The following is a 57,671-nucleotide window of genomic DNA, read 5'->3' as shown; positions in this document are numbered from 1 at the left end:
TCGGCGGCACCATCGATGTGGCGGGCAACGCCGCACCCGACGGCATCCTCGGCCCCTTCCGCGAGAAGGAGGCCAGCTTCTACACGATCAAGGACATCTGGCCCCCCGTACAACTCGCCGAACCAGAACGGTTCACCTCCGGCCTGCCGGACGACTTCCACGGGCGGATCGGGCCTCACCAACCACTACGCCTTCACCAACACCAGCACCTGCCGTTTCACTTGGCGGCTCCTGGACTTCCGTACCTGTCGCAACGGCGGGACGGCCACACGGTGCGCGCCCAGGGCACCGCCTCCGCTCCGGACATCGAGCCCGGAGTGCGAGGTGCGCTGCGCCTGCCCCTGCCGTCCGGCTGGCGACGCGCCGACGCCCTGGCGCTCACCGTCACCGTCACCGATGCCGACGGCCGCGAGATCCGCGGCTGGACATGGACCATCGCGTCCGCCGCCGACCAGGCCCTACGGCTGGTACGGACGGGCCCGGGACCAGCCGTACGCGGCTCGCTCGCGGACAGCACGCTCACCCTCGCATCCCGCCACACCACGGTCACGCTCGACGCCACGACGGGCATGCCGGCCGGCGTCACCCACCGAGGGAGGGACTTCGCGCTGTCTCGCGGCCCGCTGCCCACCACCGGAACACCCGACCCAGCCCGCCTGACGCACGGGCCCGACGGCAGCGGCTACACGGTGCAGACCGAGTACTCCGGCGTCCTGCGCCACGTCCGGTGGCATCTGCACCCCAGCGGCTGGCTGCAGTTGGACTATCGCTACCACCTCACCGGCGAGTACGACTTCTTCGGCGTCGGCTTCGACCATCCCGAATCACAGGTGACCGGCGTGACATGGCTCGGCCACGGACCCCACAGAGTGTGGAAGAACCGGCTGCGCGGCGTCGCGACGGACGTCTGGACGAAGCAGCACAACGACACCGCGACCGGTGCCGGCGGCTGGGTGTACCCGGAGTTCAAGGGCTACCACGCGGACGTCCGCTGGGCGTCCCTGCACACCACCGCCGGACGCATCACCATGGTCTCCGAGGACGAGAACCTCCACCTTCGCCTCTTCACCCCCCGGTTCGGACCCGACCCCCGCCACACCGCGCCGCCCTTCCCGAAGGGAGACCTGTCGTTCCTCGACGCCATCCCGGCCATCGGCACCAAGTTCGACGCACCGTCCGCGCTCGGCCCCGGCGGCGGCCCCACCACGGCGACAGGCGACTACGGTCGAACCCTGCACTTCTCGTTCTCCCAGTAGCGCTTCGCCCCCCTCGCCGACGCCACACCATGCGGCCGGGCCCCCTGCCGACCGGCGCTGCACACAGGTGCTCGACCTCACAGCTGGGCTCCCCGTACTGCACTCCGCGTCCGTTGGTGGAGATGTAGACCCGGCCGTACACGCGCGGGTCGCCGGTGATGGCGCTCGACGAGCATTCGCTCCTTGGTGTCGTAGGGCGCGGCCGAGAAGTTGGCGGCGGCCAGCGCGTTCTCGATCGTCTCCTTGGAGGCGCCCTTGCGGACCAGCAACCAGAGGCTGGCGGGGGCGGCGCGTGTGGACGGTGGCCGCGGGTTCGCGCGTACTGGTTTCCGATGTGTTTCATGAGGTTTGCGAGAGGTATTGACACCCGCACGGTCGGCTTCTACCTTTCCTTCACGCGAACCGGTTCGACATCGGATTCGAGCGTCACTCCCACCTCTGCACCTGACCGGCCGCCTTCTCCCCTTGAAAGTAGCGAACCGGTTCGATGAAGGAGTCCCGTGAACATCGGTGAGATTGCCAGGCGGGCCGGTGTCTCGCGGAGCACCGTGTCGTATGCGCTGAGCGGCAAGCGTCCGGTGTCGGACGAGACCCGCGAGAAGATCCAGCGGGTCATCGACGATTTGGGCTACCGGCCCAACGCGAGCGCACGTGCTCTGGCCAACGGCCGGACCAGCACCATCGCTCTGGTCTTCCCGCCGGCCGGCGCTCACTACACCGGCATGCAACTCGATTTCATCGGCAGCGTGGTCGAAGCGGCGGCCGCCTATGACTACGACGTACTGCTCTCCCCGAGCGGCGTGGACAGCGACCGCTCGTTCCAGCGGCTGCTGGGGGAACGGCGGGTCGACGGCGCGATCCTGATGGAGATCAGGCTCCAGGACGACCGGGTCGACCACCTCCTTGCCGAGGGCTTTCCCGCCGTCTGCATCGGCCGCACCTCGCGGCCGGAGAGCGGCTGGTGGGTGGGCCTGGACCACACGGCGCTGGCGGCGGCCTGTGTCCACCACCTCGCGGACCTGGGCCACGACAGGGTCGCCTTCGTCAACCGGCCCGAGCGGCTGCTGCGCGCCGGGTACGAGTCCGCGCACCGGGGGCTGGACGGCTTCACCAAGGCCGCCGCGGAGCGTGGGCTCACCGTCCGCACGTACACCTGTGAGGACGACGCACCGTCGGGTCAGGCCTGCCTGGAGCGGATCCTGTACGACGATCCCGACACCACGGCCCTCGTCACGTTGAACGAGGCCGCGCTCGGAGGTCTCTACCGGGGCCTTGCCCACGCGGGCCGCCACGTGCCGCGCGACTTCTCCGTCACCGGTGTCGTGGCCGCCCGATGGGCCGAGACGGTGACCCCGCAGCTGACGGCGGCCGACGTGCCGGCGGCGCAGATGGGGCACCTGGCCGTCGACCTGCTGGTCGAGCGGCTCGACCACCCTGACGCGCCACCTCGCCACCAACTGCTCGCCCCGCCGATTTCGCTCCGCGCCAGCACCGGGCCCGCAGGCCCCCGCCCTGCGGGGGACACGCGCGGGATCCCAGACGCCGACTCGACCGCCTGACAGGCCGCCCTCCGCATCCCCTGTGGATCAGGGGCCCTGCTCCTCCTCCTTCACCTCCCGTCCCGTCACCGTTCAACCGGCCGCTCCGCGACTCCGCGGCGCTGTTCAGCCTGCCCTGCTCTGCCATCCGTCCACCTCCCCTGGCATGCCCATGCCTGACACACGCGAGGAACGCCCGATGAACAGATCCACCAGACACCGTCTCACCGCCACCGCCATGACCGTCGTCGCCCTCACCACCGTCACCACCGCATGCTCCTCCGGCGATGGCACCACGTCCTCGAAGGCGACAGACGGCGGCAGCTACACCATCTGGGACCCCTACCCGCAGTTCGCCAAGGACTCGGCCTGGGTGAAGCTGCTGGACGGCTGCGGCAGCGAGGCCGGGGTCAAGGTCAAGCGGACGGCCTTCGACACGAGCGACCTGACGAACAAGGCGCTGCTGGCCGCTCAGCAGGACAACTCCCCGGACGTGCTCATCCTCGACAACCCGGTGGTGTCGACGCTCGCCGAGGCGGGTGTGCTCACCACGACCGACGAGAACAAGGTGGACACCTCGAAGGTGGACCCCAACCTGCTCGCGGCCGGTCAGTCGGGAGGGAAGACCTACGGCACGCCCATCGGCGCGAACACCCTCGCCCTGTACTACAACAAGGACGTCCTCAAGGCCGCGGGCGTGGACATCGCCTCGGTGACGGACTGGAAGTCCCTGACTGCGGCGCTGGCGAAGGTCAAGAAGGCGGGGAAGAAGGGCATCACCTTCTCCGCGATCGGCACGGAGGAGGGCAGCTTCCAGTTCCTGCCGTGGTTCTGGGGATCGGGCGCGAAGCTGACCGAACTCGACTCCGCCCAGGGTGTGGCGGCCGTGTCCTTGTGGAGCGACTGGCTGAAGAAGGGCTACGCGCCCAACTCGGTCATCAACAACACCCAGACCACCAGCTGGCAGGAGTTCGCGAGCGGCGACTACGCCTTCGCCGAGAACGGCACCTGGCAGCTCGCCAACGCCGAGAAGGCCGGCTTCGACTACGGAGTCCTGCCCATCCCCGGCGCGGACGGAGGAAACGCCGCTGCCCCGACGGGCGGTGAGTTCGTCACCGTCCCGGTCCAGAGCGACACCGGCCGCTACGCCACCTCGCAGAAGCTGGTCTCGTGCCTGACCAGCACCGAGAACCTGTACGCCACCGACACCACCCTGTCCTACGTGGCCCCCACCAGCGAGGTGCAGGAGAAGCAGGTGGCGGAGAACGCCGAGCTGAAGCCCTGGGTCGAGGCGGTCAAGGCGGCCAGGGGACGCACCAGCGACGACCTGGGCACCAAGTACCCCAAGATCTCGGAGCAGATGTGGAAGGCGGTCCAGTCCGCCCTCAGCGGGTCCAAGTCGCCGAAGGACGCGCTTGCCGCAGCACAGGACGCCGTCAAGTAACCGTCGAGCAACCGCATACGGGGCTCCCTGATGAATCGCACGACACCCCTGCCGGACCGCCGGCCGGTGCGTGACCGGAAGGGGGTGGTGGCCACCGACGCCCCGCCCCCGGCCCACGCCGCCCACTGGCGCCGTCGTCCCACTTCCCAGCAGTGGGCCGCTTGGGCGTTCCTCGCCCCGGTCACCGTCTACCTCGTCCTCTTCTACGCCTATCCGCTCTACCGCAACCTCGACCTGAGCCTGCGCAACTACACCGTCCGCTCCTTCGTCCAGGGCAACGCGCCGTTCACCGGACTGGACAACTATCAGAAGGTCTTCGACGACCCGACCTTCGGTCCGGCACTCATCCACACGGTGGTGTTCACCGTCGTGTGCCTGGTCTTCCAGTACGCCATCGGCCTGGCCCTCGCGGTCTTCTTCCACCAGCACTTCCGGTTGTCGGCGACCTTGCGGGCCCTGTTCCTGGTGCCCTGGCTGCTGCCGCTGATCGTGTCGGCCTCCACCTGGTCGTGGATGCTCAACAGCGACTCCGGTGTCGTCAACGCGGCTGTGCAGGCAGTCGGTATCGGTCCGGTGAACTGGCTGACCTCTCCTGAGTGGTCGCTGACGTCGGTGATCCTCGCGAACATCTGGATCGGCGTCCCCTTCAACCTGGTCGTGCTCTACAGCGGCCTCCAGACCATCCCCCACAGCCTCTACGAAGCGGCCGCCCTCGACGGCGCGAGCGCCTGGCGACGCTTCTGGAGCATCACCTTCCCGCTGCTGCGCCCCGTGTCCGCCATCACCCTGCTGCTGGGCCTGGTCTACACGCTCAAGGTCTTCGACATCATCTGGATCATGACCAAGGGCGGCCCGGCCGACTCGTCCACCACCTTCGCCACCTGGTCCTACCGGCTCGGCTTCGGCAACCTGCTGCCCGCCTTCGGCCCTGGCGCGGCCGTAGGCAACCTGCTCGTCGCCGCGGCCCTGGTCTTCGGTCTGGTGTACCTGAAGGTCCAGCGAAAGCAGTACGCCTCATGACCAGCCTCCAGACCACCCCGGCCACACGCCGCCCGAGACGCGGACGGACCACCTGGTGGAAGACGGCAACGGGCCTGATGTTCACCGCCGTCATGCTCTTCCCGGTCTACTGGATGCTCAACGTGTCCTTCACCCGCGACCAGGACATGCGCAAGTCACCGCCCGACCTCTTCCCCGTCCACGGCACCCTCGACGGCTACCGCGCCGTCCTCGACCAGCAACTGCCCTACCTCGGCACCAGCCTGGTCATCGGTCTGGGCACGGTCGTACTGACCGTGGCGCTTGCGGCGCCCGCCGGCTACGCGCTGGCGAAACTCCGCCCCCGCGGCGGGGGCCTGCTCGGCTTCCTCTTCCTGGTGGCCCAGATGATCCCCGGGATCATCATGGCGATGGGCTTCTACGCCATCTACCTCCAGCTCGGCCTGCTCCAGTCCGTGCCCGGCCTGATCGTCGCCGACTCCACCCTGGCCGTCCCCTTCGCGGTCCTGATCTTCACCGCGTTCATGTCCGGCATCCCCGGCGAACTCCTCCAGGCCGCGCAGATGGATGGAGCCGGGCCCCTGCGCACCTTCCGGTCCGTGGTGCTGCCGATGAGCCGCAACTCGATCGTCACCGTCTCGCTGTTCGCGTTCCTGTGGTCCTGGTCCGACTTCGTCTTCGCCAGCACCCTCGCGAACGGCGGCGCCCACGAGCCGATCACTCTCGGCATCTACCACTACATCGGCAACAACAACCAGGAGTGGAACGCCATCATGGCCACCGCCGTCGTGGCCTCGCTGCCGGCCACGGTGATCCTCGTCCTCGCCCAGCGCTACGTCGCCGCCGGCGTGACGGCCGGAGCCGTCAAGGACTGACCACCTTATGACCACCGACGCCGGTGACCCCTGCTGAAGAAACGAGTACCACTTGATGACCGCCGCCCGATCCGGCCCGGCCTTCTCCGTCCACGACATCCCGTTCAGCACGCACGGATCCTGGTTCGGCATCTCGCCCGTGCTCGCGGAGAAGGCACGTGCCGAAGACCTCCACCTCGTCTCGCACCAGAACGGCATGCACGCCGTCCTGCGCTTCACGCCCCTCGACGCGAGGACGGGAGAGCGCGCGGGGACCCGCGTCGAGGCGACTCCGGGTCTGCTCCGCTGGGCCGGTGAGCAAGGGCACGTCGCCCTGGCCTACGCCTCACCGGACACCGTCCGCCTGCGCGGCGAAGGACTCGGCCTGCGCATCAACGCGGCGGCGGACGCCCTGACCCCCTTCACGGGCACCTACTTCTACCGCGACCCGGTGGACGGGGCGTACGTGTTCACCTCGTACGAGACCGGGCGCCGCTACCGCATCACCGTGCTGTCCGGCACGGTCACCGAGATATCCGGCAGTCAGGCCCTCGGTACCGGCGAACGAGGCGTCACCCTCACCGCGGCCCCCGGCGGAGTCTGGGAATCGGCCGTCGAGGAGCTGGACAGCGCACGCCTGCCCTACACGTCCTCGGAGACGTTCGACGCCGTCGTGGCGACCGCGGAGCAGGCCTTCACCGCCTTCGCCGACGCGGTCGCCCCCTGGCGCTCGACCGGCACCCCGGCCGCCGAACTCGCCGCGTACGTCCTGTGGTCGGCAACCGTCCGTCCGGCGGGCCTGGTCGCCCGGCCCGCGGTGCTGATGTCCAAGCACTGGATGGACAAGGTGTGGAGCTGGGACCACTGCTTCAACGCCCTCGCCCTGGCCCCCGGTGCCCCCGCCCTGGCCTGGGACCAGTTCTCCCTGCCCTTCGACCACCAGGACGAGACCGGCGCTCTTCCCGACTCGGTGACCCACTCCGAGGTCCTCTACAACTTCGTCAAACCGCCCATTCACGGCTGGGCCCTGTCCCACCTGCGCAGACGGCTCCCCGCCCCCCTCAGCCGGATTGAACTCGCCGAGATCTACCGCAGATTGGCACGGTGGACGGACTTCTGGCTCACCGTCCGCCGCGCCCCGGGCGCCGCCCTGCCCCACTACCAGCACGGCAACGACAGCGGCTGGGACAACGCCACCACCTTCGACCCCGAGCGCGTGGTCGTCACCGCCGACCTGGTCGCCTTCCTGGTGCTCCAGCTGCGCGAACTGTCCCTCCTGGCTGCCGAACTGAGCCTTCCCGACGAGGCCCGCCGCTGGTCCCGTACCGCCGAGGCGACCCAGGCCGCAATGCTCGACGAGCTGTGGACGGGAGAGCGGTTCGTGGCCCGTGGTGTCGACTCCGCCGCGACCTGGGGCAGCTCCAGCCTGCTGGACCTGATGCCGATGACACTGGGCGAGCACCTGCCCGAGCACATCCGCAAAACACTGGCCGCCCGGATCGAGACGCACCTGACCGCGTACGGCCTGGCCACCGAACTGCCCACCTCACCCCACTACCTCTCCGACGGCTACTGGCGCGGCCCGATCTGGGCACCCGCCACCGTCCTCATCGAGGACGGCCTGCGCCGCGCCGACCACCACCGCCTCGCCGACGAGATCAGCGCCCGCTTCCGCGCCCTGTGCGAAACCCACGGCTTCGCCGAGAACTTCGACGCCCTCACCGGCACGGGCCTGCGCGACCGCGCCTACACCTGGACCGCCAGCAGCTACCTCCTGCTGGCCGAGGCACACGCACACCGAGACAGCCGCTGACCGGCCGTCTCCCCACAGCCCGGGGACGGTTCCAACCCCGGCCTTCCTCCCCTCTCACGTAGGAGCCGCAGCATGAAATCCCGCCGGACACTTCCCAGCCCCGCGACCCGCACCGGACGCCGAGCGACCTCGTCCGTGGCCGTCCTCCTGGCTGCCCTGGCCGCGACCTTGGTGCCCGCCGGCCCGTCGCAGGCCGCAGACACCAGCGTCACCGTCGATTTCGCGACCACCAAAGGCACCCCCACCTACCGCGCCTCGGGCATGATCTACGGGCTGACCGCCGACGGGTCGCTGCCACAGGACCACTTCTTCAAAGACATCAAGTGGCAGTTCATGCGGGCCGGCGGCGCGCAGCTCAACGGTGGCGGCTACGCCACCAGCCTCGCCGACTACCAGACCCGCTGGCAGGCCACCCTCGCCCAGTACCAGCGCACCGTCGCCCTCGGCGGCACGTTCGTCATGCTGCCGCACGACCTGTGGGGCGCCGACGGCACCACCAGCCAGCCCTTCCCCGGCGACAATGGCGACTGGACGCGGTTCGACAACTTCGTCAACCAGGTCATCTCCGACGTCAAGGCCAACAACATGACGGTGCAGTGGGACCTGTGGAACGAGCCGGACCTGAGCGGCTTCTGGGACCGGCCCCAGAGCCAGTACCTGCAGATGTGGTCGCGGTTCCACGCCGCCGTGCGAGCCAACCTCCCCGGGCAGCTCATCGTCGGCCCCAGCACGGCGAACACGCCCACCTCCTCCAACACCTGGTGGACCACCTACCTGAACCACATCAAGTCCAACAACGTCGCCCCCGACATCTACAGCTGGCACGCCATCCCACACGACCCCGTCCAGGCCGTCAGCAACGCCAACTCGACCCTCGCCGCCGCGGGCCTGACCAACGCCCGCCCTTACCAGATCAACGAGTACGCCGGACGCGAGCAGCAGCACCCCGGTGGCGGCGGCTGGTTCATCAGCCGCCTGGAGCGGGCCGGCGCCGACGGCATGCGCGCCAACTGGGGATGGGGCCCCAACCTGCACGACTACGCGGCCAACCTGCTCACCAAGAACGACTCCGGCCAGTACCTGCCGCTCGGCGAGTGGTTCATGTACCGCTACTACGGCTCCCAGACCGGAAACATCGTCAACCTCACGCCCGGTACGAACACCGACGGGCTGGCGACGAAGGACAACACGGCTCGCAACGCGAAGATCCTGCTGGGCAGCAACGGCAACACCGGCAACGTCACCGTCGGCCTCAACCGCCTCGACACCACCTCGGTGGTGGAGAACAGCCGGGTGCGCGCGATCGTCCAGCGCATACCGAACAACAGCGGCGGCACCGTGACCGGTCCGGTGACGGTCTCCGACCGGACCCTGACCGTGAGCAACAACTCGGCTTCGGTGAGCGTGCCGTGGACGGACGCCGCGGACGGCTACACCGTCACGCTGCTGCCGCCGTCGAACACGACCGTCTCCACGGTCGCGGTGGTACAGCACAGTGGTCAGTGCCTGGACGACACCAATCTCAGCACCGCCGACGGCACGCAGTACCAGCAGTACCACTGCGAGGGCGGCTACCAGCAGATGCTCGACTTCAAGCCCGTCGCCGGACGGGCGAACACCTACACCATCGTCAATGAGCACAGCGGCAAGTGCCTGGACATCTCGGGCGCTTCCACGGCCGACGGTGCCGCCGTCATCCAGTGGACCTGCAGCGGCAGCACGAACCAGATGTTCACCCTCAACCCCGTCACCGCGCTCGGCAACAGCAAGGACTACCAGCTGGCCGCCGTCCACAGCGGCAAGTGCGTCGACGTCAGCGGGATCTCGACCGACCCCGGCGCGAAGATCCACCAGTGGACCTGCGACCCGGCGGCCGACCTGACCTGGAAGAAGAACCAGATCTGGCGCCTGCAGGGCATGAGCTGACCCGCGTTCCTCCCATGGGGTCTCCCCGCACCGGCAGGAGCCCCCATGGGCTGCCGTCTCCCTGTTCCCGGACGGCCGCCGCCTGAGCTTCGCAGGCCGCCTGCCGGCGAAGCTCCCTGTGAACAGCAATCGGGGCGGGTGCCCCTTCCGGTGCCCGCCCCTCCGTCGCTCCCGGGAGAGCCTGCCTCGGCCTGGCAGCACCTCCCGCTGCGGAAGTCGGTGATCCGGGCGGCAGCCGCCACCGAACCGGCTCTGGCGCTCGGCCGCGGCGAGGAAGTGCCGCAGGTGGCTCGCTGCCGCAGCCGGTGCTCACCCACGCCGTGCTGTCAGCCACACTCGCTCGCCTGCAGCCCGGCGCTGGCGCCGACGCCGACCGGTCCGGCGTTCGTGAGCCGGCTCGCTGCCGCCTACCCATAGGCCGCCGGCCTCGCCGCGTTCCTCACCCGACACGCCAGGCGGGCGTCATGAGCGCCGGCCGCCAGGACCGGCTCGTTGAGCACCGCAGACGCCCTGCGTTGAAGCCCTGGTGTCGGCCCCCGCCGGGGCGGGGGTTTCGTGCTGTCCGAGGGTTTGCGGGAGGTGATGACGGCCGGCCGAGGGGCGGATTCGGTTCGCGAAGTGGCGCAGGGGCAGATGGCGTGCGGGGGCGGGCTGTCACGGTCTGGCAAGGGTCGCTCGTCCGCCCGCGGAGCGTGGGCTGAGGAGGAGGGCAGTATTGGGGGTGTGAGCTTGTGGGGCTTTCTCATCCGAGGTGCCACTGCTGGTTGGTGCCGCCGTTGCAGTCCCAGATCTGCGTCTGGGTGCCGTTGGTCTGCGAAAGGCCGGGCACGTCCAGGCACTTGCCGGAACCGATGGCGTGCCGCACCCGCTCTTCTTGAAGCCTCAGGTCGCCCCCCGTCGCACAGCAGCAGTAACTCGACACGGACACCGGCCATGAGGGCGAGCCGGGCCTCACAGAGCCGCCCCCGAGCTACATAAGCGCAAGTCAACGAGCACGTGGCCGCCCAAGCGCCCGTCGCTTCCGAAGCTGAGAGCGCGTGAAGGTCCGTCTCCGTCCCATCGGTACCGGTGGACGCAAGGCATCAACCGCCGACGCTGGTGGCCTTCCCGATCGAGTGAGAAACCGACGAGACCGTCCCGCCCATCGAGTTCACCGCATGGCCTCAGAACGAGAAGACCGAGTGGCTGTCGGTACACCACCTCGGCGGACGCGACCTGCCACGGGAGCGTCCGGCAGGTGACTGCGGCGATGGGCTCGAAGTCCCGGTCCCCGTGCAGGAAGGCAGTCCCCGCAGCTTGGCCTGCTGTCGTGGGACTGCCCTCCGGTCGGCTTCTCCCTGCGCGGTGGCAGGGGTGGCGGGTTACGGGAGCGTGGTCCACTTCTGGTTGTTCTGGCCGTTGCAGGTCCACAGGATGACCGGGGTCCCGTTGGCGGCGGCGGCCCCGTTGACGTCGAGGCACAGCCCGGCGTTGACGTTGCGGATCGACCCGTCGGCCTGCGTGGTCCACTTCTGGTTGTTCTGGCCGTTGCAGGGCCAGATGATGACTGGCGTGCCGTTGGCGGTGCCCTGGTTGGAGGCGTCCAGGCACTTGTCGCCGTAGACGCGGATCTCGCCGCCGGCCCACGTGGTCCACAGCTGGTTGGCGGCGGTGTGGCAGTCCCAGATCAGCGTCTTCGTCCCGGCCGCGGTGGAGGCGCCGTCCACGTCCAGGCAGCGGCCGGAGCCGTTGCCGCGCAGGCGGGCGGTGGTGGCGGCCAGCGGGCTGCCGCCGGTCACCTTGAACACGGCGACACCGTGCGCGGGGACGCTCGCCGAGATCTGGCCGGACGTGCTGGACGTGCCGTCGGTCCACAGGTCGGTGAGGGTGAAGGGCCCGCCGGACAGGCCGACTTGCGCGGCCGTGGCGGTGACGGTGGCAGTGCCCTCTCCGCGGTTGAACAGGCCGACCGCGACCGAGCCATCGGACAGGGGCTTGGCGAACACCTCGGTGCTGCCGTCGTCGCGCACCCGGCGCCCGCCCGCGCCCAGCGAGTCCTGGTTGACCGCGAGCAGACGCGGGTTGCGCAGGATCGCGCTCACGTCGGCGGACATGGTGCGGATGTCGTTGCCGGCCATGAGCGGGGCACTCATCAGCGACCACAGGGCGAAGTGGGAGCGGGACTCGGTCAGTGACAGACCGGGACGGCCGACGACCAGCATGTCGGGGTCGTTCCAGTGGCCCGGACCCGACTGAGCGGCCAGCGGCGCGGTGACGTCCAGGACGTTGCCGACGCCCATCGGGTAGCTGTTGGTGTTGTTGTTCTGCCAGATGTCGAGCAGGTCCTCGGTCGTCCGCCACAGGTCGGCGACCTCGCCCCAGTTGTACCTGTCGCCGGTGGGGGCGTGGAAGCTGTTGGGGTTGATGCTGTAGACGATCGGGCGCCCGGTGGCGCGCAGGGCGTCGCGCATGATGGTGAACTGTGCGATCTGCTCGCCCAGGGTGCCGCTGCCGGAGCACCAGTCGTACTTGAGGTAGTCGACGCCCCATGAGGCGAACGTGTTGGCGTCCTGGGCCTCGTGGCCCTTGCTGCCGGTGGAGCCGGGGTAGGTGCCCACGCCCTGGGCGCACGTCTTCTCGTTGGGCGCCTGGTAGATGCCGAACTTCAGGCCCTTGCTGTGGATGTAGTCGCCGAGCGCCTTCATGCCGCTGGGGAACTTGGTCGGGTTGGCCCGGAGGTTGCCTGCTGCGTCGCGCTGCGGGTCGAACCAGCAGTCGTCGACGACGACGTACTGGTAGCCCGCGTCCTTCATGCCCGAGGACACCATCGCGTCGGCGGCCTCGCGGACCTGTGCCTCGGTGATCCCGCATCCGAAGCTGTTCCAGCTGTTCCAGCCCAGCGGCGGGGTGAGCGCAGGGCTGCCCGGTGCGGCCTCGGCGGTCGTGCCGGCGGAGGCGGTGACGCAGGCGGTGAGCGTCAGCGCGGTGGCCATGAGGAGACGCAGCAGTCGTCTGTGTGGGGGAACCACGGGGGTGTTCCTTCCCGGCCCGCAAAGCGGAAGCCGCTTTGCGGGCCTGATCGGTGAGGTCATGAGCTTGTGATCATGTGCGGGCAGGTCAGCGCTGCAGGGTGAGGACGCCCGGCCGGTACGGCAGTTCGATGTAGTCGATGCCGTCCGAGCTGGGGGACCTGCCCTGGTAGAGGAACTGCAGGTTGCAGGGGTCGATGGTCATGGTCTGGTCGGGGTTGTTGCGGACCAGGTCACCGTGGCTGATGTCGTTGGTCCAGGTCTGGTCGGTGTTGGCCCTGCCCGCGAAGGGACTGCTCTCGCTGCCGGCCTGGAGGGTCCACGGACCGTTCAGGCCGGAGGCGGTGAACGAACGGAAGTAGCGCCCGTTCGCGCCGATCGCCTCAACGATCATGAGGTACTGGTTCTGGCCCTGGACCTTGTATACCTCCGGCGCCTCGAACAGTTTTTCCTTCGTGTCCTTCATGACCGTCGTGTACGACGAGCCGAAGCTGCCCGGGAAGTTCCCGATCGGTATGGTCGACTTGTAGATGCCGCCGTTGTCATCGGCGAAGAACAGGTACATGTTCTGGTCGTCGGCGATCATGGTCGGGTCGATCGGGCCGCCTTCGGGAAGGCTGCCGGTGAACAGCGGCTGCGGGGCGGACCAGCTGTTGGGGTTGGTGGGGTCGCTGGAGGTGCGGTAGGTGAAGGTCCAGGCGGTACCCCACCCGTTTGAGGTCAGCACCCAGATGTTCTTGGGCGCGAAGTAGAACAGTTTGGGCGCCACCGCGGACCCGCTGATCGCGGTCTGGCCGGCCGTTGCCATGTCCGACCAGTTGGTGAAGGGACGGAACGTCATCGCACCCCACGACGATCCGTTGGAGGTGGTCGCGTAGACCAGGCGCTGGCCGTTGTACGTCACGGTGGTGAAGTCCTTCAGCGCGACCCAGCCGTTCGCCGGCTGCGCCAGCGGACCGGTCGACGTCCACCGGTATGTCGACGGAAGGGCACACGAGTCGGGCGTCCCGGTCAGGCCGGTCCACTTCTGGTTGTCGCCGCCGGTGCAGTTCCAGAGCTGCACCGCCGTGCCGTCGGCCGTGGCGCCGCCCGACACATCCAGGCATAGCCCGGACTCCACGGCGGCGACCGTGCCGTCGGCGTTCACCCGCCACTGCTGGTTCGTACCGCCGTTGCAGGACCAGATCACCACCTTGGTCCCGGCCGTGGTGGCGTGGCCCGGGACGTCGAGGCACTTGTTGCCGTAGACGGTCAGCTGGTTGTCGTCCGTCAGCGTCCACTGCTGGTTGGTCCCGCCGTGGCAGTCCCAGATCTGCAGGTTCGTGCCGTCGGTCTGGCTGGCGCCCGGCACATCGAGACACCGGCCGGAGCCGACACCGCGCAAGGTGCCGCTGGTGGCCGCCTGGGCCGGGTTGGCGACGAGCGTCGCCGCGGAGGCGACCAGGGCCGCCAGCACCACAGAAAGATGCCTGCGGCTGAAACCACGTCTGCGCATGGGGGGTCTCATTCCTCGAGTGAGCGGTTCCGTCTGGCCCTGTCAGGGGCTGTCCGGACTGTGATGGGCTACGACCCGGTCTGGATGTTCGTCATATCGAACGAAGGTCGACGTGTCGAGCAAGCGGAAGAGGGGAGAGTGACCACGATCTGCTTCCGGGGCGGATCTCAGTTCCTCACGAGGCGCCACCGGTTGTCGGTGGTGTCATCGTCCGAGTCCTGGACCGCGAACGCGCCGACAGCGGTGGAGTTGTTCGCGATGGCGAGCAGCTTGCCGCTGTGCGCGTTGCGGATCTTGTAGGTCCCGTCTCCCTGGTCGAGCAGCGTCCATCTGTGGTCGGCGGTGCCGGTGTCCGACCACTGCAGGACGGTCGCGCCGTCTGCCGTGGACATGTTCAGGACGCCGAGCACCTTGCCGCTGTGGGCATTGCGGAAGCGGACCGCGTTTCCGTCGGTGATCATTTCCCAGTCGTGGTCGGCGGTGCCGTTGTCCGACCACTGCAGAGCGCGGCCACCGTCGGCCGTGGACATGTTCAGGATGCCCAGCACGAGACCGCTGTCCACGTTGGCGAGACGGACGGTGCCGCTGGTGTTCCAGTAGACGGTGTAGTTGTGGCCGTGCGCATCGTGGAACGGGCCCAGGTTGACGGTGGAGCCGTTGGCGGTGGCGGTGAAGGCGAGCGAACTGTTGCTGGTCCGTGTGATCGAGGACGTGGTCAGCGAGGGGAGGGAACTGAGCGAGGTGTCGCCGTAGTTGCCGGACAGGACCACCGGGCCGTAGGTGATCGCGGTGACGTTCGCGTTGTCGTTGGCCGCTCGCATGATGACCCGCATGGGCAGGCGGACGGTGACCGTGTCGCCGGAGGTCCACGAGCGGCTCAGGGTGGCGTAGCTGCCGGGGGTGGTGGTGATGTTCTGCGCCGTGCCGTTGACGCTGACGGTGGCCCCTGTGGTCCAGCTCGGGATGCGGATGCGCATCGCCCAGGTTCCGCCGACGTTGCCGGTGACCTGCAGGGTCGTCGTGTCGCTGACGGGGTACGACGTGGTCTGGGTGACCGTGACTCCGCGCTCTGACCAGTTGAGCACCGAGGGCACGAACAGGTTCACGATCAGCGTGTTGTCGCTGCGGAAGTAGATGGAGTCCATCAGTCTGGTGTGCATCTCCAGGCCCGTGCCCTGGCAGCACCAGAAGGTGCCGTAGTCGGTACTCCAGGTGCCGCCGCCCCACGCCGGGCCCACACCGCGTCGGCCTCCGGGGTTGAGCGGGGTGAAGTAGGTGACGTGGCCGTGGTTGTCGGCCGGGTTCTGCTGGCCGATCATCTGGTTCAGCCACGCCCGCTCGTAGTAGTCGAACAGCGCGGCCCGGTTCGGGTCCAGCGCGAACAACTCCCGGGTGAGGATGAGCATGTTGAAGGTGTTGCAGCTTTCGCAGGTGTCCTGGTTCAGGTAGCCGGCGATGGCGTTCGGGGCGCGGAAATGCTCCGCCTGACTGTTGCCGCCGATGGCGTAGGTGTGCGTGTTGACGCAGTTGTTCCAGGCGTTGGTGGCGATGTCCCGGTAGCGGGTGGTGCCGGTGGCCTTGTACTCCCGGGCGGCCCCGATCCACTTGGGTACCTGGGTGTTGGCGTGCAGTCCGTTGAGCTGGTCCTGGTTGGACGCCAGCGGGTCGAACACCGCGGCGTGGTCGAAGCGTTGGGCGACAGTGAGCCACCGCGCGTCGCCTGTCTGCTGGTAGAGATCGGTCAGCACGGTGTTCATGCCGCCGAACTCGGTTCCCAGCATGGTCTGCATCTGCTGGCTGCTCAGCCGGCCGGTGCGCCAGTCGACCCATCCCGCCAGGGCAAGCAGCACGTCACGGGCTTGTGTGCTGCCGATGTGGCGCCATACGTCCAGCAGGCCGACGAGGGTCTTGTGGATGGTGTAGTACGGCACGTTGCCGTTGGTCAGAGTCCGCTGCTCCAGAGCGGTGAAGTCGGACTCGGGGTAGCCGGAGAGGTACCCGGCGTTGAGACCGGCGGCGCTGTTGTTGGCCTGGCACTTGGCCAACTCCGCAACCATGTGGGTTGCCTTGTCCCGGCAGGCGGTGTCCCCGGTCACGGCGTACAGCTGTGCCCATGTCGTGAGGAAGTGCCCTTGGACGTGGGTGCGGAAGGGGAAGTCCGGCGCGTCCCAACCACCGGTGGCAGCCGCACCGTTGGTGGACAGCCGGTGGTTGGCGCGGAAGTTGTACAGCAGCCGGTCGACGTCGATGAACCGCAGGTAGTTCTGCGTACGGTTCTGGTTGTCCAGCCACCGGCTCGCGGTGAGCCGGACCTGGCCGAGTGCGAAGGGGTGCGCGGAGACCCCGATGTCGGCCCTCGCAGGAGGAACGGCCGCCGCGTGGGCGGGAGATGCACCGATGAAGGATCCGGTGGCAGAGGCGGCGGCGGTGGCCCCGGCTACTTGCAGCAGGCGCCGTCTGCTGACGGAGGAAGACATCTTGAACCTTTCGGTGAGGGGAGAGCGACTGCATGGTCGTCGGTGCGTTCGCTCGCATGTCCCAGAGTCGGGTGCGGCAGGTCACGGGCTTGTCTGCTGCCGATGTGGCGCCACACGTAGCAGGCCGACGACATCTCAGCGGGAGCCGTTGGTGGCGGTCACCGTCCCGGCCGTCATGCCGGTGCGAATCGATGCGCGTGAGAGTCCTCCGGCACTTGGGGTCTCGGTCCCATCAGCCCTCTCCACTGATACATGGGATGGATTAACGGGCATGAACGTGGCCTCTGTCTAGTCTTGCGGCGCGAAAGGCTTGGTTACCTGCGGGTACGTGTCCGAGCTGCGTCCTGACGCCGAGCGAAACATGGGAGTGCCGGGAGGGAGTGTGAGGAGTGCGAGAGCTGGATAACGTCACCTCGAACTGTCGACGGGGCTCCCGCCCCGCCTGCGCCGCTTCGGATGAAACGCGCGGATACCGACATCAGCCCCTGCCCGCACGGACCATGTGCCCGGGCACTTGAGTCGAACCGAGGAATCCCCTTGTCCTAGACCGTCCGTGACGGCGGCCTGGAACGGCACACCGCCGAAGAGATCCTCCGCATCGAGCCCTGGGGACCGGACTCCGTCCGGGTCCGGGCCTCATCGGGGACCATCGACCCCACCGTCCCGGGCGCGCTGGAGAGCCCATAGCCCTCCCCGCAGGCCGAAGTGCTCGTATCGGACGACGGCTGTGCCCGCCTGCTCAACGGCCGCCTCGCTGTCGAGGCCTCGGCCGACGGTCGGCTGAGGTTCTGCCACGCCGTCTCGGGCCGTGAACTCCTCGCCGACAAGGACCCCACACATCACGCCGGCCCTCGCGTCCACGCGGCGGGCGGCCGCACGGAGTAGCACTTCGAGGCATACGACGGTGAGCGGCTGCACGGCCTCGGGCAGCATCTGCACGGACGCCTGGACCAGAAGGGCTGTGTGATCGACCTCGTCCAGGGCAACACCGTGGCCGCCATCCCCTTCCTGCACTCCTCGCGCGGCTACGGATGCTGTGGAACAACCCCGCCACCGGCCGCGTCGAACTCGGCGCCGACACCACCCGGTGGACCGCCGACGCCGGCGGACGCGTCGACTACTGGGTCACCGCCGGCGACACCCCGGCCCAGATCCTCGATGCCTACACCCTGGTCACCGGACACCCGCCCCTCCTCCCCGAGTGGGCGTCCGGTTTCTGGCAGTCCAAGCTGCGCCACCGCCGCCAGGACGAACCCCTCGCGGTGGCACGGAAGCACAAGGAGCGCGCACTGCCGCTGTCCGTCATCGTCTGCGACTTCTTCCACTGGCCGAAGATGGGCGACTGGCCTTTCGAGGAGAGCGAGTGGCCCGACCCCGCGGCCATGGCCGAGTGTCTTGCCGATCATCCGACCGTTGGACCGGCTGTGAGGGATGGGAAGATATCTGAGGCCGCGTGGGCGGTGATTGAGCCGTTGCTGCCGCCGGTGGGCCGTGCCCGGGGCAGGTGACGGGATCACCGCCAGGTCATGGAGGGCATCGTGTTCAAGTTCCGTACCGGTGTGCCCTGGACGGATCCCGCGGCGGGCTGACCAACAAGATCCACCTGGCCTGCGACGGGCGGGGCCGCCCGCTGACCTTCCTGGTCACGGCCGGCACCCGAGACGACTGCACCCAAGCCGAAGCCGTCATCGACGCGATCCGCGTCGCCCGGCCCGGGCCGGGACGCCCTCGTCGGCGGCCTGAACGGGTCGTGGCCGACAAGGGCTACTCGGCCCGCTCCTTCCGCGCCTACCTGCGCAGACGCGGAATCAACGCGACCATCCCCGAACGCGTCGACCAACACGCGGGCCGGCCGACGCCGCGAACGGCCCTGCGACTTCGACAGGTCCACTACCCCCGCCGCAACGTCGTCGAACGCTGCTTCCACCGCCCCAAGCAGTGGCGCGGCATCGCGACCCGCTACGAGAAACAACACGGCCGGTACCTGGCCGTCCTCACCCTGGCCGGCACACTCATCTGGCCAGACACATGATCGGCAACATACTCCCTGGGGCCCGGCAAAACCCTCCGTGCCTTTTGTGCGCATCAGCTGCCGTCGTCGCCCGACCAGGGGTGAGTCCACCGCTCGTCCACCATCTCGCCGCGGCGGATGAAACGGATGTCCGTGGACAGCCGCATGACTTCGGTCTCGGTGTCGAGGGTGGCATGAACGGTGTACGGCGAGTGGATCGCGACGTCCCCGACGGCGTAATCGGCCCAGAGCCAGCGCCGGCGGAGACGGTGCGCGACCCAGTCGAGATCGTGACTGATCGGCCGGGGATCCTCAGGCCGGTCCGTCACACTGCGCAGCATGGAGATCGCGTCGGGCCCGATCTGGTGCGAACCTTCCAGGTAGATGATCCCGCCGGTCGACAACGGGCAGGGGCCAATAGGGATCCAGCAGGTCACGAATTGGTCCGAGCCGCGGCTGAGGTAGTCGAAGTCGGTGTGCGCGCGGGATGCCCTACGAGTGCCTCGGCTGAAGTGGCGCACGATGCGCCGCGGCAGCAATTCGGCGGGCCCTTGGAGGAGGATTTCGGAGAGCGCCGAGAGGGGTGAGTTCCTCGTGAAACGGTCGAAGACCTCCGACCGGACGAAGGCGTGGGCGGGGTGTCCCGGTACGCCGTGGGCGCCGAATCCCGGATCAGGGTGACCGGAGAAGATGCCGTCCTCGGCCGACGTCCCTGTTTTCAGGTACCCGGGGCCGAAGCGGGCGAAGTACGCCGCTCGGAGCCGGAGCAGCTCATCGGGGTCCAGCACACCGCGCAGATAGAGATAGCCGTCCTCGCGATAGCGCCGGTACAGCGAGGCGGCGTCACGCAGCACGGGAGTGCTGTCACGCAGCGGTCCGAAGTGGGCGCTGTCGAAAGGGATCGGCATGCCGTTCGAGGTGACCATCACGAGGGAATCCTCACCTTGCGCGGGGCGGCCTCTGCGGCGCTCAGGACGCTGGAATCCCGAGCTGCGGCGATGATCGCGTCCACCGCCATCGCCTCCTCGACGGAGCAGATGGGATCGCCTCCCTCGCGGGCGCGGCGCACGAAATCGGTGATCAGCGCGACATGCGGGTTCGGGTCGGGAGGCAGTGTCTCATGGTACTCGCGGCCGGAGGCGCGCCAGCGGAGCCGGCCGGCGTCGAGGGGGTCGAGCGTGGCGGACCCACCGTCGAAGGAGAGGGAGAAGCGGTCGTGCGAGCCCGCGGCGGCCCAGGCGAACAGGCAGTCCGCCCGGTCGCCGGACGGCCAGCTCAGCCGTGCCACAGCCGTGCGCTCCGCGCCTTGTGCGAAGGGCCGCAGCAGCCGCCCCGCCACGACGTCCGGCACCCCCAGCAGCCGGCACAGCAGGTCGATCCGGTGGCTGCCGGCATCCGCCTGGACGCCTCCACCCGCGACCCGTGGATCGGTGCGCCAGAACTTCGGATCGGCGGGTGCCGGGTCGAATGGGGTGCAGAAGTGGACGGTTGCCTGCCGTGGCACGTCGCGGGGGAGGATCTCCCCGAGTCTGATCACTGCCGGCGCGAGGCGGCGGTAATACGCGACGCCTGCGCAGATTCGGCGCTCACGGGCCAGCGCCGCGAGTGCGGCGCTCGGCACCGGCAGTGCCCCGCCGAGCGGCTTCTCGATGAGGACGTGCCGTCCCGTCCGCACGGCCTCAAGGGCGAGCGGCACATGCGTCGCGACCGGAGTTGCGACATATACCGCGTCGACCTCTTCGAGCATCGCTGCCAGATCGGCGGTGCTCCCCGGCACACCGTGGCGGTCCGCGATCTCGCGGGCGTGCGCCGCATTCCTGCCCCATACGCACACGGCCTGTTCCGCGAGGACCCGCAGGGCGGGCAGTACCCGGCGTTCGACGACTTCCCCGCAGCCGGCGATTCCCCATCTCATGGCCCGTCACCTCTTTCCCACCCGGCGCCGCACCGCCGAAGTGTGCAGCCCTCGCCGTAGCGGAGCGCGAGGGTGCCGCCCACGGCGGAGCGAGCGCCCAGAGCGTGCACCAGGGCATGGAGCGCTATGCGGTGCCCGACGACGACGCAGGACTCGCCGCCGAGCCGGCGGGCGAAGGCGTCGGCCCGCCCCAGCAGCGAGGGCCAGTCATCCCCTCCGAAGGGGCCGGCGTCCAGCGGATGGGCGGTCAGATATCGGTGGGCCTCCGGGTAGAGCCGCGCGGCCTCGTCGGGCAGTAGTCCGTCGAGTGTGCCGAACGAGAACTCTGTGAGCAGGACGTCGGTCGGGATGTCGCGGTCGAAGCCGCAGCGCGCGGTTTCCTGTGCGCGGCGCAACGGGCTGGCACGGACCGGCAGTTCAGGGAGCTCTGTGACATGCGCGAACATCGTGCGGGCCTGGCGTCGGCCGTCGTCGGAGAGGGCCGGATCGGTACGGCCGAGGTAGCGGAGTGCGAAGTCCTGTTCCGGGGCCGCGTGTCGGAAGAGGAAGATCGTCTGCATCACCACACCTCATTTCGCGTTGTAGGCCGCCACTTTGGACGCCGGCGCCAGGACGACGTCGAGCCGGGTCAGCCCGTCTTGTACGTTGGCGCGCAGGGCGGGGAAACGGTGGTACAGCTGGTGCCGGACACGAGTCCGCACGGCGGTGGCCCGCTCCGGGAACATCCACGGCGCATAGCGCATGCCCAGGGTCAGGGTGATCGATCGCGGTGCGCCGGTGGAGTCCGTACGAGAATTGACCGACAGATGGACCTTGCCCGCGAGCTCTAGTGCGTCGCCGGAGCACAGATCACGAAATCGTGCCGTCTTCGCCACATCGGGGAATGATTCGACGATCTCCAGCAGAGGCCCGGAAAGCAGCAGCGGCCTGACGTCCGTGTCACTCGTGTCGACGATCGACCGCCGCTCCCGGCCCAGGAAGCGCACCGCGAGATCGCTTTCCGCGTCCCGGTGGGGCACGATCTCGACGAGGTCGCCGGTGTAGTAGCGCACCATCGGCATCATCTGCATGAACGGATACAGACCGGTCAGTACGAGTGTTCCCAGGCCTCGCCGTACAGGTTGGAGCGTGCGCGGATGCAGCACCTCGGGAATGATCTCGGTGTCGAACACCCATGGGCCGCCAGGTCCGGACTGCGAGGCGCCGCCGTAGACCTCCGAGATGCTGTAGCGGTCGGTCAGCGTCGCGCCCCACACCTCGGTCAGGAGCCTCTTGAGGGCGGGGCTCATGAATCCACCGGTGACCGCGATCTGCCGGATACCGAACGACCCGGGGTCGATCTCCTCGTCCATCAGATAGGCGGTCAGAGCCTTCAGCAAGATGTCGCCACCGGCGATTCCGGAGATACGCGACTCCACACCGGGGAAAGCGAATTCCTTCGTGAGCAGGGCGTACGCCTGCCGGGCCTGTGTCCGGTCGTGCACTCCCGCCGACACGATGAACGGCCAGCCCGGTACCGGCGTCGGCGTGCCGTGATAGGCGCTCGTCAGGGAGAGCCACAGGGGCCGAGTCGTGTCCTTGGCGTGGGTCGCTGCCGCCAATTGCGAGTAGAAGGCGGAGATGAAATCCACCTCGTTGTGACTTCGGTAGAGATGGAAGAGGTTTCCGGTGGTGCCGGTCGTGTACTGAACGCAGGCCGGCTGCTCGTGCCGGCAGAGAATCCGGTCGGCGTTCGCCACGGCTTCGTCGCGGAAGAGGACGGGCAGTCGCGGCAGGTCATCGAGGCCGTGGAAGCCCTGTGCGACGGCCGCTGAGAACCGTTCGTCGTACCAAGGAGAGCGGGTCATGCACCAGTTGACGGTCTCGCGTAGCAACCGCTCGCGAAAGGCCCGGACTGGCGCCTCGAGGGTGGTGGTCATGGCAGCAGCAGTACCCCTCCGCGCTGTGCCGCGGCACGCCGCGCAGCGCCCCGTGCGACCACGAGACCGGGGTCCGCGGCACTTGGCCGTCGTAGTGTGCACGCATTCCAGAGCTCCGGCAGCGCAGTGCGCCTGGCGGTCTCCAACGCCGTGTCAAGGTAACCGTCATAGGTCAGGGTGCCGCCGCTGAGCAGTAGGAACTCCGGATTGACCAGCCCGATGACGGTCGCCAGCGCCAGTCCGAACGCCTCCCCCGCGTCATGTATCAGGCTCCGGATGCGGGGATCCCCGGCCGCCAGCGCGGCATGGATGCCGGCCGGGGTATCGCCGCTGCGCGCGACAAGGGCGGCGCCGCCGGCGACCGCGTCGAGGTGTACCGTTCCCGAGCCGGTCCGGACCGGCATGCTGCCGAGTTCTCCGGCCCAGCCACGGGAACCGTCGAAAGTACGCCCGTCGGACATGAAGGCCATCCCGATTCCGGTGCCGGCCGCCACGAGGGCGGCGGTCGCAGCGGGCGGCAACGCCCGGCATCCCTCGGCCAGCGCCGCGGCCACATCGTTCAGCACGGTCACGGGGAGAGTTCGGTCACCGAGATTCGCCGGCTCCCATCCTGTCAGGGCCGGCAGCACATCGCAGGCCACCACCCGTCCCCGGTCGACGAGCCCAGGGACCGCTATCCCGAGTGCCCGCGGCTCCTGACCGAGGCTGCTGACGAAACGTGAGATGTAGTGCTCGATCTCCTCGGGGTGGGTTTCCTCGCCGGTCGAGAGGCGCAAGGTCTCCGGGGCGTGCCCGTCGAACCATTCCGCGGTGAGCACCATTTTGGTGCCACCGATGTCGACACCGATGATCGGTCCCCGCATCAATAGACTCCGTCCTTCACGGCAGCGGCAGCATCATCGGCGTACGGGCGCACCGCGGCGATTCCCTCCCACGGGAACCATGGATGCGGGCCGACGCGCAGTGCGCTGTCGCGCTCCAACAGATTGGGAAGAAAGAGGTCCTCCAGCAGCGTCACCACGAGAATGCGGCCCCGTTCCCCGAAGTCGACCTGCTGCCAGGGATTTGCAGGATCGACCACCTTCATGGCGGCGAAGGGCGGCGGCAGATGGTAGGAGCGGGGTGCGCCTTCCTCAACCGGGTCGGCCTGGAGCGCGTGCCCCATGAGCGTGTTTCCGTAGGTATCGATCCACGGCACATGTGCCAGGTACCGCTCCCTCACGTAGCGTTCCTCTTCTGGAGTGCAGCAGGTCCCGCCGGTGCAGACCGCTCGCACGCGGTACGACGCCAGCGGCCTGGGCAGTTCCTGGACCAGGGCGAGCAGCAGCCGCGACGTGGTGAAAAGCAGCGCCGGGCTCTGCGACGACAACAACGACGCGGCTTGGCGCACCAGATGGCGCACATAGTCCTCTGCAGAACCGGCATCCCGTTGCTGTTCCCTGGCCCACCGAGGGTCGAAATCGACGAAGAGGGCCACGCCTTGCCAGGATTCCGCCAGCCGCGCCACGAAATGGCCGTACGCATGCGGGCCGCTCGGGACCAGGGCCAGCACATCGCCGCCCGCGAGGCCGCGCTCCTCCATCATGGCGTGGTAGAGCTCCACGTCGTACCGCGAACGCGTCACATCGACGATCCGGCACGACTCACCCGTCGTTCCACCCGTTTCGAACACCCGGAAGGTCCGGTCGGCGAACCCTCGCGGAAGCAGGTCACGTACACGAACACCGCGGATGTCGTTCTTGTCGAAGAGCCCGAACAACCGCAGCGAGTCGAAGTCGACGACGTCCCGCAGCGGATCAAAAGGGAGCGAACGCCGCTTCGCTGTCCAGAACCGTGATCCGGTCTCCGCGGAGAAATGCCAGTGCATCATCCGGCGGGTCCACTCATCGCGGTCCACACCGAGAGCCGGAACGCGTTCCCTCATCCTCGCGACCATCGAGGGTGCCGTGAGGTGCGGCTGGGACGGCGATTCCGTCATCGCGCTGCCCCTTTCCCGCACGGCCGCGGACCCGCGGAACGAACCACTGTCGAGCCCTGGACGAGTGTGTGAAGGCACGCGCCGTCCACGGCGACGACCGAGGCGAAGACAAAGGGAAATTCCCGGCCGACGAGCGCATGCCCGACCGGGTCGGCAACCCGGACCAGGGTCGGCGTCAGGAACGCGCCGCCGTCCTTCTCCACGACCATCGGCCGCCGAGTGACGATGCGGTCGGCCGGTGTCATGCCCCGTCCAACCGCGGCCGCCATCTCCCACGCCTCGAGCGGATCGGGGCATCGGGCGAGCGGGAAGGCCGCGTCGGGCGGGGTCAGTTCGATGGTGTCCAGCAACGCGCCGAGCTCGTCGGCCACCGGGTCCGGATCGCCGAGGCAGGCGACCGTGTGGACTGTGGTGCAGAAGCGGCCGGCATCACTGGCCAGCCACCCGCGCAGCCGACGGGCCGTCAGCCGGACATCCTCCTGGGGGTCGACCACCGCGCAGGCACGGCAGGGGCCCCGGAGCGACACGGTCGGCAGGGCACCGAAAGTCCGGGCGACGGCTTCGCCGCCATAAATGATCTGCCGGTCGGACTGAGTGACCAGTTGGCTCAGGGCGTGCGGTTCCGTCGGGTAGAGGCCCAGGCGCTCCGGGGGCCAGCCGGCGCGGAGCAGGGCCGCGGCGAAGCGTGCAGCGGAGAGCGGTTCCTTGCGGCTCGGCCTGATCCAGACCGCTCCGCTGGTCAGCACCGCTTCGAAGACCGATTCAAGGGTGGTGAAGGTGTTACCCGGCAGTGAAACCAGTGTCAGTGCGTCGTCGGGCTCGGTGGTCGGGAGCGCGTCCAGCTGCGTCCGGAGGGCGCGGCACCACCGTGTGACCAGGGCGGGCGGGATGCCTGTCAGGGCGTCGAGCTCCGACCGGAATGCGGCGGCGTCCTGTAGACCGATACCGCCCAGGTCCAGGCGCCCGTGGGCGAACAGGTCGAGCGCCGCGCTCAGGATGACTCGCCGGGCCCCGGGGGTGGGCGCCGGGGTGTCGGCGAGGTGGTCCCGCAGGTACCGGGCGTCGTCCCGGATGAGGATGGGCGGGGCGAGGCAGACCCGGAGGCCCGAGACCGCACAGAGCGCGGTGGAATCGAGCGAGGCGTACCACCGGCCGCGCCGGAAGAGCTGAACGGCCTTTCCCCGGGCGTCCTGAGTCAGGGGCAGATCGCGATCTTGAGTACCTGGTGCGGTGGTCCGGTGCATCCCGTGTCCTCTCCGGCAGGAGCGAGAATCCCGCTGTCCGACAGGCGCGCCAGGGCGCTGGGGAGTTCCTCGAGCGTGTAGGTGTGCGTCAGTAGCTCGGCGACCCGGATGCGGTGCTCCTCGACGAGCCGTACGGCCGTGCCCAGCGCCTGGGTGCGCACGGCGTCGGTGGGTTCGGCGGAACTGTGCACCCGCAGTCCCTTCTTTTCCCACTGGACCAGGTCGAACGTCACCCGGGTGTCGACGTGGTGTGTGCCCAGGAAGACCACCAGCCCCCCTTGCGTCACCACGTCGACGCAGGCGCGGGCCGTCCTCGGGGTGCCGACCGCGTCGATCGCCACATCGAAGTCCGCCCCTATGGAGCGGAGTTGCTCTGCCGAGCCGTCCACTTCGACACACTCATCGGCGCCCAGCGCGGACGATCGCAGCAAGCGCCAGGCGTCCAGATCCGCGACGACGATGCCGGCCGCGCCGCGCAGCCTGACGACCTGGAGCGCCATCAGGCCCACGGGGCCCTGCCCGATGATGGCCACCCGGTCCCCCAGCCGGACACCGCGTGTGGCGTGCACCGCGAGCGGCAGGAGTTGCAGTATGGCGCCCTGCGCGAACGGGATATTCTCGGGCAAGATGCCCACGGACACCTCGCGGGCCAGCGCGTAATCGGCGAACCCGGAAGTCAACGGCGTACGGACGAAGACCCGCCGGCCAGGCCGCACATTCCGCACGGCGGGCCCCGCCTCCTCCACCACCCCAGAGATCTCATGGCCGAAGCACCCCGCAGCGCAATGCTCCCGGAGACCGCGATAGTAGAAGTAGACGAGATCGCTCCGGTTGCAGACGGTGCATGCGTGGACGCGCACCAGCACCTGGTCCGGTCCGACGGCCGGCACGGGAGCATCCGGATTCCAGCGGATCTGCCCCCGGTCGACCAGTTCGAACTGCCTCACGACTGCTGTTCCCCATCGGCGATGCCGGCGACGAACTGCTGATACACCTCTCCTACCGTTGCGCCTACGACCGCCTCGGCGACCTCCTGTGCCGCACTCGCCGAAGCCGCCGCCTCGGCCGCTGCGACAATGACGGGGTTACCCTCGACGCCTTCGCCGCGCACGGCCTGCGCCTGCGCCGACTCGACAGCGGCGGCCTGCGCGGCATGCGCCATGGCCGTCTTCATGGCGGCGTTCTCACCGACGGTCACAGCCGCCCTGGATGCTTCGGCGTTGGCGGCCTCCTTGACCGAGGCGATCGCCAGTTCCACCAGTTGCTCGTCCCTGGCGGCCGACGCTCGGCGGTAGAGGGCGATCAGCTCCTTGATGTCGATGTCATTTTGCGTGGTCATGATTTTCCCCTTTGCTGAGTACCGGTTTCGACTGTGGCGGGAACATCACGACAGCTCGGCTCTCAGCGCTCCCACGACATGTTTCTGCTGCGATTCCGTCATCGTCGGGAAGAGGGGCAAGCAGATGTGATGGGACGCGAACCAGCGTGCGTTCCGGAATGCACCGCCCGTCCGCTGCGCGGCGAAAAAGGGCTGGTCGCACAGGAGCGTGTCATAAACCTCGCCTGCCAAGGAGACTGCGTGCCGACGCCGAAGCCGCGTCTTGAGGGCGGCGCGATCGATGCCCTCCTGTAGAAACGCCACGTATTTGTAGTGGTTGCTCTCCACGCCGTACGGCGGGATGTAGGGGCGAAGTCCCGGAACGTCCCCGAGGTGGGCGTCGTACCAGGCGGCCAGCCGCATGCGCGCGCCGAGGGCTTGGTCGAGACGATGCAGTTGGGCGATGCCGACGCTGGCATGGAGTTCGCTCATCCGCCAGTTGTGGCCTAGTCGATCGTGCAGATTGACGGCGGCGGAGACCTTCCCCTGGTCGCGGAAACGCCGCGCCTGCGCCAGATCGGACTCCTCTCCCGAAGTGATGATGCCGCCTTCGCCGCTGGTCGCGACTTTTGTGGGATAGAGCGAGAAGGCGCCGAACCGGGTGAAAGAGCCGGCGGGCTGTCGGTTGAGCCGGCTGCCGAGTGCGTGCGCCGCGTCCTCGATGACCGGAATGCCGCGGTACCGGCATTCCTCCAGCACCGGCTTGAGCGCCGGGGAGACAATGCCGCCGATGTGCACGGCGATGACGGCAGCCACACTCTCGTGGTTTTCCAGGGCGGCGCGCAAGGCGTCGGGGTCCAGCCCCAGACCGTCCAGCTCCATATCGACGAAGGCGACGTCCGCCCCGGCATGCACAGCGGCGGCGGCCGTGGCGAAGAAGGTGTTGGCGGGGACCAGTACGGTCTTCCCCGCCACGTCGAGGACCCGCAAGGCTATTTCCAGCGCGGCGGTTCCGGAACTCAGCGCGACGCCGCCCCGCCCGACCCGCGCCGCAGCAAGCTCCTCGAACTGCTCGACGGACGGCCCCAGCGTGAGCGTCCCCGACGCGAGCGACCCGTCGATGCGGTCCAGGATTTCTCGCCGCGCTGCGCGGTCGAAGAACACCCGGGCGGCGGGCACCGCCGTCGGCTCCGGTTCCGGCCCGCGCAGGGCCTCTTCCCCGCGCAGCGCACGCGCGAAGAAGGTGATCGCGTGCGGGATCGCGGTCCCGTGGCCCATCGCCAGCCGCAGCACCTCGACGCGCTCCGCCGCCCCGGCGGCGGCATACGCTTGCCGGACGGCGTCGGCTGCGGCCGCAGCCTCGTCGTCGTCGAGAAAGGGGTCCGCGTCTCCGTACTGCAACTGGACCGGTGCGGGCGCCAAGGCCCCGAACAGATCCGGGATATCCGCGTGGCGAAGAATTCCGGGCAGTGAAAAGGCCGGGTCGCACGTCAGCAGCCGGGGGTTGAGGGTCCGGTAGGTGCCCACGGCGCTCGCCGCGCAGAGGGCCACCGGCTCGCGGTGCAGCAGTGCGGTGTGCAGGGCTACGGCGCCGCCCATGCTGTGGCCGAAAACGCCGATCGGCTCGCCTCCAACGAGCGGATGACCGCGCAACCAGTCCAGTGCCGCAAGGGTGTTAGTGACCAGGGCGCCCAAGAGTGAGTAGCCGCAGCGGACGAATGCCTGGGCCAGGAAGGCCGTCAGCTCGCTGTCGCTCAGCGTGTCCCGCCCGTCGGAACCGTCCGGCGCCGTGTGGTCCCGTAGGCCGTAGTCGAGGGTCAGGGTCACGAATCCCGCCCGGGTGAGCTGCTCGGCGACATTGCGGTCGGCGTGGTCGGGGGCCTCTGTACCGGTGACGCCGCCGAGCGTGGCGTTCCGGCCGGGGCAGACGAGGACGGCAGGGCGCGGATGGGCTGCGCCGGACGGGGCCAGCAGCGTGCCGCGCAGCTCACCGGCGGCTCCGGACTGGAAGACGTACTGCCGACGGATGATTCCCGCGCTCTCCTCCACCGCGAGAGCGGCGACTGTGAACGTGCGGTCCGGAGCGGCCACGAGCCGTTCCACCACGGCCCGGACCTGGCCGCGCCAGTCGTGGAATTCCGCCACCCCGCCCGCCGCGAACCGCAATGCCGGTTCCTCATGGAGGAGTTTCCTAAGGAAGTCGACCTGCATGTTTCCGCCCGGTCTCAGATGAATTCCGCGTGCAGGGTCTTCGGCACCTCGACGCTGTACGAGGAGAGCGCCTCGCCGAGCTCTATCCGACCATCCCGCAGCCACTGCAGCAGTTCGTTCTGCGGACGGTAGAAGCATGTCTTGCAGAGGTCGGTCCGCAGCGGGTTGGAGGCCTCCCACTCGGCCCGCGGACCGCCTTCGAGGACTCCCGAGTAGCCCTCCTCGACGACATTGCCGATGCGGTACCTGCTGTTCAGATGGACCTGCGGACACGGATACAACTGGCCGTCAGCGCCCACCGCCGTGACGAAGCGGCTGTAGTGACAGCGGTCGAAGTCGCCCTCCACGGCCTCCGTCCGGTCCATCGGTCCACGATCTAGCTTCGGGATCGAGATCTCGAAATCGTCCGACTCTCCCGCAGAGGTCTCATCGAGCGCCTGCGCTATCTCGTCGAGCACGGGCTCGATCGTGCGATGCCCGAGCGCCGAGTAGAACTCCGGCTCATAACGGATGTAATGCGCCCCGGCGTCCTGGGCTTCCCGCGCGGCCACCTCGATCTCACGGTAATTCTCCTGAGTGATAACGTAGTTGAGGCCGATACGAAATTCTGGATCGGCGGCCGCCGCTCGCAGCTCCCCGATGGCGGACATGATCTGGGAGAACACCCCACTCCGGGCGTGTGTGATGGACGCGAAGGTGTCGGCGGTGCCGGCGTTGAGGCCGACCCGGACCCAAGTGTGTGTCTCGCGGATACAGGCCGCCATGTCGTCACGGTGGATCCGGGAACCATTCGTGATCAGCCCGATCCGCAGACCCGCCTCGTGTGCCGCGCGGCAGATCTCGATGTAGCCCGGGTGGATCGTGCACTCGCCACTGCCGCAGAACGTCACAGCCCGTCCGCCGTTCGCCGCGAACTCGGTCAGCAGGCTGATGCTGTCCTCGGTCGACATGGAGTCCTTGTAGGAGAAGAGGTCGTAGAAGTGCTCCTCGTTCTCCGAGTGGAAGTTGCAGAAGTTGCAGCGCATGTTGCAGGCGCCCATGATTCCGATGCGCATATGTATCGGCCGGACGGAATTGCCCTCAATGAACTGCCGCAACAGGTCGCCGTGTGCCAGCACTTTGAATGGTGAATGCGCATCGTCCAACGACGGTTCAGGAAGTCCGTCGCGATTGCTGGGATGGGCTCCGCTGTACGACGGCTGAGAAGAAGCTGCGTCCATGGTGTTCCCCTTGTCGGCAATGTGCGTGTGCCGAGGCCTCATCAATCATCATGTTGTGCATGGCTGTTACCCAATTCCACGCTAGCTGCGCGGTGACTGGCCCGCATCTCGGCCCTGTTCGAGACAACCATCTCCCGTCAAACCAGGCCCGGTTCAAGCGCGGTGGAGGCTCTGCGGGAAGTCGAAGAAGTGGTCGGGGTCATAGTCCTGAACAATGGAGCGAAGGCGGCGGAGGTTGGGGCCGTAGTAGGCGGTGGGCCAGTCGGGAAGGCCGGGGTCCATGTAGTTGACGTATCCACCACCGATACCCAGGGCGCCGAGTCCGGCGACGATCTCGGCGACATTGCGGGTGACGTCGGGTTCGGAGGCCGTGGTGGCGGAGGCGTAGATCTGGGCGGTGGCGAAGGCGTCGCGGTGCGGGAAGGCGGTCTGGGCGGTGACGGTGTCGGTGACCGCGCCGCCGAGCGGATCGATGATGAGGTTGGTGCCGGTCCGGCCGGTGAGCAGGCGCGTCACGGCCTGCGGGTCGGGGGTTTGGGCGGTGAGGATCCGGGAGGAGGCGACGAACGACTCGCGGAGGGGCCTGCCGGCGAAGAAACGCATGCCGTTGAAATAGTCACGGTCCTGGATGTTGCGGCGGGTGGGCACGACGCCCGCGCGGAGTATCAGGTCGTCGAGCAGTGGATAGCAGGCGGTGCTGGGGCCGATGAAGCAGCCGGCCACCCGACAACCGGGCGGATTGCCACCGGAGATGTTGACGTTGGCCCACATTTCCCTGGGGGCACCAGCGATCCAGGGCTGCCAGGCGGTGAGAATCTCGGTCACTTTGCCCTCAGGGAAGGTGAGGACGAAGACCGTCAGGGCGGGGGCGGGGTCGGTGGCGAAGGTGAAGTGGGTGACGATGGCGAGGTTGCCACCTCCGCCACCTCGCAGGGCCCAGAACAGATCGGGGGTAGCGGCCGCCGTGGCCGTCAGGACGCGGCCGTCGGCAGTGACGGCCTCCGCGGCGATCAGATGGTCGCAGGTCAGGCCAAATTTGCGTTGCAGGACCCCGATGCCGCCGCCGAGGGTGACGCCGGCGATACCGACGGTGAAGCACGATCCGGCGGGCAGGCAGCGGTTGGCCTGCCCCATGGCGCTGTAGACGGTCCGCAGCGGTGCACCGGCCCCGACCGTCACACTGCCGTCCCCGGCGGCGTCGACCCGGGACATCCGGCGCAGGTCGATGACCAGGCCGCCGGGCGGCGCCGAATACCCGACGTAGGAGTGGCCACCGCTGCGCGCCGCCAGCGGCACCCGGCCGCCCGCGGCCACCACGGCTTCCGCCACATCCGCCGCGGATGCGCACTGCGCCACTGCGGCAGGAACATGGTCGTCATGCAGCGGGTTGAAGCCTTTGCGGGCGTCGTCGAATCCCGCATCGCCCGGCCGGAGCAACGTCCCCTCGAGCCGCCCGCGCAGGCCCTCCCAGTCCACCGCGGCCGGGTCGTAACGCCCGGCAGCGGGTGCGCCGTCCCGGGAAGAGGTCTCTGCGCCTGTCGGGGCCGAGGAACCGGCCCGCGGCGCCTGGAACACGGAGTCCCGCGCCATCTTCACCATCTCCGCTGCAGAGGGATCGGAACGCTGCGACGCGACGGACGTCGTCGACACCCGGAGCGTCGGCAAGCGGTGCCCTGAATGATGCGGACCATTTCACGCTAATACGGATCAATAGCCCGCTCCACTGGAGGAATGCCTCCGACGCGGCGGGTGGCTCGGCAGCGGCGAGATCAAGCGGGAGCACGTCGCCGGCTTGTCCTCGCCGGTGCAGCATCGCACCGGGTGCGAGGAGCAACTCGGCGACAGGATCCAGGCCCGCGGTCTGTCCGTACGCTCGTGCTGTGCAGTTGACCAGCATCCCCATGTCGTCCCACATGGTCTGACGCGACCCGCAGCTGGCGAGTGCCACCGCAATTAGGACAGCCCGGGCAGCATGGACCAGGGTGGCCCGCGGAACTCCGTGCGCTGCTCGCCCATGCTCCCGATCGCCCTTCAGCAGGGTGCTCAGAACACGGTTTTGGTCCTCCTTCCTGTACAGAAGCTCGTACAGGGTCCGCGAAGCGTCCTCAAGCCCGCCCCTGAGGACGCGCACCGCTTCGGGCACCTCCATCGCGGTGGCCCCGAAGACGTCGATCGCCGCGCCCGTGTCGGGCATCGCGACGTATGCGACCGACGTCCTTGAGGGACGGAGCCCTCGAAGACACGCTCCAGCTCGGTGGCCCCAGGGGACATCCCCGTACTCGGGGTGGGCCAGCGCGTGGCTATGGGGACGGCCTGGAGGTGCGCGGGTTCGCTGGTCTCGTACCGATGGCCTTGGATGACCTGGTCGTGCACCGCAACCTGGCTGAGTGAGTGGCACACCAACGACCGGCGCCAGTATCCGTCGTCGTCAAAGCTCTCTCGAATTGGAGCAAGTCCGATCAGGACCGGTCTGAGCGGCTTCCACCTGTCGCCGAAGGGCACTCCCGCTACGCCGCGGAGTGGCTGGGCACCAGGCTTCGGATGTGCGGACAGCACGCATGAGGCGAGCCAAGGCTCGGTCCGCGAGAACGAGTTCCCCGGCCACGCTTTCGGACCCGCCCGTTGGCCCTACGGGAGCGCTGCGCGGCATCGCTACAAACGTGGGACTGTATGGAGGTCTCTGGCTAGACCGCTGTTGTCGGTGCCGATCTTGCGGTAGACGGAGGAGAGCAGTCGCTTCACACCCTGTTCGGGGATGCGCAGTTGCTTGGCAACCACCGATGCTGGGTGGCCTTGGGCCGTCATCTCGGCAACACGTCGTTCATTGGACGTCAGCGTGTCCTTTTGCGCGTGGCGCAGCGGCCGGTAGCCGGCCGCCGAGAGTTCCTCTCTGGCGCGGTCGGCCAGTGCCTCGGCCCCACAGTGGACGGCGGCTTCCAAGCCCTGGTAAAGGCAGTCCGCGCCTTCTTGTAGTAGGCCGTTCCGGGACAGGGCCACGCCGTATCCGATCAGGGCACGGGCAAGCTCGTACGAGGCGGGAGACCGCTCCAGGTGGTCGACGGCCTCGGCGTACAAGTCGAGCGCCGCCGGCCCATCGGTTACTTCGGCCTCGGTGTGGAGTGCCTGGCCGATCGTGGACGCCGCACCGAAGTACCGGGCTCGTTTTACGGCCTCCCGGGCGAGGAGGACGGCGCGGTCGGGAACGGTGGAGGCGAGAGCAGACGCCAGATGCAACTGCCAAGGGCACCAGGTCGGGTTGCGCCAGTTCCTTGACTCCAGCCAGTCCCCGACGTCGGACAAGAGTCGCTCCGCCTCGGACCGTCGGCCCTCGGCGAGGAGTAGTTCGGCATACACCGTGCGAGGGTCCGGGTAGATGACGGCGTTCGGAGACACCTCGCCATAGTGGTAGGAATCGGCGAGCTCACGTGCGTCGGTCGCCCGCCCACGGGCGACAAGGGTCTGGATGAGCGTACCGATGGCGAACCACTGGGCGGGCACTGCGCCTTCCACCCGGTCGGCGGTGCGTAGGCCTTCGCGTACCAGCGCCTCCGCTTCGGTGAGGCGGCCCCGACGGTAGAGGATGTACGCCAAGTGGGTTTGTGCGACGGCCAGGTGGGAGCCGCGCCAGCCTTTGGCCTCACACTCGGCCATTCCCTTGGCGAACAGCTCCTCGGCCCGTCGTGGCTGGTCGCAGTACATGAAGACGAGAGACACGGAAACGGGTACCTCGAAGCCCCGGTTCTCATCAGTCCAGCTCAGTCCGCCGCGCAGGGAATCCTCGGCGTACGAGAGGACGGATTGTCGTGCCTCGCCACGCATCATGGCGTCCCAAGCTCGCAGGCCCAGGATGTACCGCTCCTCCAGACCGCGGCCGGGCAGACGCTCGGCCAGCCGCGCCAGTCGGCGTGAGCGAGCGGGCGAGTCCGGCTCGTCGATGCGAAGGGCGCTCCATACGAAATGATCCGCCTGCAAACGGAGACGGATGCGGGGGCTGGTCGCCTGTCGTGCCTCGTCGGCGGCCAAGGCTGCCGCTTCAGCCACCTGGTCGGTGTGGGCCAGTGCTTGTGTCAGCCGATGGACAATGGAGGCCCTCAGATCGGGGTCAACTCCCGGTTCTGACAGAGCTGCCCGGAGATGGCTGACCGTGGCCGTGGGGTCGATCAGGGAGGTCGCGCAGGCCAGTTCGTGGAGGAGCGCCGCACGGTGTTCCGGAAGGGGCGGCTCCAGTAGCGCTCGACGGAGGAGTCGCCGGGCGGCCTCCGGTGCCCCCGCGCGCAGGTACTCCCGCGCGGCATCCCGCAGACATTCGACTGCTTCGGGCACGCCCTCGCAGGGAACCTCCATCAGATGCCGGGCAGCGGCAGTGGGACCAAACCCCATAGCGAGGACGACTTCTGCCGCGAAACTGTGCATAGCGACTCGCATGGCCGGGGGAATGGCCCGGTAGATCGTCGAGGCGATCAGCGGGTGAACGAACTCCAGGCCACCGCCTTGTCCGGGGGAGTCGGCCAGGATACGCGCGCCCCGCAGTTGCTGGGTCGCCTCGGCGGCCTCTTCGCTGTTGATGGCCGCGAGGGTAGCCGCGACATCAGGTGAGATGGAGGTGCCCAGAACGGCGGCGGCCCATGCGAAGCGAACGGTCGCTGCACCGAGTCGATACAGTCCGTCGAGCAGGCCGCGGCCCGTGACCGCGGAGGCCAGTTCCCGCATTACGGACAACTCGTCATGGGTGCCTGTTACTTGCCGTTCGCCAAGCCGAATGGCGAGTTCGCCGACCTCGTACGGACTCCCTCCGGTCACCAACCAGCATTCCTGGCAGAACGCGTCCTCGGCTCCCTCGCTCACCTTCTCCCTGATGATTCGTGCCACGCCGGACGGCGTGAGCGGCTTCAGGGCGTAGGGACGATTCCTGTGATGCTCGATGAGCACGCGGAAAGTGCGCCCCTCAGGCCGCAGTTCGTCCGGCCGGTAGGCGACGACGATCAGCAGTGGGAGATCCTCGGCTCGTGAGGCGAAGGAAGCGATCCAGTTCAGAGACTCGACGTCAGCCCAGTGCATGTCGTCCAGGAGCAGCACGACGGGAGCCTTCCTGATCGTGAGACGTGTCATGACCCAGTCGAGTCCCTCGCGCACCCCGGTCGGGTCCGGCGCCCGAGCGGTGTCAGGCGCCATGAGTCCGAGTGCGGCGGCGACGATGTCGTACCAGCCGCCCAAGTAGGCGCGGCGCTCCGACTCGTCCATCTTTGCCAGGGCGGGCTGCACCAGCTGACGCACCACGTGGAACGCGAACTCCTGCTCCGTCTCGCCGCCCTTGCCCGAGAACACCGTGAACCCGTGCGCTGCGGCTTGGGCGCGCGCTTTCGAGATGAGTGCCGTCTTTCCCACTCCAGCCGGGCCGGTGAAAGCGAGCAGCCCGGTGTGCCGTCGTCGTCCGGCACCCTCTGTGCTTCTGCTCAGCTCCGCCAATGCTTCATCGATTGCGAGCAATTCGTCCTGGCGCTCCAGCAATGGGCCGTCCTGCACGCTTGGTTGCCGCAGCTCATGCGCCACACGCCCCACCGCGCAATTCTGCTGCCCTCCGGGAAGCAGCGTCGCCTGCTCGATTTGCGTTTGGACAGACGGCCTATCCTCGGCCATCCACTCCTGCAGCTCCTTCAAGCCTTCAGTAGCACTCTGTGTCGGAACATGCGCATCCACCCCGAGGTCGAGTTGTTTGAGAAGGTCGTCAGCCCTGATGGACACGCTGGATTCGATTGGTGAGTGGGGCACGTCTGACCAGTCCTGGACCTTCCTCATCCTGTTGCCTCCTCTCCCGGACCATCGTCCCTCCAGTCGGACGGGAAGACGACCTCGTCCCCCAGTTCCCCGACCAGCGTGTTCCGGGCGTTTCTCAGATGGACCCGTACGGTGCTCGGAGCGATGCCCAAGTGTGCACCGATCTCGCGATTGGTCCACTCGCCTTGCCACTTCAAGAGTGCCACCAGACGCTGAGCACGAGGCATGCTATCGATGGCCTTCCAGCACCTCTGCAAAAGAAGATTGGAGATCGCCGTCCGCGGCGTATCCAGGTCGGTCACCATCTCCTGGACGCTGAGGCCCTGCACGTAGCGTCGGGATGCTCCCCACTGGTCGAAAACCTTGTTCTTCAGTACGCGGTACAACCAAGCTCGTTGAACGCGCTCGGTATGGGTACGCAATGTGCTCCACTGCAAGGCAGCGGCCTTGAATGTCTCCTGAACCAGGTCGGGAGCCAGGTGACGATCGCTATGGAGCAGTCGTTCTGCGTACTTGACCATGCCACCGCGGAGCTGCATGTATAGGGCTGCAATCTCATCCCGGTGTATCGGCGCAATTCGGGGGGTCATGAGTCCCGCTCCGGGAGCGACGCTGCCCCACGTCCGACCTGAATGCACATTCTCGGGCCCCCCATGCCACCCTCCTGCGTCACTACGGTGCCGGGCGGCGCCTGCGTGGTGATGGCCAGCAGGGTCTTGCGGCGCGACCTCTCCGAGAGGAACTTCACCACTCCGACGATTAGCAAAAGGCAGCCGGCGGACTGCCACGGCAACACGTGCACGAAGGCTGCTCCCTCAACTGCCCACCCCTGCACCAGGGCTGTGATGGCGTTCATGCCCGTTTCATCTCTCGTCCCACCAGAAGTGTTTAGCCTTCGTCAACGGCCGCGCGGACGCGTTGAGGCAGGGTTCACCCCGGGGTGCAAACATATGGCGAACGCATGTATGAACCTAGATAACGGGTTTGTGTACCCGACGGGCAGTCGTGGTGGTAGGCGATGCTGCGTGTGCGAATGCCTGATCCGAACGGAAAACCGGTGCCGCACGCTTCGAGGGCTTGCTCGGTGGCAGATCGGACGGTGCTCCAGCCGGACTTCCGCATTGCTCCCTGGTCAACGGCTTCCAGCGAGGACCGTCCACCCCGCCCCGCGTGAGCCCTGTCTCACCTGGGCAGCGCCACTTGGCTATGCAACGAGTTGCATATGAGGATCGGGGTATGGCGCTCGAGCACGCGATCCTCGTCTCCCTGCTGGAGAAGCCGGGCACCGGCTATGAGCTGGCCCGGCGGTTCGAGCGGTCCATCGGACACTTCTGGACCGCCACGCATCAGCAGATCTACCGCGTTCTCAGGCGCATGGAGAGCGAGGGCCTGCTCGCCGTCCGTGAGCTGTCGCAGCGGAGCCGACCGGACAAGAAGGAGTACTCCGTCGTAGGCCCCGGCCGCGCCGCCCTCTCTCAGTGGCTGCACGAATCGATCCAGCCAGAGAGCATGCGGCACGAACTCGCCGTGAAGATCCGCGGCGCGGCCTTCGACGACCCGTCCGTGCTGATCCGTGAGGTCGAACGGCACCGCCAGGTGCACATCGACCGGCTCGCGCACTACCTGGCCGGGGAGCTGCGCGACTTCACCGGCCCGGCGGCTCCCACCCCGCTCGACGCCGGTCAGGAACTGCAGCATGTCGTGCTGCGCGGTGGCATCGCGTACGAGCGGATGACGATCGCCTGGCTCGACGACGTACTCGCCACCCTCCGCCGGCTCGGCACGTCACCCCCGCACGCCTGACCTGGCGGCCACCGCTGCCCGCACCCCGCGACCTTCAGACCCGCACCCTCCACTCTCAACCCTCGGAAGGCGGACCTCCATGGCCGACCCCCTCCTGTTCAACCCCCGTACCTACGACCCGGCGCACTTCGACCCCGAGACCCGCAGGCTGCTGCGTGCCACCGTCGACTGGTTCGAGGACCGCGGCAAGCGCAGGCTCATCGAGGACTACCGTTCCCGCGCCTGGCTGGCCGACTTCCTCGCGTTCGCAGCCAAGGAAGGGCTGTTCGCCACCTTCCTCACCCCGGCGTCCGCCGCCGGCCACAAGGACCAGCGCTGGGACACGGCCCGGATCGCCGCCCTCAACGAGATCTTCGGGTTCTACGGTCTCGACTACTGGTACGCATGGCAGGTGACCATCCTCGGCCTCGGACCGGTCTGGCAGAGCGACAACCCCGCGGCCCGCTCCCGCGCGGCGGAACTCCTCGCCCAGGGTGAGGTGTTCGCCTTCGGCCTCTCCGAGAAGACCCATGGTGCCGACATCTACTCGACCGACATGCTGCTGACGCCGGACGGCGACGGCGGCTTCAGGGCGACGGGCTCCAAGTACTACATCGGCAACGGGAACGCCGCCGGACTCGTCTCGGTCTTCGGCCGGCGCGTCGACGTGGAGGGCCCCGACGGCTACGTCTTCTTCGCCGCCGACAGCCGCCACCCGGCCTACCACCTCGTCAAGAACGTCGTCGACTCCTCGAAGTACGTCAGCGAGTTCCGCCTCGAGGGCTACCCGGTGGGCCCCGACGACGTCCTGCACACGGGCCGCGCCGCCTTCGACGCCGCCCTCAACACCGTCAACGTCGGCAAGTTCAACCTCTGCACCGCCTCGATCGGCATCTGCGAGCACGCGATGTACGAGGCGGTCACCCACGCGCACCATCGCATCCTGTACGGCCGCCCCGTCACCGCCTTCCCGCACGTGCGCCGCGAGCTCGCCGACGCCTATGTCCGCCTCGTCGGAATGAAGCTGTTCAGCGACCGCGCCGTCGACTACTTCCGCTCCGCCTCGCCGGACGACCGCCGCTACCTGCTCTTCAACCCGATGACGAAGATGAAGGTGACCACGGAGGGCGAGAAGGTCATCGACCTGATGTGGGACGTGATAGCCGCCAAGGGCTTCGAGAAGGACACCTACTTCGCCCAGGCCGCCGTCGAGATCCGGGGGCTGCCCAAGCTCGAGGGCACGGTGCACGTCAATCTCGCGCTGATCCTCAAGTTCATGCGCAACCACCTCCTGAACCCGGCCGGGTTCGCGCCCGTACCGACCCGCCTCGACGCGGCCGACGACACGTTCCTCTTCGAGCAGGGACCGGCCCGTGGCCTCGGCTCCGTGCGCTTCCACGACTGGCGCCCCGCCTACGACGCATACGCCGGGGTGCCGAACGTCGCCCGCTTCCGGGAGCAGGCCGACGCCCTGTGCGAGTTCGTCGCCACCGCAGCCCCCGACGAGGAGCAGAGCCGCGACCTCGATCTGCTTCTCGCCGTCGGCCAGCTGTTCGCGCTGGTGGTGCACGGCCAGCTGATCCTGGAGCAGGCCCGCCTCACGGACCTTGACGAGGATGTGCTCGACGAGCTGTTCTCCGTCCTCGTCCGCGACTTCTCCGCCTTCGCCGTCGAACTGCACGGCAAGGACTCCGCCACTGGTGATCAGCAGCGCTGGGCGCTCGGTGCCGTCCGGCGTCCCGTCGTCGACGAAGCGCGTTCGGGGCGCGTCTGGGAGCGTGTGGAGGCATTGGCCGGGGCGTACGAGATGGCGCCGTGACAGTCCGCCCAGGGGGCTCGCCGACCTGTGACGGTCAGGGCCCCCGGGGGAAGTAACGCTCGCACCGTGGCCCCTCCGCGCGACCTGCCGCGCGGAGGGGCCACGGCGCCACTTCCTGGTGCGGTGGGGACGGGTACGTGTCCGGACAGGGGGGCTCGGCGGCGCGGCGCGTTTACGTCGGGGTTCTCGGTCCGGCTGCCTCTTCGTCCGAAAGCGTGTCCGCGTCGCCCGGTGTCGGGACGGGCTGCCGGCTGACCTCGGGCAGGGCTTGTTCGGCCCAGATCACCTTGCCCTGCGGGGTGTACCGGGTGCCCCAGCGCTCAGCCATCTGCGACACCAGGAACAGGCCCCGGCCTCCTTCGTCCGTCGTCGCGGCGTACCGCAGATGCGGTGAGGTGCTGCTGCCGTCGGCCACCTCGCAGATCAGCGTGCGGTCGCGGATCAGCCGCACGTGGATCGGCCCGGCGCTGTAGCGGATGGCGTTGGTGATGAGCTCGCTCAGGATGAGCTCCATGGTGAAGCCGAACTCTGACAGGCCCCATGCTTCGAGCCTTCGGGACGCAGCGTCGCGCATACCCGAGACGGCGGCCGGGTCCGCTGGCACATCCCAGTCGGCGATGCGGTCGCGCGCCAGTACCCGAGTGCGGGCGACGAGCAGGGCGACGTCGTCCTTGGGACGATCGGGGAGCAGGCTGTCCAGCACGTCCTGGCAGGTCTCCTCGGGCGGCCGGCCGGAGTGGCCCGTCAGCGCATCGCGCAGCAGTTCCATTCCCACGTCCAGGTCGCGTCTGCGGTCCTCGATGAGGCCGTCGGTGTAGAGGACGAGCTGGGTTCCCTCCGCGAGGCACAGCTCAGCGGTCTGGAACGGCATGCCGCCGAGGCCCAGGGGCGGACCGGCCGGCACGTCCGGGAAGGTGACGGTTCCGTCAGGCTGGACCAGCGCGGGCGCCAGATGCCCCGCACGCGCCACGACGTAGTGGCGCGTCACGGGGTCGTAGATCCCGTACAGGCAGGTGGCGCCCACGACGCCCGCTGCGCTCTCTGCCGTCTCGTTCTGGTCGATGCGCCCGACCAGGTCGTCCAGATGGCTCAGCAGCTCGTCGGGCGGCAGATCGAGGGCGGAGAAGTTGTGCACCGCGGTCCGCAGCCGGCCCATCGTGGCGGCGGCGTGCAGGCCGTGGCCGACCACATCCCCGACGGCCAGCGCCACCCGGCCCCCCGGCAGGGGAATCACGTCGAACCAGTCCCCGCCCACGCCCGACTGGGCGGGGAGGTAGCGGTAGGCGATGTCGAGGGCGTTCTGCTCCGGCATGGCCTGTGGCAGCAGGCTGCGCTGGAGCGTGACGGCCAGAGCGTGCTCGCGGGTGTAGCGGCGGGCGTTGTCGATACTTATCGCGGCACGGGCCACCAGCTCCTCCGCCAGCGACACATCCTCCTCGTCGAAGGGCTCATGCTGTCGCGCGCGCCAGAAAGTGGCCATGCCCAGAACGACGCCGCGGGCCTGGATGGGGGCGCTGATGAGGGAGTGGATACCGTGGTCGATGATCGCCTTGGCGCGCTCGGGGTCCTGCACGCGCCAGCCCGTGGCGGTCGGCAGATCGCTCACCAACTGGGACCGGCCGCTGCCGTAGCCGCGCGCCTGGGGCGTGGAGGGAAGGTAGTCGAAAAGCCGGCCCTGTTCGGAGAGCGGATGGTCGTCCTGTACGCCGCATACGGCCGCCCGCCGCATGTCCGTCGCCGTGGGGGCCGGCTCCTCGCCGTGCAGGACGGCGTCGGCAAGGTCCACGGTGACGAAGTCCGCGAAGCGAGGAATCGGGACCTGCGCCAACTCGTCGGCGGTGCGCAGCACGTCCAGGGTGGTACCGATGCGGAGTCCGGCGTCGTACAGCAGCCTGAGCCGCTCCCGTGCCACCTCCGCCCTGCCGGTCACCGCCTGCAACTCGGTGGAGTCGCGCAGTGTCACCACCGTTCCCTCGGGACCTCCCCCGAAGTCCGTGGGACGTTGGTTGACCGCGAGCAGCCGTTCGCCCGCGAGGTGCACCTCGTCGGTCGCCTCGCGCCCGGAGGCGAGCAGCGCCTTCATCTCGGGATCGAGGCCCGGCAGCTCCGAGACGAGCTGCCCCTCGACATCCGGGGGCAGCTCCAGCAGGCGTCTGGCCTCGTCGTTCGCCAGCATCAGCTGCCCGTCGGCGGCCACGATCAGCACCCCTTCCCGAACGGAGTGGAGCACCGTGTCGTGGTGCTCGTACATCAGGGTCATCTCGTCCGGGGCCAGGCTGTGTGTCTGGCGTCGCAGCCGCTTGCCCACCAGCGCCGTCACACCGGTGGACAGCGCGAGCGCTGCGGCCCCGGCGCCCAGGATGATCGGGAGTTGCCGGGCCACCTGACTTTCGACGTTCTCGACCTTCATCCCGGCCGAGACGAGGGCCACCACCTGGCTGTCGGCGTTCTCGATCGGGACCGTGGCCTGCACCTCGCGACCGAGTGGGCCGTCGACGCTCTCCACGTAGACCTCCCCCGCCAGCGACGGCCCGATCTCGCCCACGAACCGCTTTCCGATGCGGTCCGGCAAGGGGTGCGTATACCGGATGCCCTCGGTGTCCATGACCACGATGAAGTCGACGCCGGCGGCCCGGCGTGCCGCCTCGGTGAGTGGCTGGAGAATCCTGCTCGGATCCGGGGTCTGCAATGCCGCCAGGACGCCCGGTGAGTGCGCGAAGGTCTGTGCGACGGCCGTGGAGCGCCGCCTGGCCTCGGCGTTGTTGTCCCGCTCCGACTGCAGGATGAGAGCGATGACGCCGCAGGTCACGAGCAGCACTACCAGAGCCACCTGGAAAACCAGCACCTGCCCGGCCACGCTCCGCGTGCCCCTGCCCAGGAGGCGCTTGACTGATAGGTGTCGAAAACGGGCGAAAGATTTCGCCATGCGACCTTTTTAGCATCGGTGATCCCAAGTGGCCAGGGCTCGGCCGATCCGTGCCCGGCTGACCTCGGGCGCCCGGGCGGTATGCGCCGCATGGCTTCGATTCCTCCGGGTGTGGCCGTCCGGCGCGCGTTTCTCGCGTGCGTCGCATGATCCTTCCGCGCCCAATGCCCAATTAGGCCGATATGATGCATTTTGTGATCATGTCTGCATGGCCATGGCGCCGTCGCCCCGCCTACAGCGGCCGATGGGAAGCTGCCCGGCTGTCACCCCTCATCCTGACCGCCCTCATCGCCGGGCTGGCGTTCTCCACGCCCAGGGAGATCGCCTTCAGCCGCCTGCTGCCCGCCGCGCCCGCCCTTGCCGCCGCGATGTGGCCCGTGCTCCCCACGATCCTCATGGGGGCGTTCTGCCTGCTGCTCATGATCGTCCTCAGCTTCTTCCACACCGATCTGGGGACGCAGTACACGGCGGCCGCGATCATCGCGGTCACCTTGGCGGCCGCATACGGGAGCCATGTCCGACTTCAGCGTGAGGAAATGCTCTTCCAGATCCGGCTCGTCGCCGACGCGGCGCAGAAGGTGCTGCTGCGCCCGCTGCCACGCCGCATCGAGGGCGTCGAGATCGAGTCGCTGTACCTGGCGGCCCAAGAACAGGCCCGGATCGGCGGTGACTTCTACGAGGCGATCGGTACACCGCACGGGGTCCGGCTGCTCATCGGCGACGTACGGGGCAAGGGCCTGTCCGCAGTGGGGGCGGCCTCGGCGGTGATCAGTTGCTTCAGGGAGGCCGCCTATGACGAGCCCGACCTGCAGGGCGTCATCCACCGCCTCGAGACCGCCGTCACACGCCACAGCGCCGCCGTTCCGGCCCAGGACCAGCCCGAGCACTTCGCCACGGCTCTCCTCGCCGAGATCCCGCACGGCGGCGGCCAGGTACGGCTTCTCAACTGCGGGCATCCCCCGCCACTGATCACGCATCGCGGAAAGGTCCGGGTCCTGGTCCCGACCATCGCCTCCCCGCCGCTGAACCTCGCAGCGCTCATCGGCGACCGCTACTGGGTCGACGTCGTCGCCTTCGCCCCGGGGGACCAGTTGCTGCTCTACACGGACGGCGTATCGGAGGCCCGGGACCACGCGGGTGAGTTCTTCCCGCTGCCGGAGTGGATGCGGCGACAGGGCCTGGAGCAGCCCCGCGAGCTGCTCGACCAGCTGCACCGGGCTCTGCTGCAGCACTGCGGCGGAAGGCTCGACGACGACATCGCTGCCCTCGCGCTGAGGTCCTCCCACACGCAGGATCGGGGAGCCGTCGGCATCGAGGGCTGAGTCTCGTGTCCGCATGAGACACCCGCACCCGCACACGCAATCGCACCATTGCGCCGAACGCCCTGCCCGGTTTGCGTGCGCAGAGCCGTGGATACACGGTCGGGGCATTCCGGTCAGCACAGGAGAGGAAGGCCCGTGGGCCACGGCGGCTATGTCATCGCGGAATTGACCACCGGCCACCAGGCGTGGACCGCGCCGAGGCGGAGCGGACCATGAAGGAACTCGAGGGCTCCGACGCCGACGATCCGGAGTTCGCCTCCGTCAGCGGAGCGTTGATGACCGAGATCGGCTCGCATGTCCGCGACGAGGAGGACAACCTCTTTCCCCGACTGCGGTCGGCCGTCTCAGAGGACGAGTTGATGAAGCTGGACGACAGGTCCGCCGGGCCACGAAGACGGCCCCGATCCGTCCGCACCTGTCCGTCCCAGCCACCGCGTCGGCCAACAAGCATCCGGCCCCCGGCGGCGCGAGCATGGCGGACCGCATCACGGACGCCCTGACAGCACGCGGCAAGGACTGACGCCGCACGGCGCCCGGACCGGGTGGACGGGCGCCGCACCCTCCTCGAGCGTGTGCCCGTGACCACCGGCGCACCATCCGTCTCCCAGTGGAGTGTCGTTCATGGAACCGGTCGATCTGCCTCTTCCCGTAGTCAGGCGCCCGCAGGCGCAGACCGATGCGCAAGCCCTCGAACGGGATCTGCGGGCCCGGGTCGAGGGGGAGGTCCGGTTCGACCCGGGTACGCGGGCGGCGTACTCGACGGACGGCTCCAACTACCGGCAGGTACCCATCGGCGTGGTCGTTCCGCGGACAGTGGAGGCGGCCGTGGAAGCTGTGGCGGTGTGCCGGGAGCACGGGGCGCCGCTGCTGTCACGCGGTGGCGGCACCAGCCTGGCCGGTGAGTGCTGCAACACCGCGGTGGTGGTGGACTGGAGCAAGTACTGCAACCGGCTGCTGTCCGTGGATCCGGAGAACCGGCGCTGCGTGGTCGAGCCGGGCATCGTCCTGGACGACCTGAACCGGCAGCTGGCCCCGTACGGCCTGCAGTACGGGCCGAGGCCGGCCACCCACCCGAACTGCACCATCGGCGGAATGATCGGCAACAACTCGTGCGGATCGACGGCCCAGGCGTACGGCAAGGTCGTCGACAACCTGCACCGCCTGGAGGTCCTCAGCTACGACGGGGCCCGGATGTGGGTGGGGCGGACCGGCGACGCCGAACTGGGGAGGCTGACCACCGGCGAGGGTCGGCAGGCGGAGCTGTACCGGGGGCTGACGGCGCTGCGGGACCGGTACGCCGACCTGGTACGCGAGCGCTACCCCGACATCCCGCGCCGGGTGTCCGGCTACAACCTCGACTCGCTGCTGCCCGAGCACGGTTTCGACGTCGCCGGACTGCTGACCGGCTCCGAATCCACGCTGGTGACCGTCCTGCACGCAGAACTCGAACTCGTGCCCGTGCCGAAGCACACGGCACTGGTCGTCCTCGGATACCGGGACATCTGCGAGGCCGCCGACCACGTACCGGCCGTGCTGGAGCACGAGCCGGCGGCCCTGGAGGGTGTGGACCACCAGCTGGTCCATTTCCAGCAGGTCAAGCACCTCAACCCCGGGGCGCTGGAGGAGCTGCCCGAGGGGCGCGCCTATCTGATGGTGCAGCTCACCGGCGACACGCGCGAGGAGGTCGAGGCCAGGGCGCGGGAGCTGATCGAAGCCAAACCGGACGACGTCGGCCACACCTGGTACGACGACAAGCAGCACGTGCACGACCTGTGGCTGGTGCGCGAATCCGGCCTGGGCGCCACCGCGCACGTCCCGGGCAAGCCCGACACCTGGGAGGGCTGGGAGGACTCCGCGGTGCCGGTGGACCGCCTCGGCGACTACCTGCGCGACCTCAGGCGGCTGTACGAGGAGTTCGACTACGGGCACCCGTCCATGTACGGCCACTTCGGCCACGGCTGCGTCCACACCCGCATCCCCTTCGACCTGGAGTCCGAGGAGGGGATCGCCCGGATGCGGGAGTTCGTGGAGAAGGCCGCCGACCTGGTCGTCTCCTACGGCGGGTCGCTGTCCGGCGAGCACGGGGACGGCCAGTCGCGGGGCGAACTGCTGGGGAGGATGTTCGGACCCGAGCTCATCGAGGCGTTCGAGCGGCTGAAAGGACTGTTCGACCCCGGCAACCGGATGAACCCGGGCAAGATCGTGCTCCCGTACCGCCTCGACGACAACCTGCGCCTGGGCGCGGACTATCTGCCCCGGGAGCCGGAGACCGTCTTCGCCTTCCCCCACGACGACGGCAAGTTCAGCCGGGCCGCGGCCCGGTGCGTGGGCGTGGGCAAGTGCCGCTCCCTGGAGGGCGGGGTGATGTGTCCCAGCTACCGGGCCACCCGCGAGGAGGAGCACTCCACCCGGGGCCGGGCGCGACTGCTGTTCGAGATGGTCCGAAACGGTGACGACCCGCCGGTCACGGACGGCTGGCGGTCCGACGAGGTGCACGACGCACTCGACCTCTGCCTGGCCTGCAAGGGCTGCAAGACGGACTGCCCGGTCAACGTCGACATGGCCACCTACAAGGCGGAGTTCCTGCACCACCACTACAAGGGCCGGTTGCGGCCCCTGGCTCACTACTCGATGGGCTGGCTGCCCGCGATGGCCAGGGCAGTGGCGCTCGCGCCGCGTACCGTCAACGCGCTGGCCTCGGTGCCGGGGGTGGCCCGCGTCGCCAAGGCCCTCGGCGGTGTCGCCCCCGAGCGGGACGTGCCCGTCTTCGCCGAGCAGCGCTTCACCGACTGGTGGCGCGAGCGGGGCGGACCGCGCGGGGACGGACACCGCGGCGAGGTAGTGGTGTGGCCCGACACCTTCACCGACCACTTCCACCCGGCGGTCGGCATGGCGGCCGTCGAGGTCCTGGAAGCGGCGGGCTTCCGGGTCAAGGTGCCCGACGCGGCCGTGTGCTGCGGGCTGACCTGGATCTCCACCGGGCAACTGAACATCGCCAAGCGGGTCCTGGGCCATACCCTCGACGTGCTCCGCGAAGACCTGCGCCGGGGCACGCCCGTCGTCGGGCTCGAACCGAGCTGTACGGCCGTCTTCCGCGCGGACGCGGCCGAACTGCTGCCCAAGGACCCCGACGTGGGCCGCCTGCGGGAGCAGACCCGCACGCTGGCCGAACTCCTCGTCGAACGCGCCGAGGACTGGCAGCCGCCGCGCGTCGACGCGCGGGCGGTGGTCCAGCGCCACTGCCACCAGTACGCCGTCATGGGCTTCGACGCCGAACGGAAGGTGCTGGAGCGGGCCGGGGTGGACGCCGACGTGCTGGACGCGGGCTGCTGCGGACTGGCCGGCAACTTCGGCTTCGAAAAGGGCCACTACGACGTCTCCATGGCGTGCGCCGAGGCCGGGCTGCTGCCCGCGGTGCGGGAGGCGGACGAGGCGACACTCGTCCTCGCGGACGGCTTCAGCTGCCGCACACAGGTCGACCAGTCCGACGCCGGGCGCACCCCGCTGCACCTGGCGGAGGTGCTGGCGGCGGGCCTCAAGGGCCGGGAGGCGAGGCCGGAGCGGCCCGAGGCCCCGGGGGCACGGGCCCTGCTGCCGCTGGGCGCGGCCACTGCGACGCTGGCCGTGCTGGCAGCACTGGCCGGCGCGTGGCGCGCCCGCCGCCCGGGCTCACACCGGTCGTGAGCAGCGCCCACTGCTGCCCGCACACACGAAAGGGAACGCGGCCCGCTGTCGCGCCCGGGCCGCGGGCGGATCGCCGAGGGAAAGGTGCTGCCAGGTGGAAGGAACCTGGTCGTTCGGACTGGCAGTGCTGGTCGTGGCCGTGGCCGGTATGGCTGCGGTGGGGTCCAACCGGCTGAGCGAACGCACCCGCATCCCGGCCCCGGCGTTCTTCCTGGTGGTCGCCGCCGTCGCGGTGGACCTCTTCCCGGGGCTGCGGAAGCTGTCGACGGCGACCGTGCAGGACGTCGTGACCGTCGCCCTGGTGGTGCTGCTCTTCCAGGGCGGCATGGAGCTCGGATGGCGGCGCTTTCGGCCGGAGGCCCGCGCGATCCTCTCCATCGGCGTGCTGGGCACCTTCGCCACCGCCGGCCTGCTCGCCGCCGCGGCCCACTTCCTGCTCGGCCTCGACTGGCGCCCCGCCCTGCTGCTGGGCACCGCGCTGGCGCCGACCGATCCGGCCGTCGTCTTCTCGGTGCTCGGCCGCAAAAAGATCACCGGCCGCACCGGTGTCCTCCTGCCCGGCGAATCGGGCGCCAACGACCCCGTCGGCATCGCGCTCATGGCCGGACTGCTGGGCACGTCGACGGGGTCGGTCCTGGACACGGCCGGCCACACGGCGCTGATCTTCGTCCAGGAAATGGCCATCGGCGCGGCGATGGGCGCGGTGGGCGGCTGGGCACTCAAGGTCGTCATGCGCAAGGTGCCGCTGCCCGCCGAAGGGCTGTATCCGCTGCGTACCCTCGCCGGGGCGTTCGCGGTCTACGGACTGACGACGGTGGTCCACGGCTCCGGCTTCCTGGCGGTCTTCGTGGCCGGCGTCCTGCTCGGCGATGTCCGTGCGCCCTACAAGAGGGAGATCGAGCGCTTCCACACCGCCCTCGGCAGCCTGGGGGAGATCGTCGCCTTCGCCGTGCTGGGGCTGACCGTGCCGCTGTGGACCTTCACGGCGGAGGGCGCCTGGACGGACGGTCTGCTGCTGGCCGTACTGCTCGCCTTCGTGGTGCGTCCGCTCGTCATGGCGTCGTTGCTGTGGCGGATGCGCCTACGTGCGGGCGAGCGGGTGTTCCTCGCCTTCACCGGACTCAAGGGCGCCGTCCCGGTCCTCCTCGGCAGCTACCTCGTCAGCTCCGGGGTCGAAGACGCCGACCGGCTCTACGACATCGTCTTCGTCGTGGTCGTCTTCTCCGTCATCGTCCAGGGGTCACTGGTGCCCACGGTGGCCCGGCTGTCCGGGGTGCCGATGCGGTCCGTCGAACTGGAACCCTGGGCACTCGGCGTGCGTCTGCGCGACCGGCCGGAAGGTGTCGCCCGCCACGTGGTCGAGGACGGGTCCGACGCCGACGGCCGCAGTCTCGACGGCCTCGACATCGGTGAGGACACGTGGATCAGCGCGGTCGTCCGCGACGGGCGTCTCGTCCCGGTCCAGGGTTCCACGCGGTTGCAGGCGGGCGACGAGGTGCTGCTGCTCACCGGGGACGACGACGAGAAGTGCGCCGGACTGTTCACCGCCAGGCGGTCGTGACGGCGTCCTGGGCGCCGCCGAGGCGGACCGAGCACTCCAGCAGCAGGGCGTGAACGAAGCCCTGCGGAAGGTTGCCGCGCAGTTGGCGCTGCACGACGTCGTACTCCTCGGCGAACAGACCTGCGGGGCCGCATGCCGAGCGGGTGCGTTCGAACCACCGCACCGCATCGGTCTCAAGGCCCTGTGCGTGAGCGGCGAGTGCCATCGTGAAGCCGCACAGCAGAAACGCGCCTTCCGCGTCGCCCAGCGGCTTGTCCCCGTGCCGGAACCGGTAGACGTAGCCGTCGTCGGCCAGTCGGTGCGTCACCTGCGAGCGGGTGAGCGCGAGACTGGGGTCGGCGGGGGGCACGGCTCCGCGGGCCAGCGGCAGCAACAAGGCCGCTTCCGGGCCGGAATCGCCGACGGCGCGCTGCCAGTAGCCGTCCGGGTGCAGGCAGCGGGACCGGGTGTCGTCCAGGATGCGGTCCGCCAGCCGTGACCAGTCCGCGGACGCCGGGGTGCGCACCTCACGGGACAGGTCGCGCAACCCGACCACGCAGCACAGACGGGAGTGCGTCCACCAGCGGTTCTCCAATTCCCACAGCCCGGCGTCCGGTTGCGTCCAGCGGTCGGACACGGCCTCGGCGGCTGCCGTGGCTGCCGTGGCGGCCCGGGTGTCCAGGACGCCGTGGCGGGCGGCCGCGGCGAACAGCTGGAGCGCTTCACCGAACGCGTCGAGCTGGAACTGCCGGCCCGCCCGGTTCCCCGTCCGGTCGCTGCCACCGGGGTAGCCGACGAAGGGAAGACCGCGTTCGGCGGGGGGTGGCTCCCCGGTGACGGTGTATGCGGGGCGCAGGTCGGCGCCGTCTTCCAGGATGCGGTCGGAGACGAAGTGCACCGCGCGGTCCAGCAAGGGGTGGGGGCCGTGCGCGGCGACGGCGATGCCGGCGTAGCACTGGTCACGGATCCAGGCGTAGCGGTAGTCGTAGTCGCGGCCGGTGTCGGCGCGTTCGGGCAGGGAGGTCGTGGCCGCGGCGACCATGCCGCCGGTGGTGCTGGTCAGCCCGTTCAGGACGGCGTACGCCATACGGGCGTCGCGCGGTGCCGCGGTGCCGGAGCAGTCGGGCACGGCGGACTTCCACCACCTCTCAGTGGCGTCCCAGAGGGCGCGCGGGACGAGAGGTGTCTCCTGCGGTCCGGTGGCGATCTCCAGTACGAGGTCGTGGCTCCCGCCCTCGGGCAGCCGCAGGCGGGTGTGCACACCGTCCGGGCCGGGGCGGGCGTGGTCGGCGCCGGTGAACCGCAGGTGCAGGGGGCCGGAGCGGGCCCGCCAGGTGCCGCCGCCTTCGTGCAGGTCCGTCATGGGGTGGCGTCCGTAATCGCCGCGGACGTCGAGATCGATGTCGACGAGGGACTCGCCGCGAACGGCCCGGATCTGCCGGAGCAGCACCACGCGTCCCGCGTCGGCGGGGACGGCCAGGGCCTCCCGGCAGGAGACGATCCCGTCGGCGGTGACCCAGCGGCTGACGCGGATGAGTGTGCCGTCCTCGTAGGAGCCGGCCCACACGTTCCACGGGTCGGCAGGGCGGACCCGGTAGTGGCCGGGGCCGCCGAGGAGGCCGGCGAAGACGGTGCCGCTGTGCCAGGCCGGCGCGCACAGCCAGGCGATCTCGCCCCGCGGGTCGATGAGCGCGCCGCGTTCCCCGTCGGCGATCAGGGCGTAGTCCCGCAGTGCGAAAGGCCGGTCGGCGGGTTCATCCACGGGACGGGTGCTCATGTCGTGCGGTGGCGCTCCGCGGCCGCCCGGTCCAGCGTGAGGCCGTGCCCCGGTTCCCCGCCCGCGCCCGGTGCGACGGTGCCGCCCCGCGGATCGAGTGTGCCGTGGAACAGCATGTTCTCGATACGGACGTGGTCATGGAACCACTCCAGATGACGGGTGTTGGGTACGGCCGCGGCGACGTGGGCGTGCAGGTGGGGGGCGCAGTGTCCCGAGATGTGCAGTCCGAGTCCCTCGGCGACGGCCGCGGCGCGCAGCCACACGGTGATGCCCCCGCAGCGGGTGACGTCGGCCTGGAGGCAGTCGACGGCTCCCGAGGCCGCCATCCGGGCGAGGTACGGCAGGTCATAGCCGTACTCACCTGCTGCGACGTCCGCCCTGACGGCGTCCCGCACCACGCGCAGCCCGGTGAGGTCGTCGGAGGAGACGGGCTCCTCCAGCCAGGTGACGCCGAGGTCCGCCGTGGCGGCGGCCATGCGTACGGCCTGTTTGCGGGTGTAGCCGCCGTTCGCGTCGACGTACAGCTCGGCCGCGTCGCCCACGATGCGGCGGGCCAGCCGGGTGCGGTGCAGGTCACGGGCCTCGTGTTGTCCCCAGGACTCGGAGATCTTGATCTTCACCCGGTCGACGCCCTGATCGGCCCAGCCACGCAGTTGCCGTTCGAGGTGGGTGTCGTCGTACGTGGTCAGGCCGCCACTGCCGTACACCGCGACCTCGTCGCGCGCCGCGCCCAGCAGCCGCACCAGGGGCAATCCGAGGAGGCGCGCCTTGAGGTCCCACAGGGCGGTGTCGACGGCGGAGACGGCGCCGGCCGCGATGCCGGGCCTGCCGGTGTTGCGTACGGCCCGGCTCATGCGGTCGTTGGCGGCGGGGACGCCGAACGCGTCGTGCCCGACGACGAGGTCCGCGAGTTCGCCCTCGACGACCGGGGCGGTAGCGGCCGAGCCGTAGGTCCAGCCGATGCCGGTCTCTCCCGCCGCGGCGAGCTCGACCAGGACGAGCGTCGTGGAGTCCCAGGTGAGCGTGGCGTCCCCGCCCGGCAGATCCGTGGGGACACGGTAGACGGAGACGGACAGGTGTTCCACGGCGGGCCCGTTGTGGAACACCTGAACCTGTGGTGCCGGGTGGGTCACTTGTTCTTTTCCGTGCTGTCGTGGGCTCCGGCGCCAGGACGGTCGTCGCGATGCCGGCCGCCGGGCAGCATCTCCTGCACCTTGGCCTTCAGGCCCTGCCTGACCATGGAGCCGCGGTCGCTGTCACCGTGCAGGATGGCGGAGGCGGCGGCCTCGATCTGGTCCAGAGAGGCGTGCGGGGGGATCGGCGGGACGGCCGGGTCGGTGCGGAAGTCGATGACGAAGGGCCGGTCGGCGGCCAGGGCCCGGTCCCAGGCGGCCTCGACGTGCTCGGGCTTCTCGACCCGCACACCGTCCAGGCCGATGCGCTGGGCGATCTCCGCATACGGCAGATCCGGGAGGGACTGCGATTCCTCGAACTGCGGGGCACCGGACATGGCCCGCATCTCCCAGGTGACCTGGTTGAGATCCCCGTTGTTCAGCACGGCCACGATCAGCCGCGGGTCGGACCACTCGTGGTGGTACTTCGCGGCGGTGACCATCTCCATCATGCCGTTCATCTGCATAGCGCCGTCGCCGACCAGCGCGATGGCCGGACGGTCGGGATGCGCGAACTTCGCCCCGATGGCGTACGGCACGCCCGGCCCCATCGTCGCCAGCGTGCCGGACAGCGAACCGCGCATGTGGCCGCGCAGCCGCAGGTGACGGGCGTACCAGTTGGCGGCGGAACCCGAGTCGGCGGCGATGACGGCGTCGTCGGGCAACTTGCCGTCCAGGGCGTGCACCACGTACTCGGGATTGACCGGATCGGCGTCCACGGCCGCCCGCCGCTGCATGACCTCCCACCAGCGGGAGACGTTCTTCTCGATGCCCTCGCGCCACTTGCGGTTCTCCTTGCGGCGCAGGCGCGGCAGCAGCCGTCGCAGCGTCTCGCGGGAATCGCCGACGAGGTTCACCTCGAACGGGTAGCGCAGGCCGATCATGTGCGGGTCGATGTCGATCTGCACCGCCCGCGCCTGGTCCAGTTCCGGCATGAACTGCGTGTACGGGAAGCTGGAGCCGATCATCAGCAGGGTGTCGCACTCCTGCATCAGCTCGTACGAGGGGCGGGTGCCCAGCAACCCGATGGACCCGGTCACATACGGCAGGTCGTCGGGCAGGACGTCCTTGCCCAGTAGGGCCTTGGCCACCCCGGCGCCCAGCAGGTCCGCCAACTGCTCCACCTCGGCGCGCGCCCCGCGGGCACCCTGTCCGATCAGCACGGCGACCTTCTCGCCGGCGTTCAGCACCTCGGCGGCCCGCTCGATGTCCTCGTCCGCCGGCACCGGCGCGTACCGGCCCAGGCCCATGCTGGAGGGCACCATCTTGAACGCGTGGGTCGGCGGGCTGTAGTCGAGCTCCTGCACGTCGGCGGGCAGGATGATCGCGGTGACGGTGCGCTTGGCGTACGCGGTGCGCATCGCCCGGTCGATGAGGTTCGGCAGCTGCTCGGGCACCGTCGCCGTCTCGCAGAACTCCGAGGCGACGTCCTTGTACAGGCTGGCCAGATCTACTTCCTGCTGGTAAGAGCCGCCCATGGCGCTGCGGTTGGTCTGCCCGACCAGCGCCACCACGGGCACATGGTCCAGCTTGGCGTCGTAGAGCCCGTTCAGCAGGTGGATCGCGCCCGGTCCGGAGGTGGCGGCACACACGCCCACCCTTCCGGAGAACTTGGCGTATCCCACCGCCTGGAAGGCGGACATCTCCTCGTGCCGCGCCTGGACGAACTTCGGCTTGTTCCCGGCTCGTCCCCAGGCCGCCAGCAGGCCGTTGATGCCGTCGCCGGCGTAGGCGAACACATGGTCCACGTCCCAGTCGCGCAGCCGCTGGAGGATGTAGTCGGACACCTTCGTGCTGGCCATGAGAACTCCGTTTCCGATCCTGCGTACTGTGCGGCTGTCCGCGACACCCCTGCCCGGGCCGATCAGGGCAGCCGGGACGGCGGACCATTTCATGGGTAACCGTGCGGGTGCGAGGGAAACGCCGCAGCGCGGACGTCGCTCTCGCGGCTCACGACCAGCACGCTCTGCCGGACACGCCGTGAGAACGCCACCCGCTCCGGTGCCGTACGTCTGGATGCTCGGCCGGTGGTGCCGGGCGTTCGCGCCGACGTGCCCGTGCACTTCCGCACACCGTCCGTCCCCGGTACTCGGCTCGGTTCCGGAACGGTGTCCGGTTGTCCGGCCGCGGGTACCTGGCGTGTCGTTCTCCTGGACGGGGCGGGCGTCAGATCGGGAGCGGGCGATCGAGGGTCTCGGCGCTCGTGGTGTGGTCAGCGTGCTGCTGCGGGAAGGGCCTGCTGATCGGCGAGGGCGATGGCCAAGGCTCCGGCGGCTGTCGGGTGCAGTGGGGCGCGGCCCGTCGGTCCCTGTACGTAGGACTGGTCGCTGCACAGCCCGTGCCCCGCGAACTCGGGCTTCACCGGGGTGAAGCCCGCGGTTTCGGCTCCTTGCCGAAGCACGGAGTTGAGTGCCGTCAGTCGTGAGCGCAGGACCTGCACCTTCTGCTCGGTGAGACCCTCCTCGCGGAGACAGGCGACATCCGCGCCGAAGGGGTCGTAGTACTCGTTGACCAGCACCGCCGGACGGTTCGGGAGGGCGGCCAGGTCTTGCAGGAGCTTTCGGTAGTCGAGGGCGAACCGGGCGAGGCGGTTCTGGAAGAAGGCGGTGGAGGCGCGGTCGGCACAGGACGGGGCAGCCGCGCACAGCTTGACCAGGTCCGACCAGCGCACGTCGTTGGCCCCGACGCTGACCATGACCACGGATGCCTCGGTGGCCCGCAGTGCCTGGGCGAGCTGCGGCGGGGCCACCTGGCCCCCGGCGATCTGCACGCCGAGGAGGCCGTCGCGGATCGTGGCGCCTGAACAGGCGAGGTTCAGCACGTACCAGTCGTTGGTCCGCGCCAGTACCTGGGGATAGGAGTCCGCGCTGCGTCGGCAGGCCCGGTCCAGATCGGTGGGGCGGGGCAAGGGACGGTTTCCGGTACCGGCGGCCGTCGAGTCACCCAGGACCACCGCCCGTACACCGCTCAGGGGCGGGCCTTCGGTCCTGGGCACGGAGGACAGAGGGCTGTCGCCGACCAGATCCTGGAGGGACCGTACGTTCCGCAGCGCCCGGGGGGTGTCCGAGGCCAGAAGATAGAAGCCCACGGCGTTGACCGCCGTCACCAGGGCGACACCGGCGGCCAGCACGATGACGGTCCGCCTCGGCGGCATACGGCGCAGCCCCGTCCAGGCGGCCAGGGGGAGCAGGATCAGCCCGGCGGCCACCGCGGTCTCCCACGCTCCGTAGCGGAACCATCCCGTCGCCAGCTTCCGGCCCACCTCCAGGGTGAGCCGCTCGTGGTCGCCGGACCGTAGGAGCCGGGCCACCTCGGCGTCTTCGTTGATGCGGGTCAGTTCCAGCCTGGGCTTGATCGGCCCGTCGAAGTGCTGCCGGGTGGGTATCCGCTGGCCGAACAGGTCGAGCTGTCCAGGTCCGGACAGACTCCACTCGAGCGGCGCGGCGCCCACCCGTACCGTCTGACCGGCCGCCGACACCGGTTGCAGCGGAGAGATACGCACCGCCAGCCATATCGCCCCCAGCGCCAGAGCCGAAAGCGCGAGAGCGTACACAACCGTGACCGCCGCTCGACGTGCCGCCTCACCACACGCCCGCAGCGCTGGTCGACTCCGCTTCACCTTCGCAGCTCCCGTTCCGCGGCCGCTGAAGCGCACGTCGGCACCCTCACCACGGCCAGGGCCGTTCGGCTTCTGCTTCCGTGACTCCTGAACGCCTGTCCAACCGGCCACAGAGGTGCGACAGCGCGCCCTTTCATGGGTAACCGCGCAGATCATACGGAAAAGTGCGCTTTCGTGCATCTGCGAGTGCCGGGGTCGGCGGACTGCTCACGCCTTCGGGTGCGCTGGGCAGGCCGCGGGCGGCCGCCGGCCGCACGATGGGGCACCGAGGGCCCCGCCGTCGCGGGGATGTCCGGTGAGAAGCGTCGCGTCGCTGTCCGTGCCGGCGTCCTCAAGCAGGGGAGGCGTCCCTCGAGTCAGGGAGAGGTATGACTGAGACCGACTCCGACGAGGCCGGGAGCAGCCGGCGCTCGGAGCACCGCGATCCGAGGTCTGGCACGGTCGACCCGTGTCACGTCGGGGCGAACCCGGATGTCTGCTACCCGGTCGCGCTCTCCGGGAGCGTGCGGAGGGAGCGGGTGTTCGCGGCCTCCTTCGCTGGTGAGCGCGTCGCGCTCCACCGCGGTCAGAGCGGTGCCGTCCGTGCGCTGGAGGGCAGGTGCGCGCACCGGCAGGTGTGGCCGGCCGCCGCGCGGAGTGCGGGGCTACCCCGTGTGCGGCGTACGGCATCCCGCCACCTGCGGCGCCACCCCGGCCGGCGGCCGGGCCCGGCGCGCGGCCACCACCACTCGGAAGGGCCTGCCATCCCGCAGGCCCTGGGCCCTCCGCCGAGCTGCCGGGCGGATGAACGCGGTGACCGCCACCCCACGCGGAACCGCCGGCCCTGGGCCTGGCGCCGGAGGTGTGGCGTCGGACGGCCTCCCGTCGAACCTCCCGTACTGCCGCCACCCGGCCGTCGTCCCCGCCCGCACTCGTCGAGGTGATCATGCGTCTGCTTCTCGTCCACCCCAGTGCCCTGCTGTACTCGGAGATCTTCCTGCGGCTGGAGCCGCTCGGTCTGGAACGGGTGGCCGGCGCGGCGCGGGACGCCGGTCACGAGGTGAGAGTCGTGGACCTGCAGGTGACCAGTGAGAGGGAGCTGGCCCGGGAGTTCTCCTCCTTCCGTCCGGATGCCCTGGGCGTGTCCCTGAACTACCTGGCCAACATTCCCGAGGCGATCGCTCTCGCGCACGCGGCCAAGCGCGCGCACCCCGGCTGTTTCGTCTTCTTCGGCGGGCACAGTGTCTCCTTCGTGGCCGAAGACGTGCTCGAACAGGCTGATGGGGCCGTGGACGCGGTGGTGCGGGGTGAAGGTGAACCGGCCGTGGCCCCGCTGCTGGCGGCGGTCCGGGACGGCGGCGTCGACGGCGTGCCGGGGATCGTCACTCCGACCGGCCGCGGCCCGGAACCGCGGATGCTGCACGGCATCGACAGCCCCGTACCGGCCCGTGACCTCACCCGCCACCGGCGCCGGTACTTCATCGGGGAACTGGACCCGTGTGCGTCGATCGAGTTCACCCGGGGCTGTCCCTGGGACTGCTCCTTCTGCTCCGCCTGGACCTTCTACGGCCGCAGCTACCGCAAGGCCTCACCCGAGGCGGCGGGCGCGGAGATGGCGAGCATCCGGGAGCCGAACGTGTTCATCGTCGA

At 69.2% G+C, this 57,671-nt stretch carries 40 protein-coding genes and 1 pseudogene (1 of these 41 running past the window's edge); 17 read left to right on the top strand and 24 right to left on the bottom strand.

The window, feature by feature from the left end:
- A protein-coding gene (locus tag ACFU3E_RS23610) for a glycoside hydrolase family 2 TIM barrel-domain containing protein (RefSeq protein ID WP_384161527.1) crosses the window boundary here: on the top strand, nucleotides 1–1,256 show its 3' portion. It extends 1,213 nt beyond the left edge of the window; only the last 1,256 of its 2,469 coding nucleotides appear in the window; its start codon lies off the left edge, out of view; its stop codon occupies nucleotides 1,254–1,256.
- Nucleotides 1,257–1,333: 77 nt separating this feature from the next.
- Here the strand turns inward: ACFU3E_RS23610 and ACFU3E_RS23605 are convergent, their stop codons facing one another.
- On the bottom strand, nucleotides 1,334–1,525 hold the full coding sequence (locus ACFU3E_RS23605; RefSeq protein WP_384161524.1) for a hypothetical protein: 192 nt from the start codon (nucleotides 1,523–1,525) through the stop codon (nucleotides 1,334–1,336).
- A 231-nt stretch (nucleotides 1,526–1,756) separates the two neighbouring features.
- Between ACFU3E_RS23605 and ACFU3E_RS23600 the strand changes: the two genes are divergently transcribed.
- The 6 genes from ACFU3E_RS23600 to ACFU3E_RS23575 all read left to right on the top strand — a co-directional run bounded on the left by ACFU3E_RS23600 (nucleotide 1,757) and on the right by ACFU3E_RS23575 (nucleotide 9,830).
- Entirely contained in the window at nucleotides 1,757–2,815 is a 1,059-nt protein-coding gene (locus ACFU3E_RS23600; protein WP_384161521.1) for a LacI family DNA-binding transcriptional regulator, read from the top strand.
- A gap of 178 nt (nucleotides 2,816–2,993) precedes the next feature.
- Nucleotides 2,994–4,238, top strand: a complete 1,245-nt coding sequence (locus tag ACFU3E_RS23595) for an extracellular solute-binding protein (RefSeq protein WP_384161517.1) — start codon at nucleotides 2,994–2,996, stop codon at nucleotides 4,236–4,238.
- A gap of 30 nt (nucleotides 4,239–4,268) precedes the next feature.
- On the top strand, nucleotides 4,269–5,258 hold the full coding sequence (locus tag ACFU3E_RS23590) for a carbohydrate ABC transporter permease (protein ID WP_384161514.1): 990 nt from the start codon (nucleotides 4,269–4,271) through the stop codon (nucleotides 5,256–5,258).
- Nucleotides 5,255–6,112 (top strand): carbohydrate ABC transporter permease, encoded by an 858-nt coding sequence (locus ACFU3E_RS23585; RefSeq protein WP_384161511.1) that lies wholly within the window; start codon nucleotides 5,255–5,257, stop codon nucleotides 6,110–6,112. Before ACFU3E_RS23590 ends, ACFU3E_RS23585 begins: the two co-directional genes overlap by 4 nt.
- 55 nt (nucleotides 6,113–6,167) lie before the next feature.
- Nucleotides 6,168–7,904 (top strand): amylo-alpha-1,6-glucosidase, encoded by a 1,737-nt coding sequence (locus ACFU3E_RS23580; protein ID WP_384161508.1) that lies wholly within the window; start codon nucleotides 6,168–6,170, stop codon nucleotides 7,902–7,904.
- A 72-nt stretch (nucleotides 7,905–7,976) separates the two neighbouring features.
- Entirely contained in the window at nucleotides 7,977–9,830 is a 1,854-nt protein-coding gene (locus tag ACFU3E_RS23575; protein ID WP_384161505.1) for an RICIN domain-containing protein, read from the top strand.
- Between the two features lie 742 nt (nucleotides 9,831–10,572).
- Here ACFU3E_RS23575 and ACFU3E_RS23570 read toward each other — a convergent pair.
- From ACFU3E_RS23570 to ACFU3E_RS23555, 4 genes are all read right to left on the bottom strand, one after another.
- Nucleotides 10,573–10,695 carry an RICIN domain-containing protein gene (locus ACFU3E_RS23570; protein WP_384161502.1) on the bottom strand — a complete coding sequence of 41 codons (123 nt, stop codon included), beginning with the start codon at nucleotides 10,693–10,695 and terminating at the stop codon, nucleotides 10,573–10,575.
- Nucleotides 10,696–11,191: 496 nt separating this feature from the next.
- A complete protein-coding gene (locus tag ACFU3E_RS23565) occupies nucleotides 11,192–12,802 on the bottom strand; it encodes a glycoside hydrolase family 27 protein (protein WP_384161600.1) in 1,611 nt (536 codons plus the stop codon).
- A gap of 124 nt (nucleotides 12,803–12,926) precedes the next feature.
- On the bottom strand, nucleotides 12,927–14,333 hold the full coding sequence (locus ACFU3E_RS23560) for a non-reducing end alpha-L-arabinofuranosidase family hydrolase (RefSeq protein WP_384161499.1): 1,407 nt from the start codon (nucleotides 14,331–14,333) through the stop codon (nucleotides 12,927–12,929).
- A gap of 167 nt (nucleotides 14,334–14,500) precedes the next feature.
- Nucleotides 14,501–16,810 carry a beta-L-arabinofuranosidase domain-containing protein gene (locus tag ACFU3E_RS23555; RefSeq protein WP_384161496.1) on the bottom strand — a complete coding sequence of 770 codons (2,310 nt, stop codon included), beginning with the start codon at nucleotides 16,808–16,810 and terminating at the stop codon, nucleotides 14,501–14,503.
- Nucleotides 16,811–17,515: 705 nt separating this feature from the next.
- On the opposite strand from ACFU3E_RS23555, the gene ACFU3E_RS23550 reads away from it, so the two are divergent.
- The 3 genes and pseudogenes from ACFU3E_RS23550 to ACFU3E_RS23540 all read left to right on the top strand — a co-directional run.
- On the top strand, nucleotides 17,516–17,695 hold the full coding sequence (locus tag ACFU3E_RS23550; protein ID WP_384161493.1) for a hypothetical protein: 180 nt from the start codon (nucleotides 17,516–17,518) through the stop codon (nucleotides 17,693–17,695).
- A 146-nt stretch (nucleotides 17,696–17,841) separates the two neighbouring features.
- Nucleotides 17,842–18,318 (top strand): TIM-barrel domain-containing protein, encoded by a 477-nt coding sequence (locus tag ACFU3E_RS23545; RefSeq protein ID WP_384161490.1) that lies wholly within the window; start codon nucleotides 17,842–17,844, stop codon nucleotides 18,316–18,318.
- A 53-nt stretch (nucleotides 18,319–18,371) separates the two neighbouring features.
- Nucleotides 18,372–18,842 (top strand): annotated as a pseudogene (locus ACFU3E_RS23540) (IS5 family transposase); the annotation flags it as partial.
- Between the two features lie 53 nt (nucleotides 18,843–18,895).
- Here the strand turns inward: ACFU3E_RS23540 and ACFU3E_RS23535 are convergent.
- From ACFU3E_RS23535 to ACFU3E_RS23470, 14 genes are all read right to left on the bottom strand, one after another.
- Nucleotides 18,896–19,675, bottom strand: coding sequence for a phytanoyl-CoA dioxygenase family protein (locus ACFU3E_RS23535; protein WP_384161487.1), 780 nt, complete (start codon nucleotides 19,673–19,675; stop codon nucleotides 18,896–18,898).
- Between the two features lie 71 nt (nucleotides 19,676–19,746).
- Nucleotides 19,747–20,736 carry a Gfo/Idh/MocA family protein gene (locus ACFU3E_RS23530; protein WP_384161484.1) on the bottom strand — a complete coding sequence of 330 codons (990 nt, stop codon included), beginning with the start codon at nucleotides 20,734–20,736 and terminating at the stop codon, nucleotides 19,747–19,749.
- Nucleotides 20,733–21,296 carry a histidine phosphatase family protein gene (locus ACFU3E_RS23525; protein WP_384161481.1) on the bottom strand — a complete coding sequence of 188 codons (564 nt, stop codon included), beginning with the start codon at nucleotides 21,294–21,296 and terminating at the stop codon, nucleotides 20,733–20,735. Before ACFU3E_RS23525 ends, ACFU3E_RS23530 begins: the two co-directional genes overlap by 4 nt.
- A gap of 9 nt (nucleotides 21,297–21,305) precedes the next feature.
- Entirely contained in the window at nucleotides 21,306–22,655 is a 1,350-nt protein-coding gene (locus tag ACFU3E_RS23520; RefSeq protein WP_384161478.1) for a hypothetical protein, read from the bottom strand.
- Nucleotides 22,652–23,518 (bottom strand): ROK family protein, encoded by an 867-nt coding sequence (locus ACFU3E_RS23515; protein ID WP_384161475.1) that lies wholly within the window; start codon nucleotides 23,516–23,518, stop codon nucleotides 22,652–22,654. Before ACFU3E_RS23515 ends, ACFU3E_RS23520 begins: the two co-directional genes overlap by 4 nt.
- On the bottom strand, nucleotides 23,518–24,579 hold the full coding sequence (locus ACFU3E_RS23510; protein ID WP_384161472.1) for a hypothetical protein: 1,062 nt from the start codon (nucleotides 24,577–24,579) through the stop codon (nucleotides 23,518–23,520). The genes ACFU3E_RS23515 and ACFU3E_RS23510 overlap by 1 nt, the downstream gene beginning before the upstream one ends.
- A 50-nt stretch (nucleotides 24,580–24,629) precedes the next feature.
- A complete protein-coding gene (locus ACFU3E_RS23505; RefSeq protein WP_384161469.1) occupies nucleotides 24,630–25,877 on the bottom strand; it encodes an aldehyde dehydrogenase family protein in 1,248 nt (415 codons plus the stop codon).
- On the bottom strand, nucleotides 25,829–26,824 hold the full coding sequence (locus ACFU3E_RS23500) for a zinc-binding dehydrogenase (RefSeq protein ID WP_384161466.1): 996 nt from the start codon (nucleotides 26,822–26,824) through the stop codon (nucleotides 25,829–25,831). Before ACFU3E_RS23500 ends, ACFU3E_RS23505 begins: the two co-directional genes overlap by 49 nt.
- Complete coding sequence (locus tag ACFU3E_RS23495) at nucleotides 26,821–27,216, bottom strand: hypothetical protein (protein ID WP_384161464.1); 396 nt, start codon at nucleotides 27,214–27,216, stop codon at nucleotides 26,821–26,823. The genes ACFU3E_RS23500 and ACFU3E_RS23495 overlap by 4 nt, the downstream gene beginning before the upstream one ends.
- Before the next feature lie 45 nt (nucleotides 27,217–27,261).
- Nucleotides 27,262–29,406 carry a DegT/DnrJ/EryC1/StrS family aminotransferase gene (locus ACFU3E_RS23490; protein ID WP_384161461.1) on the bottom strand — a complete coding sequence of 715 codons (2,145 nt, stop codon included), beginning with the start codon at nucleotides 29,404–29,406 and terminating at the stop codon, nucleotides 27,262–27,264.
- A gap of 14 nt (nucleotides 29,407–29,420) precedes the next feature.
- Entirely contained in the window at nucleotides 29,421–30,626 is a 1,206-nt protein-coding gene (locus ACFU3E_RS23485) for a radical SAM protein (RefSeq protein WP_384161458.1), read from the bottom strand.
- Between the two features lie 153 nt (nucleotides 30,627–30,779).
- Nucleotides 30,780–32,216 (bottom strand): FAD-binding oxidoreductase, encoded by a 1,437-nt coding sequence (locus ACFU3E_RS23480; protein ID WP_384161455.1) that lies wholly within the window; start codon nucleotides 32,214–32,216, stop codon nucleotides 30,780–30,782.
- A 1,062-nt stretch (nucleotides 32,217–33,278) separates the two neighbouring features.
- Nucleotides 33,279–36,422, bottom strand: coding sequence for an AAA family ATPase (locus tag ACFU3E_RS23475; RefSeq protein WP_384161452.1), 3,144 nt, complete (start codon nucleotides 36,420–36,422; stop codon nucleotides 33,279–33,281).
- A complete protein-coding gene (locus tag ACFU3E_RS23470; RefSeq protein ID WP_384161449.1) occupies nucleotides 36,419–36,991 on the bottom strand; it encodes an RNA polymerase sigma factor in 573 nt (190 codons plus the stop codon). Before ACFU3E_RS23470 ends, ACFU3E_RS23475 begins: the two co-directional genes overlap by 4 nt.
- 646 nt (nucleotides 36,992–37,637) lie before the next feature.
- Here ACFU3E_RS23470 and ACFU3E_RS23465 point away from each other — a divergent pair.
- Both ACFU3E_RS23465 and ACFU3E_RS23460 read left to right on the top strand, forming a co-directional pair.
- Nucleotides 37,638–38,204 (top strand): PadR family transcriptional regulator, encoded by a 567-nt coding sequence (locus tag ACFU3E_RS23465; protein ID WP_384161446.1) that lies wholly within the window; start codon nucleotides 37,638–37,640, stop codon nucleotides 38,202–38,204.
- Between the two features lie 79 nt (nucleotides 38,205–38,283).
- Entirely contained in the window at nucleotides 38,284–40,002 is a 1,719-nt protein-coding gene (locus ACFU3E_RS23460) for an acyl-CoA dehydrogenase family protein (protein WP_384161443.1), read from the top strand.
- 172 nt (nucleotides 40,003–40,174) lie between these two features.
- On the opposite strand, the gene ACFU3E_RS23455 is transcribed toward ACFU3E_RS23460, so the two are convergent.
- On the bottom strand, nucleotides 40,175–42,928 hold the full coding sequence (locus tag ACFU3E_RS23455) for a SpoIIE family protein phosphatase (protein ID WP_384161440.1): 2,754 nt from the start codon (nucleotides 42,926–42,928) through the stop codon (nucleotides 40,175–40,177).
- Nucleotides 42,929–43,122: 194 nt separating this feature from the next.
- On the opposite strand from ACFU3E_RS23455, the gene ACFU3E_RS23450 reads away from it, so the two are divergent.
- From ACFU3E_RS23450 to ACFU3E_RS23440, 3 genes are all read left to right on the top strand, one after another.
- Complete coding sequence (locus tag ACFU3E_RS23450; protein ID WP_384161436.1) at nucleotides 43,123–44,250, top strand: PP2C family protein-serine/threonine phosphatase; 1,128 nt, start codon at nucleotides 43,123–43,125, stop codon at nucleotides 44,248–44,250.
- A gap of 621 nt (nucleotides 44,251–44,871) precedes the next feature.
- Nucleotides 44,872–47,934: an FAD-binding and (Fe-S)-binding domain-containing protein gene (locus ACFU3E_RS23445; RefSeq protein WP_384161433.1), complete on the top strand. Its 3,063-nt coding sequence runs from the start codon at nucleotides 44,872–44,874 to the stop codon at nucleotides 47,932–47,934.
- 94 nt (nucleotides 47,935–48,028) lie between these two features.
- Complete coding sequence (locus ACFU3E_RS23440; protein WP_384161430.1) at nucleotides 48,029–49,495, top strand: cation:proton antiporter; 1,467 nt, start codon at nucleotides 48,029–48,031, stop codon at nucleotides 49,493–49,495.
- On the opposite strand, the gene ACFU3E_RS23435 is transcribed toward ACFU3E_RS23440, so the two are convergent.
- The 4 genes from ACFU3E_RS23435 to ACFU3E_RS23420 form a co-directional block, all read right to left on the bottom strand.
- Nucleotides 49,476–51,251 (bottom strand): glycoside hydrolase family 15 protein, encoded by a 1,776-nt coding sequence (locus ACFU3E_RS23435; protein ID WP_384161428.1) that lies wholly within the window; start codon nucleotides 51,249–51,251, stop codon nucleotides 49,476–49,478. The genes ACFU3E_RS23440 and ACFU3E_RS23435 overlap by 20 nt on opposite strands.
- The gene (locus ACFU3E_RS23430) at nucleotides 51,248–52,384 is read right to left on the bottom strand and encodes an enolase C-terminal domain-like protein (RefSeq protein WP_384161425.1); all 1,137 of its coding nucleotides are present in this window, start codon (nucleotides 52,382–52,384) and stop codon (nucleotides 51,248–51,250) included. Before ACFU3E_RS23430 ends, ACFU3E_RS23435 begins: the two co-directional genes overlap by 4 nt.
- Nucleotides 52,381–54,225, bottom strand: coding sequence for a thiamine pyrophosphate-requiring protein (locus ACFU3E_RS23425; protein ID WP_384161422.1), 1,845 nt, complete (start codon nucleotides 54,223–54,225; stop codon nucleotides 52,381–52,383). The genes ACFU3E_RS23430 and ACFU3E_RS23425 overlap by 4 nt, the downstream gene beginning before the upstream one ends.
- Before the next feature lie 410 nt (nucleotides 54,226–54,635).
- Nucleotides 54,636–55,925, bottom strand: coding sequence for an SGNH/GDSL hydrolase family protein (locus ACFU3E_RS23420; protein ID WP_384161419.1), 1,290 nt, complete (start codon nucleotides 55,923–55,925; stop codon nucleotides 54,636–54,638).
- A 485-nt stretch (nucleotides 55,926–56,410) separates the two neighbouring features.
- Here ACFU3E_RS23420 and ACFU3E_RS23415 point away from each other — a divergent pair, with 485 nt between their 5' ends.
- Entirely contained in the window at nucleotides 56,411–56,965 is a 555-nt protein-coding gene (locus tag ACFU3E_RS23415) for a Rieske 2Fe-2S domain-containing protein (protein WP_384161416.1), read from the top strand.
- Nucleotides 56,966–56,967: 2 nt separating this feature from the next.
- The coding region (locus ACFU3E_RS23410) for a cobalamin-dependent protein (RefSeq protein WP_384161413.1) at nucleotides 56,968–57,671 on the top strand (704 nt) is incomplete at its 3' end.

The organism is Streptomyces sp. NPDC057424 (genome assembly GCF_042803315.1).
In the GTDB taxonomy this organism is placed as follows: Bacteria; Actinomycetota; Actinomycetes; order Streptomycetales; family Streptomycetaceae; genus Streptomyces.
This window is presented reverse-complemented; position numbering and strand designations above follow the sequence as displayed.

What these genes read in the sequence shown, in the direction of transcription:
- ACFU3E_RS23595 (WP_384161517.1), top strand. Translation starts at nt 2,994, where the DNA reads ATGAACAGATCCACCAGACACCGTCTCACCGCCACCGCCATGACCGTC.
- ACFU3E_RS23590 (WP_384161514.1), top strand. Translation starts at nt 4,269, where the DNA reads ATGAATCGCACGACACCCCTGCCGGACCGCCGGCCGGTGCGTGACCGG.
- ACFU3E_RS23585 (WP_384161511.1), top strand. Translation starts at nt 5,255, where the DNA reads ATGACCAGCCTCCAGACCACCCCGGCCACACGCCGCCCGAGACGCGGA.
- ACFU3E_RS23580 (WP_384161508.1), top strand. Translation starts at nt 6,168, where the DNA reads ATGACCGCCGCCCGATCCGGCCCGGCCTTCTCCGTCCACGACATCCCG.
- ACFU3E_RS23575 (WP_384161505.1), top strand. Translation starts at nt 7,977, where the DNA reads ATGAAATCCCGCCGGACACTTCCCAGCCCCGCGACCCGCACCGGACGC.
- ACFU3E_RS23565 (WP_384161600.1), bottom strand. Translation starts at nt 12,802, where the DNA reads ATGGCCACCGCGCTGACGCTCACCGCCTGCGTCACCGCCTCCGCCGGC.
- ACFU3E_RS23560 (WP_384161499.1), bottom strand. Translation starts at nt 14,333, where the DNA reads ATGCGCAGACGTGGTTTCAGCCGCAGGCATCTTTCTGTGGTGCTGGCG.
- ACFU3E_RS23555 (WP_384161496.1), bottom strand. Translation starts at nt 16,810, where the DNA reads ATGTCTTCCTCCGTCAGCAGACGGCGCCTGCTGCAAGTAGCCGGGGCC.
- ACFU3E_RS23545 (WP_384161490.1), top strand. Translation starts at nt 17,842, where the DNA reads ATGCTGTGGAACAACCCCGCCACCGGCCGCGTCGAACTCGGCGCCGAC.
- ACFU3E_RS23530 (WP_384161484.1), bottom strand. Translation starts at nt 20,736, where the DNA reads ATGAGATGGGGAATCGCCGGCTGCGGGGAAGTCGTCGAACGCCGGGTA.
- ACFU3E_RS23525 (WP_384161481.1), bottom strand. Translation starts at nt 21,296, where the DNA reads ATGCAGACGATCTTCCTCTTCCGACACGCGGCCCCGGAACAGGACTTC.
- ACFU3E_RS23520 (WP_384161478.1), bottom strand. Translation starts at nt 22,655, where the DNA reads ATGACCACCACCCTCGAGGCGCCAGTCCGGGCCTTTCGCGAGCGGTTG.
- ACFU3E_RS23515 (WP_384161475.1), bottom strand. Translation starts at nt 23,518, where the DNA reads ATGCGGGGACCGATCATCGGTGTCGACATCGGTGGCACCAAAATGGTG.
- ACFU3E_RS23510 (WP_384161472.1), bottom strand. Translation starts at nt 24,579, where the DNA reads ATGAGGGAACGCGTTCCGGCTCTCGGTGTGGACCGCGATGAGTGGACC.
- ACFU3E_RS23505 (WP_384161469.1), bottom strand. Translation starts at nt 25,877, where the DNA reads ATGCACCGGACCACCGCACCAGGTACTCAAGATCGCGATCTGCCCCTG.
- ACFU3E_RS23495 (WP_384161464.1), bottom strand. Translation starts at nt 27,216, where the DNA reads ATGACCACGCAAAATGACATCGACATCAAGGAGCTGATCGCCCTCTAC.
- ACFU3E_RS23490 (WP_384161461.1), bottom strand. Translation starts at nt 29,406, where the DNA reads ATGCAGGTCGACTTCCTTAGGAAACTCCTCCATGAGGAACCGGCATTG.
- ACFU3E_RS23485 (WP_384161458.1), bottom strand. Translation starts at nt 30,626, where the DNA reads ATGGACGCAGCTTCTTCTCAGCCGTCGTACAGCGGAGCCCATCCCAGC.
- ACFU3E_RS23480 (WP_384161455.1), bottom strand. Translation starts at nt 32,216, where the DNA reads ATGGCGCGGGACTCCGTGTTCCAGGCGCCGCGGGCCGGTTCCTCGGCC.
- ACFU3E_RS23475 (WP_384161452.1), bottom strand. Translation starts at nt 36,422, where the DNA reads ATGAGGAAGGTCCAGGACTGGTCAGACGTGCCCCACTCACCAATCGAA.
- ACFU3E_RS23470 (WP_384161449.1), bottom strand. Translation starts at nt 36,991, where the DNA reads ATGACCCCCCGAATTGCGCCGATACACCGGGATGAGATTGCAGCCCTA.
- ACFU3E_RS23465 (WP_384161446.1), top strand. Translation starts at nt 37,638, where the DNA reads ATGGCGCTCGAGCACGCGATCCTCGTCTCCCTGCTGGAGAAGCCGGGC.
- ACFU3E_RS23460 (WP_384161443.1), top strand. Translation starts at nt 38,284, where the DNA reads ATGGCCGACCCCCTCCTGTTCAACCCCCGTACCTACGACCCGGCGCAC.
- ACFU3E_RS23455 (WP_384161440.1), bottom strand. Translation starts at nt 42,928, where the DNA reads ATGGCGAAATCTTTCGCCCGTTTTCGACACCTATCAGTCAAGCGCCTC.
- ACFU3E_RS23445 (WP_384161433.1), top strand. Translation starts at nt 44,872, where the DNA reads ATGGAACCGGTCGATCTGCCTCTTCCCGTAGTCAGGCGCCCGCAGGCG.
- ACFU3E_RS23435 (WP_384161428.1), bottom strand. Translation starts at nt 51,251, where the DNA reads ATGAGCACCCGTCCCGTGGATGAACCCGCCGACCGGCCTTTCGCACTG.
- ACFU3E_RS23425 (WP_384161422.1), bottom strand. Translation starts at nt 54,225, where the DNA reads ATGGCCAGCACGAAGGTGTCCGACTACATCCTCCAGCGGCTGCGCGAC.
- ACFU3E_RS23415 (WP_384161416.1), top strand. Translation starts at nt 56,411, where the DNA reads ATGACTGAGACCGACTCCGACGAGGCCGGGAGCAGCCGGCGCTCGGAG.